This is a genomic window from Chryseobacterium sp. c4a (genome assembly GCF_009900745.1).
Taxonomy (GTDB): Bacteria; Bacteroidota; Bacteroidia; order Flavobacteriales; family Weeksellaceae; genus Chryseobacterium.
The window spans coordinates 230,686-288,356 of sequence record NZ_WXVU01000002.1 but is presented as its reverse complement, the minus strand read 5'-3'; the positions used below and the strand labels follow the sequence as shown (position 1 = coordinate 288,356).

The 57,671-nt window shown below is 35.1% G+C and carries 60 protein-coding genes (2 of these 60 only partly in view); 29 read left to right on the top strand and 31 right to left on the bottom strand.

Annotated elements, in window-relative coordinates; translation table 11 throughout:
- The 4 genes from GTR01_RS05610 to gyrB all read right to left on the bottom strand — a co-directional run.
- On the bottom strand, window positions 1–333 hold the 5' portion of the coding sequence (locus GTR01_RS05610) for a transglutaminase domain-containing protein (RefSeq protein ID WP_160136881.1). 1,599 nt of this gene lie to the left of the window's left edge; the window shows 333 of its 1,932 coding nt (coding positions 1–333); its start codon is at window positions 331–333; its stop codon lies beyond the left edge, outside the window.
- A 3-nt stretch (window positions 334–336) separates the two neighbouring features.
- Entirely contained in the window at window positions 337–2,229 is a 1,893-nt protein-coding gene (locus GTR01_RS05605) for a DUF3857 domain-containing protein (protein WP_160136880.1), read from the bottom strand.
- 506 nt (window positions 2,230–2,735) lie between these two features.
- On the bottom strand, window positions 2,736–3,158 hold the full coding sequence (locus GTR01_RS05600; RefSeq protein WP_160136879.1) for a DUF5684 domain-containing protein: 423 nt from the start codon (window positions 3,156–3,158) through the stop codon (window positions 2,736–2,738).
- Between the two features lie 82 nt (window positions 3,159–3,240).
- Complete coding sequence (gyrB, locus tag GTR01_RS05595; protein WP_160136878.1) at window positions 3,241–5,175, bottom strand: DNA topoisomerase (ATP-hydrolyzing) subunit B; 1,935 nt, start codon at window positions 5,173–5,175, stop codon at window positions 3,241–3,243.
- A 233-nt stretch (window positions 5,176–5,408) separates the two neighbouring features.
- Between gyrB and GTR01_RS05590 the strand changes: the two genes are divergently transcribed.
- From GTR01_RS05590 to GTR01_RS05580, 3 genes are read left to right on the top strand one after another with little or no spacing between them, the layout of a single operon-like run.
- Window positions 5,409–6,752 carry a cytochrome ubiquinol oxidase subunit I gene (locus tag GTR01_RS05590; RefSeq protein WP_160136877.1) on the top strand — a complete coding sequence of 448 codons (1,344 nt, stop codon included), beginning with the start codon at window positions 5,409–5,411 and terminating at the stop codon, window positions 6,750–6,752.
- Entirely contained in the window at window positions 6,749–7,753 is a 1,005-nt protein-coding gene (locus GTR01_RS05585; RefSeq protein WP_160136876.1) for a cytochrome d ubiquinol oxidase subunit II, read from the top strand. Before GTR01_RS05590 ends, GTR01_RS05585 begins: the two co-directional genes overlap by 4 nt.
- Window positions 7,754–7,755: 2 nt before the next feature.
- Window positions 7,756–8,271, top strand: a complete 516-nt coding sequence (locus GTR01_RS05580) for a ClbS/DfsB family four-helix bundle protein (protein WP_160136875.1) — start codon at window positions 7,756–7,758, stop codon at window positions 8,269–8,271.
- Window positions 8,272–8,315: 44 nt separating this feature from the next.
- Here GTR01_RS05580 and GTR01_RS05575 read toward each other — a convergent pair whose 3' ends face one another.
- The 5 genes from GTR01_RS05575 to GTR01_RS05555 form a co-directional block, all read right to left on the bottom strand.
- Window positions 8,316–9,722, bottom strand: coding sequence for a T9SS type A sorting domain-containing protein (locus GTR01_RS05575; protein WP_160136874.1), 1,407 nt, complete (start codon window positions 9,720–9,722; stop codon window positions 8,316–8,318).
- A 113-nt stretch (window positions 9,723–9,835) separates the two neighbouring features.
- On the bottom strand, window positions 9,836–11,533 hold the full coding sequence (lysS, locus tag GTR01_RS05570) for a lysine--tRNA ligase (RefSeq protein ID WP_160136873.1): 1,698 nt from the start codon (window positions 11,531–11,533) through the stop codon (window positions 9,836–9,838).
- A gap of 172 nt (window positions 11,534–11,705) precedes the next feature.
- Window positions 11,706–12,635, bottom strand: coding sequence for a 23S rRNA (adenine(1618)-N(6))-methyltransferase RlmF (rlmF, locus tag GTR01_RS05565; protein ID WP_160136872.1), 930 nt, complete (start codon window positions 12,633–12,635; stop codon window positions 11,706–11,708).
- A gap of 3 nt (window positions 12,636–12,638) precedes the next feature.
- Entirely contained in the window at window positions 12,639–13,010 is a 372-nt protein-coding gene (locus GTR01_RS05560; RefSeq protein WP_160136871.1) for a c-type cytochrome, read from the bottom strand.
- The gene (locus GTR01_RS05555; RefSeq protein ID WP_160136870.1) at window positions 13,010–13,228 is read right to left on the bottom strand and encodes a hypothetical protein; all 219 of its coding nucleotides are present in this window, start codon (window positions 13,226–13,228) and stop codon (window positions 13,010–13,012) included. The genes GTR01_RS05560 and GTR01_RS05555 overlap by 1 nt, the downstream gene beginning before the upstream one ends.
- Window positions 13,229–13,427: 199 nt before the next feature.
- Between GTR01_RS05555 and GTR01_RS05550 the strand changes: the two genes are divergently transcribed.
- The 14 genes from GTR01_RS05550 (at window position 13,428) to GTR01_RS05485 (ending at window position 25,368) form a co-directional block, all read left to right on the top strand.
- Window positions 13,428–13,883, top strand: a complete 456-nt coding sequence (locus GTR01_RS05550) for a cupin domain-containing protein (protein ID WP_160136869.1) — start codon at window positions 13,428–13,430, stop codon at window positions 13,881–13,883.
- Window positions 13,884–14,068: 185 nt separating this feature from the next.
- The gene (locus tag GTR01_RS05545) at window positions 14,069–14,713 is read left to right on the top strand and encodes a hypothetical protein (RefSeq protein WP_160136868.1); all 645 of its coding nucleotides are present in this window, start codon (window positions 14,069–14,071) and stop codon (window positions 14,711–14,713) included.
- Between the two features lie 251 nt (window positions 14,714–14,964).
- The gene (locus GTR01_RS05540; protein ID WP_160136867.1) at window positions 14,965–16,389 is read left to right on the top strand and encodes an anthranilate synthase component I family protein; all 1,425 of its coding nucleotides are present in this window, start codon (window positions 14,965–14,967) and stop codon (window positions 16,387–16,389) included.
- Window positions 16,390–16,433: 44 nt separating this feature from the next.
- Complete coding sequence (locus GTR01_RS05535) at window positions 16,434–17,036, top strand: anthranilate synthase component II (RefSeq protein ID WP_160136866.1); 603 nt, start codon at window positions 16,434–16,436, stop codon at window positions 17,034–17,036.
- Window positions 17,037–17,132: 96 nt separating this feature from the next.
- On the top strand, window positions 17,133–18,119 hold the full coding sequence (trpD, locus tag GTR01_RS05530) for an anthranilate phosphoribosyltransferase (RefSeq protein WP_160136865.1): 987 nt from the start codon (window positions 17,133–17,135) through the stop codon (window positions 18,117–18,119).
- Window positions 18,120–18,164: 45 nt separating this feature from the next.
- The gene (gene trpC / locus GTR01_RS05525; RefSeq protein WP_160136864.1) at window positions 18,165–18,938 is read left to right on the top strand and encodes an indole-3-glycerol phosphate synthase TrpC; all 774 of its coding nucleotides are present in this window, start codon (window positions 18,165–18,167) and stop codon (window positions 18,936–18,938) included.
- A gap of 76 nt (window positions 18,939–19,014) precedes the next feature.
- Window positions 19,015–19,725: a phosphoribosylanthranilate isomerase gene (locus GTR01_RS05520; protein WP_160136863.1), complete on the top strand. Its 711-nt coding sequence runs from the start codon at window positions 19,015–19,017 to the stop codon at window positions 19,723–19,725.
- Between the two features lie 97 nt (window positions 19,726–19,822).
- Window positions 19,823–20,275 (top strand): IS200/IS605 family transposase, encoded by a 453-nt coding sequence (gene tnpA, locus GTR01_RS05515; protein WP_160136862.1) that lies wholly within the window; start codon window positions 19,823–19,825, stop codon window positions 20,273–20,275.
- Window positions 20,276–20,368: 93 nt separating this feature from the next.
- The gene (locus GTR01_RS05510; protein WP_160136861.1) at window positions 20,369–20,914 is read left to right on the top strand and encodes a GNAT family N-acetyltransferase; all 546 of its coding nucleotides are present in this window, start codon (window positions 20,369–20,371) and stop codon (window positions 20,912–20,914) included.
- Between the two features lie 4 nt (window positions 20,915–20,918).
- Window positions 20,919–22,097 carry a tryptophan synthase subunit beta gene (gene trpB, locus GTR01_RS05505; RefSeq protein ID WP_160136860.1) on the top strand — a complete coding sequence of 393 codons (1,179 nt, stop codon included), beginning with the start codon at window positions 20,919–20,921 and terminating at the stop codon, window positions 22,095–22,097.
- 88 nt (window positions 22,098–22,185) lie between these two features.
- On the top strand, window positions 22,186–22,920 hold the full coding sequence (gene trpA, locus GTR01_RS05500) for a tryptophan synthase subunit alpha (RefSeq protein WP_160136859.1): 735 nt from the start codon (window positions 22,186–22,188) through the stop codon (window positions 22,918–22,920).
- Window positions 22,921–22,951: 31 nt separating this feature from the next.
- Window positions 22,952–23,680, top strand: a complete 729-nt coding sequence (lipB, locus tag GTR01_RS05495; RefSeq protein WP_160136858.1) for a lipoyl(octanoyl) transferase LipB — start codon at window positions 22,952–22,954, stop codon at window positions 23,678–23,680.
- 347 nt (window positions 23,681–24,027) lie between these two features.
- Complete coding sequence (locus GTR01_RS05490; RefSeq protein WP_160136857.1) at window positions 24,028–24,987, top strand: protein-glutamine glutaminase; 960 nt, start codon at window positions 24,028–24,030, stop codon at window positions 24,985–24,987.
- A gap of 69 nt (window positions 24,988–25,056) precedes the next feature.
- Entirely contained in the window at window positions 25,057–25,368 is a 312-nt protein-coding gene (locus GTR01_RS05485) for a hypothetical protein (protein ID WP_160136856.1), read from the top strand.
- A gap of 21 nt (window positions 25,369–25,389) precedes the next feature.
- Here the strand turns inward: GTR01_RS05485 and GTR01_RS05480 are convergent, their stop codons facing one another.
- The gene (locus GTR01_RS05480) at window positions 25,390–26,142 is read right to left on the bottom strand and encodes an SDR family oxidoreductase (RefSeq protein WP_160136855.1); all 753 of its coding nucleotides are present in this window, start codon (window positions 26,140–26,142) and stop codon (window positions 25,390–25,392) included.
- A 223-nt stretch (window positions 26,143–26,365) separates the two neighbouring features.
- Between GTR01_RS05480 and GTR01_RS05475 the strand changes: the two genes are divergently transcribed.
- The 4 genes from GTR01_RS05475 (at window position 26,366) to GTR01_RS05460 (ending at window position 28,980) form a co-directional block, all read left to right on the top strand.
- A complete protein-coding gene (locus GTR01_RS05475) occupies window positions 26,366–26,998 on the top strand; it encodes an NAD(P)H-dependent oxidoreductase (protein WP_160136854.1) in 633 nt (210 codons plus the stop codon).
- A 30-nt stretch (window positions 26,999–27,028) separates the two neighbouring features.
- On the top strand, window positions 27,029–27,466 hold the full coding sequence (locus GTR01_RS05470) for a MarR family winged helix-turn-helix transcriptional regulator (protein ID WP_160136853.1): 438 nt from the start codon (window positions 27,029–27,031) through the stop codon (window positions 27,464–27,466).
- On the top strand, window positions 27,463–27,888 hold the full coding sequence (locus GTR01_RS05465) for an organic hydroperoxide resistance protein (RefSeq protein WP_160136852.1): 426 nt from the start codon (window positions 27,463–27,465) through the stop codon (window positions 27,886–27,888). Before GTR01_RS05470 ends, GTR01_RS05465 begins: the two co-directional genes overlap by 4 nt.
- 201 nt (window positions 27,889–28,089) lie before the next feature.
- Window positions 28,090–28,980, top strand: a complete 891-nt coding sequence (locus GTR01_RS05460) for a chitinase (protein ID WP_160136851.1) — start codon at window positions 28,090–28,092, stop codon at window positions 28,978–28,980.
- A 62-nt stretch (window positions 28,981–29,042) separates the two neighbouring features.
- Here GTR01_RS05460 and GTR01_RS05455 read toward each other — a convergent pair whose 3' ends face one another.
- Window positions 29,043–29,672 (bottom strand): peptide deformylase, encoded by a 630-nt coding sequence (locus tag GTR01_RS05455; RefSeq protein WP_160136850.1) that lies wholly within the window; start codon window positions 29,670–29,672, stop codon window positions 29,043–29,045.
- A 382-nt stretch (window positions 29,673–30,054) separates the two neighbouring features.
- Here GTR01_RS05455 and GTR01_RS05450 point away from each other — a divergent pair, with 382 nt between their 5' ends.
- The gene (locus tag GTR01_RS05450) at window positions 30,055–30,276 is read left to right on the top strand and encodes a bacteriocin (protein WP_160136849.1); all 222 of its coding nucleotides are present in this window, start codon (window positions 30,055–30,057) and stop codon (window positions 30,274–30,276) included.
- 258 nt (window positions 30,277–30,534) lie between these two features.
- On the opposite strand, the gene GTR01_RS05445 is transcribed toward GTR01_RS05450, so the two are convergent.
- From GTR01_RS05445 to GTR01_RS05410, 8 genes are all read right to left on the bottom strand, one after another.
- Window positions 30,535–31,407: a ChaN family lipoprotein gene (locus tag GTR01_RS05445; RefSeq protein ID WP_160136848.1), complete on the bottom strand. Its 873-nt coding sequence runs from the start codon at window positions 31,405–31,407 to the stop codon at window positions 30,535–30,537.
- 144 nt (window positions 31,408–31,551) lie between these two features.
- Window positions 31,552–32,580 (bottom strand): hemin-degrading factor, encoded by a 1,029-nt coding sequence (locus tag GTR01_RS05440; protein ID WP_160136847.1) that lies wholly within the window; start codon window positions 32,578–32,580, stop codon window positions 31,552–31,554.
- Window positions 32,581–32,584: 4 nt separating this feature from the next.
- A complete protein-coding gene (locus tag GTR01_RS05435; protein WP_160136846.1) occupies window positions 32,585–33,235 on the bottom strand; it encodes a class I SAM-dependent methyltransferase in 651 nt (216 codons plus the stop codon).
- A gap of 2 nt (window positions 33,236–33,237) precedes the next feature.
- Window positions 33,238–34,011, bottom strand: coding sequence for a heme ABC transporter ATP-binding protein (locus GTR01_RS05430; RefSeq protein ID WP_160136845.1), 774 nt, complete (start codon window positions 34,009–34,011; stop codon window positions 33,238–33,240).
- Window positions 34,011–35,051, bottom strand: a complete 1,041-nt coding sequence (locus GTR01_RS05425) for a FecCD family ABC transporter permease (protein ID WP_160136844.1) — start codon at window positions 35,049–35,051, stop codon at window positions 34,011–34,013. Before GTR01_RS05425 ends, GTR01_RS05430 begins: the two co-directional genes overlap by 1 nt.
- Window positions 35,035–35,913, bottom strand: a complete 879-nt coding sequence (locus tag GTR01_RS05420) for a hemin ABC transporter substrate-binding protein (RefSeq protein WP_160136843.1) — start codon at window positions 35,911–35,913, stop codon at window positions 35,035–35,037. The genes GTR01_RS05425 and GTR01_RS05420 overlap by 17 nt, the downstream gene beginning before the upstream one ends.
- A gap of 22 nt (window positions 35,914–35,935) precedes the next feature.
- Window positions 35,936–37,042: an HmuY family protein gene (locus GTR01_RS05415; protein WP_160136842.1), complete on the bottom strand. Its 1,107-nt coding sequence runs from the start codon at window positions 37,040–37,042 to the stop codon at window positions 35,936–35,938.
- A gap of 10 nt (window positions 37,043–37,052) precedes the next feature.
- Window positions 37,053–39,170, bottom strand: a complete 2,118-nt coding sequence (locus GTR01_RS05410; protein ID WP_160136841.1) for a TonB-dependent receptor plug domain-containing protein — start codon at window positions 39,168–39,170, stop codon at window positions 37,053–37,055.
- 389 nt (window positions 39,171–39,559) lie between these two features.
- Between GTR01_RS05410 and GTR01_RS05405 the strand changes: the two genes are divergently transcribed.
- Window positions 39,560–40,873, top strand: a complete 1,314-nt coding sequence (locus tag GTR01_RS05405; protein WP_160136840.1) for a T9SS type A sorting domain-containing protein — start codon at window positions 39,560–39,562, stop codon at window positions 40,871–40,873.
- Between the two features lie 171 nt (window positions 40,874–41,044).
- Here GTR01_RS05405 and GTR01_RS05400 read toward each other — a convergent pair whose 3' ends face one another.
- The 4 genes from GTR01_RS05400 to GTR01_RS05390 all read right to left on the bottom strand — a co-directional run bounded on the left by GTR01_RS05400 (window position 41,045) and on the right by GTR01_RS05390 (window position 42,934).
- The gene (locus GTR01_RS05400; protein ID WP_089733115.1) at window positions 41,045–41,335 is read right to left on the bottom strand and encodes a putative quinol monooxygenase; all 291 of its coding nucleotides are present in this window, start codon (window positions 41,333–41,335) and stop codon (window positions 41,045–41,047) included.
- An 89-nt stretch (window positions 41,336–41,424) separates the two neighbouring features.
- Window positions 41,425–42,312, bottom strand: coding sequence for a sulfite exporter TauE/SafE family protein (locus GTR01_RS05395; protein WP_160136839.1), 888 nt, complete (start codon window positions 42,310–42,312; stop codon window positions 41,425–41,427).
- Window positions 42,313–42,314: 2 nt separating this feature from the next.
- Window positions 42,315–42,437, bottom strand: a complete 123-nt coding sequence (locus GTR01_RS24755) for a hypothetical protein (RefSeq protein ID WP_262885743.1) — start codon at window positions 42,435–42,437, stop codon at window positions 42,315–42,317.
- 89 nt (window positions 42,438–42,526) lie between these two features.
- Complete coding sequence (locus GTR01_RS05390) at window positions 42,527–42,934, bottom strand: RrF2 family transcriptional regulator (RefSeq protein ID WP_045502189.1); 408 nt, start codon at window positions 42,932–42,934, stop codon at window positions 42,527–42,529.
- Between the two features lie 142 nt (window positions 42,935–43,076).
- Here GTR01_RS05390 and GTR01_RS05385 point away from each other — a divergent pair, with 142 nt between their 5' ends.
- The 3 genes from GTR01_RS05385 (at window position 43,077) to GTR01_RS05375 (ending at window position 45,114) form a co-directional block, all read left to right on the top strand.
- Entirely contained in the window at window positions 43,077–43,505 is a 429-nt protein-coding gene (locus GTR01_RS05385) for a DUF4268 domain-containing protein (RefSeq protein WP_160136838.1), read from the top strand.
- 109 nt (window positions 43,506–43,614) lie between these two features.
- The gene (locus GTR01_RS05380; protein ID WP_160136837.1) at window positions 43,615–44,253 is read left to right on the top strand and encodes a hypothetical protein; all 639 of its coding nucleotides are present in this window, start codon (window positions 43,615–43,617) and stop codon (window positions 44,251–44,253) included.
- A gap of 45 nt (window positions 44,254–44,298) precedes the next feature.
- Window positions 44,299–45,114: a DUF2314 domain-containing protein gene (locus tag GTR01_RS05375; RefSeq protein ID WP_160136836.1), complete on the top strand. Its 816-nt coding sequence runs from the start codon at window positions 44,299–44,301 to the stop codon at window positions 45,112–45,114.
- Window positions 45,115–45,198: 84 nt separating this feature from the next.
- Here GTR01_RS05375 and GTR01_RS05370 read toward each other — a convergent pair whose 3' ends face one another.
- The gene (locus GTR01_RS05370) at window positions 45,199–46,596 is read right to left on the bottom strand and encodes a phosphatidylinositol-specific phospholipase C (RefSeq protein ID WP_160136835.1); all 1,398 of its coding nucleotides are present in this window, start codon (window positions 46,594–46,596) and stop codon (window positions 45,199–45,201) included.
- A 243-nt stretch (window positions 46,597–46,839) separates the two neighbouring features.
- Here GTR01_RS05370 and GTR01_RS05365 point away from each other — a divergent pair, with 243 nt between their 5' ends.
- Both GTR01_RS05365 and GTR01_RS05360 read left to right on the top strand, forming a co-directional pair.
- Window positions 46,840–48,024: a serine hydrolase domain-containing protein gene (locus GTR01_RS05365; protein WP_160136834.1), complete on the top strand. Its 1,185-nt coding sequence runs from the start codon at window positions 46,840–46,842 to the stop codon at window positions 48,022–48,024.
- A gap of 59 nt (window positions 48,025–48,083) precedes the next feature.
- Window positions 48,084–48,452, top strand: coding sequence for a helix-turn-helix domain-containing protein (locus tag GTR01_RS05360; RefSeq protein WP_160136833.1), 369 nt, complete (start codon window positions 48,084–48,086; stop codon window positions 48,450–48,452).
- A 49-nt stretch (window positions 48,453–48,501) separates the two neighbouring features.
- Here the strand turns inward: GTR01_RS05360 and gldG are convergent, their stop codons facing one another.
- The 4 genes from gldG to kbl all read right to left on the bottom strand — a co-directional run bounded on the left by gldG (window position 48,502) and on the right by kbl (window position 52,947).
- Window positions 48,502–50,172: a gliding motility-associated ABC transporter substrate-binding protein GldG gene (gene gldG / locus GTR01_RS05355; protein WP_160136832.1), complete on the bottom strand. Its 1,671-nt coding sequence runs from the start codon at window positions 50,170–50,172 to the stop codon at window positions 48,502–48,504.
- A gap of 3 nt (window positions 50,173–50,175) precedes the next feature.
- The gene (locus tag GTR01_RS05350; RefSeq protein WP_160136831.1) at window positions 50,176–50,904 is read right to left on the bottom strand and encodes an ABC transporter permease subunit; all 729 of its coding nucleotides are present in this window, start codon (window positions 50,902–50,904) and stop codon (window positions 50,176–50,178) included.
- 58 nt (window positions 50,905–50,962) lie between these two features.
- Window positions 50,963–51,514, bottom strand: a complete 552-nt coding sequence (locus GTR01_RS05345) for a CopD family protein (protein ID WP_160136830.1) — start codon at window positions 51,512–51,514, stop codon at window positions 50,963–50,965.
- Between the two features lie 236 nt (window positions 51,515–51,750).
- Window positions 51,751–52,947 (bottom strand): glycine C-acetyltransferase, encoded by a 1,197-nt coding sequence (gene kbl, locus GTR01_RS05340; RefSeq protein WP_160136829.1) that lies wholly within the window; start codon window positions 52,945–52,947, stop codon window positions 51,751–51,753.
- A 158-nt stretch (window positions 52,948–53,105) separates the two neighbouring features.
- Between kbl and GTR01_RS05335 the strand changes: the two genes are divergently transcribed.
- Window positions 53,106–53,984, top strand: coding sequence for a cupin-like domain-containing protein (locus GTR01_RS05335; RefSeq protein ID WP_160136828.1), 879 nt, complete (start codon window positions 53,106–53,108; stop codon window positions 53,982–53,984).
- Between the two features lie 26 nt (window positions 53,985–54,010).
- Here the strand turns inward: GTR01_RS05335 and GTR01_RS05330 are convergent, their stop codons facing one another.
- The 3 genes from GTR01_RS05330 to priA form a co-directional block, all read right to left on the bottom strand.
- A complete protein-coding gene (locus GTR01_RS05330; protein ID WP_160136827.1) occupies window positions 54,011–55,945 on the bottom strand; it encodes a M1 family metallopeptidase in 1,935 nt (644 codons plus the stop codon).
- 87 nt (window positions 55,946–56,032) lie between these two features.
- Window positions 56,033–57,499, bottom strand: a complete 1,467-nt coding sequence (gene dacB / locus GTR01_RS05325; protein ID WP_160136826.1) for a D-alanyl-D-alanine carboxypeptidase/D-alanyl-D-alanine-endopeptidase — start codon at window positions 57,497–57,499, stop codon at window positions 56,033–56,035.
- Between the two features lie 160 nt (window positions 57,500–57,659).
- Window positions 57,660–57,671 carry the 3' end of a primosomal protein N' gene (gene priA / locus GTR01_RS05320; protein ID WP_160136825.1) on the bottom strand. Its footprint extends 2,436 nt past the window's final position, so 12 of the gene's 2,448 nt are visible here — the last part of the coding sequence; its start codon lies beyond the right edge, outside the window; the stop codon is at window positions 57,660–57,662.

Here is a 57,671-nt window from a genome sequence, read left to right as displayed (position 1 = left end):
ATTATAAGTAAAAGCTTTGAATTTACCGAGTATCTCCTTATCTGATCCTGACTGATAAAGAGGAACTTCCAGGTTTAACCAGTCTTCGGCTTTATCTTTATCATACACTTTTACTCTGTAATAATATTTTTTATGAAGATTACCTGTAGAGTTATCTATCATAAAGTATACTGATTTATATAAGATCTCTGCAGGCGCATTTTCATCTAATAATGATTTTGTTTTAGAAAGATCTGCATCAGAGAATTTGGGAGGATTCAAAAACTCATGTTTCTGAGCCTGAACGATCATTAAGTTTGCTGAACAAATCATCAGCAATATTGTTTTTTTCATCGTTTATATTTTTGTGATTAAAATTTTGGAGTTATCCATGTTTATTATTTTCTTTCTGAAGCCTACATAATCATTGTATTTCTCTTTTGAGTAGGTTCCTTTATTGATCTGAATCTTTCTAATGACCTTTATTTCCTCACCATTTTTAACAAAGTTCAATGTATAGTGTCCAAATTCAGAATTGATATTTGTATCGTTTGGGGTTTCATCTGTTTTATAGCCTTTAGGAATCGTAAAATTAATTTCATACTCATCTTCATACGATTGTCTGATTTCAAAAGGCAGCTCACGATTCTCTTCTGTTTTATAAACATTATCTGAAAAAATAGGAACAGCTCTGAATATGAGGCTTCTACCGGCATTTTTACAATAATTATTGGTTTTAAAGTCTATATCGTAAGTAATAACAGCTTTATCTTTGTCATTGACAAAGTTTTTCATTTCCACTTTTTCAAAGTTTAACACATCAAATCTTTTTTTCAATGCATCATTCTTTTCTTTAGGGTTAAGGTTTACAAATCCTAAGTTATAATCATATTGATTTCCTGTATAAAAGAAATTTCCCTCTCCTGTTATACTGTTATCTTCTCCGATTTTGATTTTCAGTTTTTGTTTTTCTTTATTCTGATCTGCTGAATAAACCGGTGTATTAATCAATTCGATTCCATTTTTCTTTATAGAAAGCACATTTCTATCTGTAGTGCTATTGCCTAAATGATTAAATGCAGTCTGCTGCGAGGTATTTTCAAGCCAAATGTTTCCATTTTCTGTAGGTACCATTAAAATAGCATGATTTCCTCCCATTTTTGGAAAGTCCGGATCAAAGGAAACCTGTGAACGACCTGAATTGATCACACAATAGTAAGAAGGGATTCCTGCTTCATTCAACAGAGTTTTCATATAATTAGTAAGCCCTTTACAATCTCCATATCCTTTTTTATGTACTTCATCCGGCATCATGGGAAGCCAGCCTCCAATCCCCAATCCTACGTAAATGTATCTGGTTTTGGTCTGCATATACTGGTAAATCTTCTTTACTTTTTCCTCTACAGAACCTTGAAGTTGTAATGCTGCTACTTCAGCTTTAATACCAGGTGTAGATACTGCCACAGGATCAATAAGATTGTTATAATACCACGTTCCAAAATCTGTCCAGTTATTTAAAGTTCCTTGCTTACCTGCCAGATTAAACTTGGTAAGTGCAAAGCTTACCTTAGGTAATATTTTAACAGGCTCAGGAATCAATAGAGCATCATCAATTGCGGGAACGTTTTTATAAGAATATTTTTTTTCATTCGCGTTACTGTTCTCAGTTGCTGAAGCGTAATTGTATTTTGAGGGATAAATTTTAGTTCGAAGATCAATACCCGAGGTATTAATGATCTTCATCTCTGCTTCTTCCAAAGAGGTATTAGTAGAATAAAATGGTACAAAATCAGGTATAAAAACAGTATTCTTACCCTGAGATTGATATGAAAAATCAATGGTATAAGGATATTGAACAGGAGTATATGAGAATACCATTACTCTATTATCAGAGTAAAACACGCCTTGTGTATTATTAGCAAAATCACTAAAATCCGATTTGGAATAACTTTTAATTTTCTTTCCGGATTCATCGTAAATTGTAACTTTTATATCTGAAATACTGGTTGCTTTATCGTAAGGAATATAAGCAACTGCTTTTTCATCACCGTCTTTATTTAAAACTGTGGTTACGGTAGTATATTGATACCTTATATCATCTATTTTATTGATCTGAACCGTTGTAAGATCTTTTCTGATGATAACGTTAGCATTTTTCTTTAAATTTTCTGGAATTGAAGATGCCGGATAGTTTTGGGCAAAATATAATGAGGCTGTAGACAACGCCCCAAGAAAGAATATTTTCATCATGGTTATTAAAATTAAACAAAAATAGCAAAATCTTAATAACTGTTAAAAATAACTTAAAAAAAAATCACAACATTCAACACATTCGGTTTTATTCAATAAAAAAACAAATAATAATCACCACTCTAAAGGATTTTATATTCCCTTTTCGATGAATTAATTAAAAAAGAAGCTCCACGCGATGTGGAGCTCCAGCTAATACTTAAAAAAGCACTATCCTAAATCTACCTTAAAAAGGCTGTAAATAATCAAAGGTATTTTCTATACAAACAAAAATGACGGGTTGAATGTATATTCCTTTTCTATCACTTAAAATTAAAATATTTCAAATATGAAATGGTAAACTTCATATTGTCTGTACTTCCAAAATTAGGATAAATTATAATCAGTATAATTCAAAGTGTGTAGAATTAATTACACAAAAGAGTACAATAAATTCTACAGCCAATTATATAGCAAATAAAAAAGACTTCATTTCTGAAGCCTCTATTTTTCTTTTTTTATTTCTATTAATCATTAGGAATTCTTTTACTATCATAAGTATCGCTTCCAAGTCCTAATACGGGAATAAAGATAAACCCTAGGAAGAACAAAAGAATAGTATACAATGGAGTTTCTTTTGCAAAACCTTTAGCTAATCTGTCATTAACTACCCAAGCAGCAAACAAATTAACAAATGGTATTAAGAATAAAATGATCCACCAGATAGGTTTTTTCACAATATCCAGCATGACAACCGCATTATAAATAGGGACAAAAGCTGCCCAGGCATCTTCTCTACCTGCCTTTTTGAAGATTTTGAACATACAATATCCATAGAATAGATAAACAAGTAAGCTCATAAACATTGATCCAATCCCTAATCCTGCAGCAGCTGCACCGGAAACTGCATCTACCCCGTTATAGGGATCTGTTTGTAAAAGAGTTAGCATATTATTATTTTTTTTTGGTTTCACCAAATATAAAAAAAGCTTCTAAATAATTAGAAGCTTTTTTTTGATATTTTAAAAACAATTATGCATCAATTTTTGCATATTTTGCATTTTTCTCGATAAATTCTCTTCTTGGCGGAACTTCATCCCCCATCAACATTGAGAAAACACTATCTGCTTCTACAGCATTATCAATAGTAACCTGTTTTAAGATTCTGTGTTCTGGGTTAAGAGTTGTTTCCCAAAGCTGCTCAGGGTTCATTTCTCCAAGACCTTTATAACGTTGTACCTCAACTCCTTTTCCATCCGGAGACATTTCCAAAGTAAACTCTTCACGTTCTTTCTCGTTATAAGCATATACTTTTTTGTTACCTTTTTTTAATAGGTATAAAGGCGGCTGAGCAATATAGATATATCCGTTCTCAATAAGTTCCTTCATATATCTGAAGAAGAAAGTAAGAATCAGGGTAGAAATGTGAGATCCATCGATATCGGCATCGGTCATGATAACGATCTTATGGTATCTTAGCTTAGCCATATTTAATGCTTTGCTATCTTCTTCAGTTCCTACAGAAACCCCAAGGGCAGTATAGATATTTCTGATCTCTTCGTTATCATATACTTTGTGAAGCATAGACTTCTCTACGTTCAAAATTTTACCTCTTAATGGTAGAATAGCCTGGAAGTGTCTGTCACGTCCTTGCTTTGCTGTTCCACCTGCGGAATCCCCCTCTACAAGGAAGATCTCAGATTCTGCCGGATCTTTTGATGAACAATCCGATAGTTTTCCTGGAAGTCCAGAACCTCCCATTGGAGATTTTCTCTGAACCATTTCACGAGCTTTTTTTGCTGCCTGTCTTGCTTTTGCAGCAAGAACTACTTTTTGAACAATAGTTTTAGCTTCATTAGGGTTCTCTTCCAAAAAGTTAGTAAGCATCTCCCCTACAATTTTATCTACAGCACCAGAAACTTCAGAATTTCCTAATTTTGTTTTGGTCTGTCCTTCAAACTGAGGTTCCATTACTTTTACAGAAACTACGGCTGTTAATCCTTCACGGAAGTCATCTCCTGTAATTTCTACTTTTTCTTTTGCCGGAAGCCCCAATTCGTCTGCATATTTCTTTAAAGTTCTTGTTAAAGCTCTTCTGAAACCAGCCAGGTGAGTACCTCCTTCATGAGTGTTGATGTTATTTACATACGAGTGAAGGTTCTCGTTGAAAGAAGTATTGTAACGCATTGCTACTTCTACCGGAATATTGTCTCTTTCTCCTTCCATGAAAATCACGTGTTCCATAATAGATTCACGGTTTCCATCAATATAAGCAACAAATTCTTTTAATCCTCCCTCAGAATGGAAAATTTCTGATCTGAAAGAACCGTCTTCTAATTTTTCTCTTTCATCCGTTAGAGTAATAGTAATCCCTTTATTAAGATAAGAAAGCTCTCTTAAACGGCTTGCTAAGGTATCATAGTTATAAACCAGTTCTGTAAAAATAGTATCATCCGGTTGGAAAAACTGCTTAGTTCCTCTTTTGTCACTATTTCCAATTTCTTCAACTCCAGTTTGAGCTTTTCCTTTTGAATATATCTGTTGGTAAACGTTCCCGTCTCTGTAAACAGTAGTGATCATTTCATTAGAAAGAGCATTCACACAAGAAACCCCTACTCCGTGAAGACCTCCTGAAACCTTGTAAGAATCTTTATCAAACTTACCTCCGGCTCCAATTTTCGTCATTACAACTTCAAGAGCAGATTTTTGTTCTTTTTCGTGGAAGTCAACCGGAATACCTCTACCGTTATCGCTAACTTCGATTCCGTTTCCTTCTTTAATAGCAACGAAGATTGTGTCGCAGAATCCTGCCAAAGCTTCATCGATAGAGTTATCTACTACTTCATAAACCAAATGATGGAGACCTCTTACTCCCACATCACCAATGTACATTGAAGGACGCATACGTACGTGCTCCATTCCTTCCAATGCCTGAATACTACTAGCTGTATATTGTTTTTGACTCATATTAAATGTTAAAAATTTTGCTATATGCAAAGACTCACAAATATCGTGATTTTTTTCGAGGTATGAAAGTTAAAAAGTGCCAAAAAAATGTAGAGTTTTCTCAGAGAAACATAAAGAATAGCCAGTCTATAAAAGATTCAAAATTAAAATGTATTATTGAAATATCAACTGTTTTAAATCATACACAACATCAATAATTTATGCGTAAATTTATTTACTGAAAAGTTGATATTATGGATGATTTTATAGCTGCCCGCGCCCAGATGGCGCTTTCTCTGGGCTTCCATATCATATTCTCCTGTGTGGGAATGGTAATGCCTTTCTTAATGGCTTTTGCCCATTGGAAGTACCTAAAAACTAATAACGAAGTATATAAAGGACTTACAAAGGCCTGGAGTAAAGGGGTTGCCATCTTATTTGCTACCGGAGCTGTTTCTGGAACTATGCTATCCTTTGAACTGGGGCTTTTATGGCCTGGATTTATGAAACATGCAGGCCCTATCTTTGGAATGCCCTTTTCATTAGAGGGTACTGCTTTCTTTATTGAAGCGATTGCCATTGGGTTCTTTTTATATGGCTGGGATAAATTTAATAAGTGGTTTCATTGGTTTTGTGGTTTTCTTGTAGGACTTAGCGGATTGGCATCAGGTATCCTGGTGGTAGCAGCTAACGCCTGGATGAATTCTCCTACCGGTTTTGATTATATTAATGGACAATACCTTAATATAGACCCAATAAAAGCCATGTTTAATGAGGCATGGTTCCCACAGGCGCTTCACATGACTGTTGCAGCTTTTTGTGCCACAGGATTTGCTGTAGCCGGAGTTCACGCCTTTTTAATTATGCGAAAAAAGAATGTAGAGTTTCATACCAAAGCATTCAGAATTGCGGTGGGCTTTGCACTTATCGGAGCATTTGGAGCTCCTTTGAGTGGTGATGTAGCAGCAAAATCTGTTGCAGAAAGACAGCCTATTAAATTAGCTGCTATGGAAGCTCATTTTGAAACTGAGAAAGGTGCTGCATTTGTTATTGGAGGAATTCCTGATGAAGACAAAGAGGAAATCAAATATGCTATTAAGATTCCAAAGGTATTAAGCTTTCTTGTAAGTAATGATTTCAATGCTGAAGTAAAGGGACTTAAAGATTTCCCAAAGGATGAGTGGCCTCCGATAGCTGTTACCCATTATGCCTTTCAGATCATGATCTTCTTTGGAGTTATAATGATCTGTATTGGGGCTGTATATCTTTATGCTTTCTTCTTTAAAAAGGAATGGCTATCTAAAAACTGGCTATTAAAAACATTCTTAATTGCCACCCCTTTCGGATATATTGCCCTGGAAGCGGGATGGACAGTTACTGAAGTAGGAAGACAACCATGGATCATTTATGGAGTCATGAGAACAATAGATGCGGTAACTCCAATGCCTGGAATACAGTATTCGTTCTACTTCTTCACTTCAATCTTTATATCCTTATCATTGATTTTGGTATTTCTTTTAAGAAGACAGGTACAAATGGTACCGAAACTTTACGACCCAACAGACCCACAGTTTAACGATAAAAACAAAAAATCATGATCTATATTGTTATAGGCTTTCTATGGCTGTCCATCTGTCTTTACATTATTTTAGGTGGTGCTGATTTCGGTGCGGGTATTGTGGAACTTTTTACCAATAAAAAAGCCCGTCATAAAACACACGAGATTATGTATGAGTCTATTGCTCCTGTTTGGGAGGCCAACCATATGTGGCTGATTATCGCGATTGTTATCCTTTTTGTAGGCTTTCCCGAAATCTATACTACCATGTCTACTTACCTCCACATTCCTTTAGTTTTGATGCTTGTAGGAATCATTGCAAGAGGAACGGCCTTTACATTCAGACATTATGATGCAGTAAAGGATAACTGGCAGGTTTTATATACTCAGATATTCTATTATGCCAGTCTATTGACTCCATTCTTTTTGGGGTTAATTGCTGCTGCAACGGTTTCCCACTCTATTAATCCTGATGCTACCACCTTCCTTGATCTTTATATTTATAGCTGGCTAAACTGGTTTGGTGTTTCTGTAGGGTTATTTACGGTAGCACTTTGCGCTTATCTGGCTTCTATTTTTTCATTAAGAGAAACCCGTGGTAAAGAAGAGTTACTACTAATGATCAGAAAATCAAAACAAACGATGATCTTTGTTGTCATTACAGGAATTCTTGTATTTGCTACGGCTTACCTTTCGGATATTCCTCTTTTGAATTGGGTATTTTCAAAACCTTTAGGAATCATGGCGATTGCTTTTGCAACGGTTGCTTTATTACTTATTTTAAGAGCACTGAATAATCAAAAATTACTTCCTGTAAGAGCCCTTGCAGGCTTTCAAATGGTAATGATTCTTGTGGCAGCTACTTACCAGCATAACCCCAATATCATACTATTAGGTAATGGGCAACACCTATCGCTATTAGAACATATGGCACCAGCAAAGACTATTTCAGCATTGGGTTGGGCTTTGATGCTAGGTTCAATATTTATTCTTCCGTTTTTGTTTTACCTGATGGCTTCATTCAGTAAATTAAGAAAATAAATATGCAAAATTATAAGGACAAAGCAGAACTTATTGAAGAGATAAAGAAAAGATATCTCCTTTATGATCAGGAATTGAACGATATCACAGAGGAAGAAAAAGATTTGCTAAAATCAGGTGTTGACAAAACACCATCCCAAAATATATCCTATCAGATTGGCTGGACACATCTTCTTCTGCAATGGGAAGCTGATGAAAAGAAAGGAATAGAAGTAAAAACACCTACTCCCGAATACAAATGGAATAATTTAAAAGGGCTATATCAATCTTTTTATAATCAATATGGTGCTTATAGTTTATCAGATCAACGAGTACTATTACAAAAACAAGTGAATGAAATTATAACTTGGATTGAAAGCCTTGATCATGAAACTTTATTTGTTTCTGAACAGAGAAAATGGGCAACAACTCCTGCCCGGTGGCCTGTTTGGAAATGGATACATATTAATACAGTAGCTCCTTTTAAAAACTTCAGAGCTCAACTTAGAAAATGGAAAAAACAAACCGGTACAGAATAACTCTGTACCGGTTTTATTTCTGATCTATTATATTAGAGATCCTATTAATGCTTAATTGCTTTTTTAGAAATAATCTGATTGGAGACTGTTGTAATTTTAATCAGGTAGACTCCGTTGATCAATGATGCAGTATTCAGCTTCAAGCCTTTAGATTCCTGAACTAAGTGCCCACTCTCATTATATATCTCAACATTCTTAATCTTTTCTTTTGTATGTAAGGTTAGTTCGTTTTTAAATGGATTTTCGAAGGTAACTTCTGCAGCTTTCTCAATTTTTCTAGATTCAGTAGAAAGTACTTGCGCTTGCTCACTAATAATATAGCGTATTATTTTTTTAGGGCTGAAAAAATATAAATAATTTCCTATCACTTGAAAGTTAGGATATTCCCCATAACTATAATTAGTATAAACGTTATCTCCGGTATTAAAAACAGATTGATTATTAATACTTTTCAGTATCCCCGATGAGGAATAGGAAGCAATAACAATATCCCCATCTTCATCAGATTTTAATAAGAAAAATAACCGATTAGCGCTATCCGCATAAAAATTAGAATAGGGAGTGTAGTTGATAGAGTTTATTTCCCTATTTAGAGTGAAAACACCATTATTTCCAAAACTTGCATCAAGAAATCCATTAGATTTTGTTTTAGAAATTAAGCATTGAGATGAGCCTCCATCCAGCATATTCAGCATAGAACCATCGGCTTCATTATACATAGAATTTCTCACATTTATAGGTACAATTGAAGTTTCACCCAAACCATTATTCCCATAACCGGATTCCAAATTACCAGTCATAATATTCAGCTTCCTTATTCCATAATTGTTGATGTTAGAATCTACCGAACCGAATTCATATGCAAAATTATTATGAATGACTCCATAAGCATAGGTTGTAGAATAACTTAATGTAGATACCCTCCCATTGATTCCATAGCTTGAATCCAAAGCTCCATTCGCTAAAATCCTTGTAAAATTATCGTCTTTCCGGAATATTATTGTACCATTAGGTAAGATGTGTATATATTTTTTTCCTGAAATATCATTTGTTGCCCAATTCATTTGGAATGCAGTATCATATTGTCCTGCAGCAGAATACTTATCATCACTATAATTAATTAAATAGTCAGCATTTGCATCCAATAAACTTGATGGAGAGCCTAGACTTCCACCATCTACAAAAGAACCATTACTTCCAAAATTAACATCGGGAATCCCATTAGAATTCAACCGTACGTATTTTATATACTTATTGTTTCCAGCAATATTAAGGTAAGTATAAGCAACTAATAATTGGTCTCCAATAAATTTATGGGCTGAATATCCTCCATTATCATTATACGTAACTTCGCCATTATTGCCATAAGAAAGGTCTTTTTGTAGGGTAACTTGTGCATTGATTAGACTACACGCATATAGCACAATGCCTGTGGTAATTATTTTTTTCATGAGAATTTATGTTTTTATTAAGAACTAATTTACTAGTTTTTTTCAAACTACAAATAAAAAAGAGTGAACTTAACGTCCACTCTTTTAAACTTATAATAGTAATATCGTATATCTTATGCCAGCTTCATCAAAAGATTTTCATCAATCTTCTCCACTTTCACAATATTATTCTTTGTTAGCGTTTTAGAAGCTTTATCCCATTTCTTACCGGATAACTTACTTCTCTCTTTTACTTCAGCCAAAGACATTGCTTCTTCCTGAGCATTAAGGATTTCAAGGATTACTTTTTCATCTTCACCTAGCTCAATTTGAGGAACCGCTTTCTCCGGTCTCATCTGAGGGAAGAATAATACTTCCTGGATAGAAGCATTGTTCGTTAAGAACATAATTAATCTGTCCATACCGATTCCTAGTCCTGATGTAGGTGGCATACCATATTCAAGAGCTCTTAAGAAATCCTGATCGATGAACATTGCTTCATCATCCCCTCTCTCAGATAAAGCCATCTGTGCTTCAAAACGCTCTCTCTGATCGATTGGATCATTAAGCTCTGAATAAGCGTTAGCGATTTCTTTACCACAAACCATTAATTCAAAACGTTCAGTTAAACCTTCTTTGCTTCTGTGTTTTTTAGTCAATGGAGACATTTCAACTGGGTAATCTGTAATGAAAGTTGGCTGAATGAAGTTTCCTTCACACTTCTCACCGAAGATCTCATCAATTAACTTTCCTTTACCCATTGTTTCATTCACCTCAATTCCGATAGACTTCGCAAAATCGAATAATTCTTTCTCCGTTTTTCCAGTGATATCGAAACCTGTGAATTTAAGAATCGCTTCTGTCATAGAAACTCTTGGATAAGGTGCTTTGAAATCTACTTCATGCTCTCCAAAGGTAGCTGTTGTAGTACCATTTACCTGCATCGCACAGAATTCCAATAGTTTTTCTGTGAAATCCATCATCCAGTTGTAGTCTTTATAAGCTACATAGATCTCCATAGCCGTAAATTCCGGGTTGTGGGTTCTGTCCATCCCTTCGTTTCTGAAGTTTTTGGAGAACTCATATACTCCGTCAAAACCACCTACGATCAATCTTTTCAGATATAACTCGTTAGCAATTCTTAAATATAATGGAATATCTAAAGCATTGTGGTGCGTAATGAAAGGCTTAGCCGCTGCTCCACCAGGAATAGACTGTAGGATTGGAGTTTCTACTTCAAAATATCCTGCGTCGTTGAAGAAAGTTCTCATCGCGTTGAACAATTTTGTTCTCTTCACGAAAATTTCTTTCACTTGTGGATTTACCGTTAAATCTACATAACGTTGTCTATATCTTAATTCCGGATCTGTGAATCCGTCGTGTACAACACCGTTTTCATCGGTTTTAGCCTGTGGAAGTGGACGTAAAGCCTTAGTAAGAAGTGTAAAGTTCTTTACTAAAACTGTCTTCTCTCCTACCTGAGTAGTAAACAATTCTCCTTCAATACCGATAATATCACCGATGTCTAAAAGATGTTTATACACCTCATTATATAATTCTTTATCTTCTCCCGGACAGATCTCGTCTCTGTTGAAGTAAACCTGAATTTTTCCTTTAGAATCCTGCAATTCTGCAAAAGAAGCCTTTCCTTGAATTCTACGGGACATTAATCTACCAGCGATCTTCACCTGTTTACTTTCAGAAAAATCCTGTTTTATAGATTCTGTAGTATCTGTAATTGTATACTCATCCGCAGGGAACGCATTAATCCCCATTTCAGTAAGCTTATTAAGCTTTTCTCTTCTAATGATTTCTTGTTCTGATAATTGCATTTCTTATTTTTCTAAAAGCGTACAAATTTAGTCATTTTTGACTTGACCATCAATTGATTTTTTCAGAAATTTTAAAATGTCAGCCGGAATGAAGTTAAGTTCCGGGATACAGGGTATCGAGATTAGAGATATAAAGGAACGTATTATTAAGATTAAATTTATAGTTTTAATCCTAAACCAACCAGCCTTGCCTGCTTTTTTGAGGAACAAATGTCCAGGCCAGAACCCTGCTGATTTTCTGCCCTTGAGCCATATCAATAGTTTTTACCTCTAAAGCTTTTACCTTCTTTAACAAGGAAGTCAGCTTATATAGATTATCTTTTTTAGAAACCAGGCAGGTGAACCAAAGAACCTGAGATGAATATTGAACGCTTTCATTAATCATATTAGTAATGAATGCCAATTCACCGCCTTCACACCATAATTCTGATTGCTGTCCTCCAAAATTCAATAAAGTTTTTTGTGCCTTACCCTTATTTAAATTCTTTGTCTTTCGAATGTTCCCTTTAATCATCGATTCTTTGGAATCATGAAAAGGAGGATTACACATAGAAAATGTGAACTGATCTTTTGCTCCTATTACATTCTTGAATACGTATTGGGAATCAGGCTGATGTTGTAATACAATCTCTGATGATAAATCAGGATTTTGATCCAGAATTTGCTGAGCATTTTTTAAGGAATCCTCATTGATATCTACTCCCAGCATCTTCCAACCGTAGGATTGATGGGCAATTAAGGGATAAACAAGATTAGCTCCTACTCCAATATCAAGTCCCTTTACAGATATCCCTGTTGGGATTCCACTTTGTTTTTCTGCTAACAGATCAGCGATGTAATGAACATAATCCGCCCGTCCCGGAATGGGTGGACACAAATTAGTATCAGGAATCTCCCAACCTTTAACATTATAAAAATGGAGAAGTAAAGCCTTGTTGAGTAATTTTACAGCTTTAGGAATGCTGAAATTAATAGTTGTTGTCCCATGAACATTCACGAAGACATACTCTTTCAGTTCTGGCACACAAGAAATGAGCGTATCAAAATCATAAGGATTACGATGCAGATTTCTTGTATGCAGACTGGATTTTTCTGTGGACATATTTTATTTCTTCTGGCTCAGAATATATTCCACCATTTTTTTGGCATCTTCTTTAGATACCTGTGGATGAGCAGCCATAGGGACACCTCCCCAAACTCCACTTCCGCCCTCTATAATCTTGGAAGCCAACAACTCAATATCCTTGTCTGAATATTTGGCCGCGATTTCCTGATAAGAAGGTCCTATCATTCTCTCATTGACAGAGTGACACCCCGAACAATCCAATGTTTCCATGATCTTGTCACCGGAAAGATTGGATGTCGCAGGAGCAGACACGGATGCAGCATCAGAAGATGCAACCTCTGTCGTATTTTCTTTTTTAGAACAGGAAAAGATCAAAAGACCTAAAGTTCCTGCCAAAAATAAATTTTTCATTATTTCTTCGCTGTAGAATCTGTTTTAGCAGCTTCAGGGGCAGGGGCAGCCGGAGTTGCAGCAGCTGGTGCAGCAGTCTTAGCTGTAGAATCTACAACTGTAGTTGCTTCTGGCTCTTCAAGCATAGTATTGCTATCCTGTAATGAGTGATCTGCTTTTTTTGAGCAGCTTGCTAATAATAAACCTCCGATAAATGCGATTGCGAATACTTTTTTCATTTTTTTCTAATTTGAAAGCAAAAATATAAAAAATAAACGTTTCAGCTTATGACAAATGTTTCTTTGAGGAAGATTTTTACAATTTGGATGATTACTATTTTTAATTGAAAAACAATTCAATTAACAGTGAAAATTTAAATTAGGTTACTATTTTTGTATAACAAACCACACCAGAATACAAACTATTAATCCAAAATTTATGACTCAAAGAAATTTATTCAGAGTAGCCCTTTTGCTGGCTCTACTTTCCTGCTCTATATCCTGTGATGACTCTGATGATGAGCAGCCTAAATCAGAATATTCAGACAAAATAGAATCCGTCACTTTATTAAAGACTACAAAATCTTGGGACGGAACTCTATATGCAAGTTATCCAACTGGACAGCCGGAAATTTCTATTCTTAAAATCTCTGTTCCCCCTAATAAAGCATTGGATTGGCATAAGCATCCTATTATTAATGCGGCTTACGTAGAAAAAGGAGAAATCCAGATCGAAAGAAAGGAAGATGGTAAAACACAATGGGTAAGAAAAGGTGAGGTTCTACCCGAAATGGTTAATATCGCCCATAGAGGCAAGACCGGAGATAAAGGAGCTACTCTGATTGTTTTCTATAGCGGCGCTACTGATATTCCTCTTTCTGAACCTGTACATTAAACTATATAACACAGAGTTTTACAAAGTGATTAAACCAAAATTTCGTAAAACTCTGATCTTTACTTCTCATACAACCCTCTATATATCTAATGATTCGGAGTATGTAAATAAACCTTATTTCTTTTGTGTTTTTTTGATAAGTTTACCCTAATTTTATATCAAAGAAATCATTATAAATTTAGGATATGGTTTTAATCTCGAAAATCCTGTTTTTCACCAGCCATCATGGTTTTTATACTGTGATTCTTCTTTTCCTGATTTTAGGATTCTTATCTTATATTACCAAAAAAATCTGGTTTTTTATTCTTGCTATTCCACTCTCTATTTTAAATGGGTTCTGCGGACAGTTTTTGAATGCCTGGTTTCTCAACAAATATGGTGTAGAAAGCACTGCGATTATCACTTCTGATGAGGAAACCAATTCAACACTGAACGACATGTACATTCATGATTATGAAGCAGTAGTTAAAAAACAGGATGGGAAGTATGTTTCAACCTTCTTTTCAACAACATCAGCCACCATTTATCCTATTGAAAATACCATCAGAATTCCAAGAATGGAAATAAGTTTCCCTGTAAAATATATTCCGGGATATGAAAAAAATATGGTTATTCTTTATAATGAATCCGAGGAAGGAAAAGCCACACTTAAATATTCCAAGTTAGCACCGGTAAACTCTGCGAGAATCAAATATGAGGCAGACAGAACCAATAAAGAATTTGTTTCAGAATACATTGAGGCTCTGGAAAATTATACCGCAACGTATGATGAAGAAAGTTATAAAACAAAACTCGAAGAGCTCAAAAAAGAACTTAAACAACTGAAATAGAATTAATTCAATATTAAGTTTTTTATTTTTTTGAATTTTTTGTTTTTTGTATTAAAAAAATTTCTACATTTGTCCCATGTTTACAATGAGCAACAATATTTGGTGGTGGCTTTCAAACTCTTCGTCGGGTCTGAAGGTATTGTCATGTTGCTAACCGAGCATCAGATATAAACAAAACAATATACAAGGCTTTGACGGATTCCGTTAAAGCCTTTTTTTTATTCCTAAAATCTAAAAAAACAAAACAGCAGATGTTTACACAGAAAATCAAAATAAAAACCGTTTCGAAAAAAACTCTTGGAGACCTTCATACTCCAATGAATATTTATCTTAAAATCAGAGACAAGTTCAGAGATACGATTCTACTGGAAAGTTCTGATTCAAAAAGTATTGACAATAATTTTTCCTTTATAGCTATCAATGCTGTTGCCGGAATTGAAGTGAAAAACTTAAATGAATTTGATATTAAATTCCCTGATTCTGCTCCGGCAAAGCAATTCATTATGGAACGCAACATCACGGATATATTTGAAGATTTCCGTAACGTATTTGACTGTGAAAAAACTAATGATCCTATTGAACAGACGGCACAAAGCCTTTTTGGATATACCAGTTTTGAAGCGGTGCAGTTCTTTGAAAACATCAATTTAAAAGCACAAAGCCCGGAAGTAGAAATTCCGATCCTCAGATACAGATTATACCAATATGTAATTGCCATCAACCACTTCAACGATGAGATGCATATTATTGAAAACCAAATGAACGGTGTAAAATCTGAACTTCACCTTTTAGAAAACCTCATCAAAAATCAAAATACTCCGGTATATCCATTTGAAAAAAATGGTCAGGAAACCTCCAACATTACAAATGAAGAGTATATCGACCTGGTAAAAACGGCTCAGAGACACTGTATGAGAGGCGATGTATTCCAATTGGTATTGAGCAGAAGGTTTGAACAAAAATTCAAAGGTGATGAATTTAATGTATACCGTGCTTTGAGAAACATAAACCCTTCTCCTTACCTGTTTTATTTTGATTATGGAAATTATAAATTATTCGGATCAAGCCCTGAAAGCCAATTAATCATTAAAGATAACAAGGCCATTATTCACCCGATTGCCGGGACTGCTAAAAGAACAGGAAATTTTGATGCCGATCTGCAGGCCATTGAACTATTAAAAAATGATCCTAAAGAAAACGCAGAACACACCATGCTGGTAGACCTCGCTCGTAATGACCTTGGAAAATTAGGAAAAAACGTAACAGTTACTAAACTAAAAGAAATTCAGCTTTTCTCTCACGTAATTCACATGGTAAGTGAGGTAACTGCCGATCTTCCGGAACAAATCAATCCTCTTGACATGATTTCCGCTACTTTCCCTCAAGGAACTTTAAGCGGAGCTCCAAAACATAAAGCTCTTCAACTTATCAATCAATATGAAAAGGATTCCCGCGGATATTATGGTGGATGTATAGGCATGGTAGGTTTAAATGGGACTTGTAATCAAGCTATTATGATCAGGACTTTTTTAAGTAAAAACAATACTCTTTATTATCAGGCAGGAGCTGGTCTTGTAGCAAAATCTGTCCCGGAAAGTGAACTGCAGGAGGTAAATAATAAACTGAATGCCCTGAAAAAAGCAGTGGAAAAAGCAGAAAAAATAGTAAAAAACTAAAAAGGTCAGTTACTAGCCACAAATTAATCATCAACAAAAAAGCAATGAACAACAATATAAACACTCAACAATCAGCAGTAAAGATTCTCGTTTTCGATAACTATGACAGCTTTACTTATAACCTTGTCCAGATTATCGAGAGAATCCTGAATCAGAGAGTAGACGTAGTAAGAAATGACCAGATCACCTTGGAAGAAGTTGGAAAATATGATAAAATCATCCTTTCTCCAGGCCCTGGAATTCCGGAAGAAGCAGGAATCCTTTTGGATCTGATCAAAGAATATGCTCCTACGAAAAGTATTTTAGGCGTATGCTTAGGACAGCAGGCTATTGCAGAAGCATTTGGTGGAAGCCTTATCAATCTATCCGAAATTTTCCATGGAGTGGCTACTACTACTGACTTGGTAAAAGAGGACACTAAATTGTTTAAGGATTTAGCCTCAGGTATTGAAGTAGGAAGATACCATAGCTGGGCGGTTAATCCTGAGAACTTTCCCAATGAATTGGAAGTGACAGCAGTGGATAAAGATGGAATGATCATGGCTTTACAGCACAAAACTTACGATGTACATGGAGTACAATTCCATCCTGAAAGTATTTTAACTCCTGAAGGAGAAGTAATTATCCGGAATTTTTTAAATCAGTAAAAAAGTGAGTGATTATCATTCCCATTGAAAATGTAATGAAGTAAGCCCAATATGAAAGCAACAACACAAGATCCATCAACCCTAAAAACTCCTCAAATGAAAGAAATATTGCAATATCTATTCAACCACAATACCTTATCAAAGTCTGAGGCAAAGGCTATGATGATTGAAATTGCACAAAATAAGTTCAATGCAGCAGAAGTAACGGCTTTCATCAGCGTGTTTCTGATGCGAAATATCACATTGAAAGAACTTGAAGGCTTCAGAGAAGCGCTGTTGCAGATGGCAGTTCCCATCCATATAGATGCCAGTGATGCCATTGATATTGTAGGAACAGGAGGCGACGGAAAAAACACAATCAATATATCAACATTGGCCAGCTTTGTGGTGGCCGGAGCTGGGCAGAAGGTAACAAAACATGGAAATTATGGAGCTTCAACCACTACAGGCTCATCCAATGTACTGGAGGAACTTGGATATCAGTTCAAGAACAGTTCAGAACAGCTGAATGAAGATCTTGAAAGAGCTAATATTTGCTTTTTACATGCTCCTTACTTCCACCCTGCTCTTCAATCTGTTGGATTATTGAGAAAATCACTAGGACTAAGAACATTCTTTAATCTTTTGGGGCCTTTGGTAAACCCTGCAAAACCGAAATTCTCCATGATTGGAGTGTACAACCTGGAAATTGCAAGAATCTATCAATATCTTTTACAACAAGAGGAACAAGAGTTTATTTTAGTCCATGGATTGGATGGTTATGATGAGATCAGCCTTACCCATGACAGCAAAATCATTACTAAGAAAGGAGAGGAAATCTACTCTGCCGAAGACTTAGGCTTCAATCCTGTGACTTTAGAAGATATTAAAGCGGGAGACACAACCAAAGAAACAGCAAAAATCTTTATGAATATTCTGGAAGGAAAAGGAAGTGAGCAGCAAAACGCTGTGGTTTTGGCTAACGCATCTGTAGCACTTTACCATACTCATAAATTCGGAACGTATGATGATTGTTTACTATTGGCTCAGGAAAGTTTGGAAAGTGGAAAAGCATTAAAAACATTTGAGCTTTTAATTAACTAAAAATTTAAAATGATTTCACAACATTCTAATTTCTAATCTCTACCCATGACCATACTAGATAAAATTATTGAAAGAAAAAAAGAGGAAGTTTCCCTTTCAAAAGCAGCTATTTCCATCGATCAGCTAAAAAATTCTGAGTTTTTTGGAAGAAAGAGTGCTTCACTGAAAGAATCCATTAGAAATAAAAGCGGAATTATTGCTGAGTTTAAAAGACAATCCCCATCTAAAGGAATCATTAATAAGAGTGTTTTGCCTTTGGATGTTACCTCAGCTTATGAAAACTTTGGAGCCAGCGGAATTTCCATTCTTACTGATAAAGATTTTTTTGGAGGAAGTTTTGAGGATATTCTAAGTGTCAGAAAACATATCAACATCCCTATTCTACGCAAAGATTTTATGATTGATGAATACCAGTTTTATGAAGCAAAAAGTATGGGAGCTGATGTTATTTTATTGATTGCAGCTTGCCTTTCACCAAACCAGGTTCAGGAATTTACAGCACTTGCTCATGAATTGGATCTGGAGGTTTTATTGGAAATCCATACAGAAGAAGAACTAAAACATTTTAATTCTGATATCGATTTAGTAGGAATTAATAACAGAAACCTGAAGGATTTTAAAGTTGATTTACAACATTCTGTTCAATTAAAAGATCAACTTCCCAAAGACACTTTATCTGTGGCCGAAAGCGGAATTTACAATCTTGAAGATTTTAAATATTTAAAAGAAAAAGGATTTGATGGCTTCTTAATGGGAGAATATTTCATGAAAAATACCGATCCGGCCAAAGCATTTGAAGAGTTTTCTTTATTAATTTGAAAATGAGTCCATTTGAAAATTTGAAAGTGAGCTTTTCTCTGGAAAATCAAAAGTCAACAACTATCTATTAACTATTATGAACCAACAGCCAGCAACCAATTATTCCTCTCCCACACTTAAAGTCTGCGGTCTGACAAAGCTCAGCCAAATACAGGAATTAATTGATATCAATGTAGATTTTCTGGGGTTTATTTTTTATGAAAAATCACCAAGATATGTTCTGAATCATTTGAGACTGGAAGATATTGCACAAATTAATCATCAGGGAAAAGTTGGGGTTTTTGTTAATGAAAAAATTGAAACCATTGTTGAAATAGCTGAAAAAGCTAAGCTAAACCTGATTCAGTTACATGGTGATGAAAATGATCATTTTATTCTTGAATTAAAGAAACGACTAAGCCCGGATATCAAAATCATCAAGGTGATAAGAATCGGAAATGAGATCTCTGAAAATAAAAGAAAAATAACCCAGATATTCAGTAACAATCCTGAAGCACAGAATCAACACTCTATTTCCTATTACCTATTTGATACAGACAGCAAGGCATTTGGAGGAACAGGACAACAGTTTGACTGGCATCTATTAAATGAATTTGAAATTCCATTCCCCTATTTTCTGAGTGGCGGTATCTCAGAAGAGAACATCAAAAATATCGAAGAATTGAAACAGAAACCATTTGCCCTAGATATTAATTCAAAATTTGAAATAGCTCCGGGCGATAAGGATATCAACAGGATTAAAAAATTTAAAACAATCATTCCAATGAATCCCAACGGGACGATTTAACCCAGTATTGGAAACATTCCAATTAATATAAACAACAAATATATCAACGACAAACACATTCATGACAACATAAATACCAACCAAAAAAAACACACAAATGCCACAATCGTTAGTCAAAAATTATATTCGTATCGTATTCAGCACCAAATACCGGAATGATTTTATAGATGAAAACATAGAAAAAGAATTGTTTGCCTACATCGCCACATTATGTAAAGATTTTGAAAGCTATGCATTACAGATTGGTGGAACCGATAATCATATTCACATTCTTTGTAGATTGTCCAGGAAGATCGCATTAATGAAATTGGTTCAGGAAATAAAGGCACATTCCTCAAAATGGATCAAAACGAAAGGCAAGAAATATGAGAATTTCTTTTGGCAGGATGGTTATGGTGCGCTTTCAGTGGGTGAAAAAGAGGTTCACATTGTGACAAAATATATTAAAAACCAACGCCAGCACCATCAAAAACAGGATTTTAAAAATGAACTTGTGGAAATATTGGAAAAACATAAAATGGATTATGATGAAAAATTTTTATGGGATTAAATACAATAATTATAGCTAGGGATGTTATCCTTTGCTATGGTTAAATCGTCCCTTCGGGACTCTTTTGTTACCTTTGATTATTATTAAAAAATCATGAAATACCAAATTAAACAAACCAACGAATTAACAGAAAAAGATATTGAACATATCCTCAAACTTTGGGATATTTCTGCATGGAATACGATGAAACCTGCCTATTTCCGTACCTTTTTTAAAGATTCGGAATTTCATTTCCTGTTGGATTCCCATTCAGAAATAGTGGCCATTTTCCGGCTTAATTTTGATTTTGTATTGAAGATGTCCGGAGAACAATATGCTTTTGCAGAAGCTGTAGGACTGGTGGCGGCTCATAAGAAAAAAGGATATGGAGCTCAATTGGTTCAGTATTTTAAAGAAAATGTGGCTAAAAGAAATATAAAAACGATTGGTTTCTGCCATGCAGACCTTCGCCCGTTTTATGAAAAATGTGATATTGAAATTCTGTATGATAAGGCAAAAGCCATTAAAGAAAATGAAAACTCTGAATGGGTCAATTCAGAAGACGATGATATTTTAATTTTTCATGTATCTCAAAAAGAAAAAGAACTGCTCAATGCATTGAGCTCACAAAATAACGCTTATTTAATTACTAAAGAATAAAGAAATGAATTATAAAAACCCTGATGAACACGGATATTATGGAGAATTTGGAGGAGCTTTTATCCCCGAAATGCTTTATCCTAATGTAGAAGAACTGCAAAAGAATTATCTTGAAATCATTGAGTCGGAAGACTTTCAGACAGAATATCAGGATCTGCTTAAAAACTATGTTGGAAGAGCAACTCCTCTATACTTTGCTAAAAATTTAAGTAAAAAATACAATACGCAGATCTATTTAAAACGAGAAGATCTAAATCATACCGGAGCTCATAAAATCAATAATGCTTTAGGGCAGGTTCTTTTGGCAAAACGTCTTGGAAAAACAAGAATCATTGCAGAAACCGGAGCCGGACAACATGGTGTAGCCACAGCCACTGCTTGTGCATTGCTTGGCCTCGAATGTATTGTGTATATGGGAGAAATCGACATTCAAAGACAGGCTCCGAATGTAGCCAGAATGAAGATGTTAGGAGCAGAAGTAATTGCTGCCACTTCAGGATCAAAAACACTGAAAGATGCGGTAAATGAAGCTTTAAGAGATTGGATCAACAATCCTGTAACAACACATTATGTCATCGGAAGTGTTGTTGGCCCTCATCCTTTCCCGGATCTTGTAGCAAGATTTCAAAGCATCATTTCAAAAGAAATTAAAGAACAGCTTAAAGAGAAAATTGGAAGAGAAAATCCGGACTATGTCATTGCCTGTGTAGGTGGTGGAAGCAATGCAGCGGGAACATTCTATCATTTTGTAGAAGAAAAAGAAGTGAAAATCATTGCTGCTGAAGCCGGAGGACTTGGTGTTAATTCAGGAAAATCTGCTGCCACTACATTCTTAGGAACGCTTGGAGTACTTCATGGAAGCAAAAGCCTTGTGATGCAAACAGCAGACGGACAGGTTATTGAACCTCATTCTATTTCAGCCGGACTTGATTATCCGGGAATCGGGCCTTTTCATGCCCATTTGTTTCAAGAAAAAAGAGCAGAGTTTTTCAGTATTAATGACGATGAAGCCTTGAAATGTGCTTTTGAACTGACCAAACTGGAAGGCATTATTCCTGCTTTGGAAAGTTCTCATGCTTTGGCAGTCTTAGACAAAAAGAAGTTCAAGGAAAATGACGTAGTTGTTATTTGTTTAAGCGGTCGTGGAGATAAGGATATGGAAACATACCTTAAAAATTTGTAAAATGTAAAAAGTATTCATGTAATATGACCTTAAAAGATAAAATCAGATCATAAATAGATTGTACATGAATGCATCAAGACAATAAAAAATGAAAAAACTAAATATATACTTCACCGCAGGAATTCCTCAACTGGAAGATACTGCAGACATTATAAAACTTATCCAGGATTCCGGGGCAGATATGATTGAAATCGGAATGCCTTATTCTGACCCTGTAGCTGATGGCCCGGTGATCCAAAAAGCCCATGAACTTGCTTTACAAAACGGAATGACCATCGAGAAGCTTTTTTCACAATTAAAAACCATCAAAAATGAAATAAAAATACCGGTAATTCTCATGGGATATATCAATCCCGTATTGAGTTTCGGTTTTGAAAAGTTTTGCAAAGAATGTTCAGAAAGTGGAGTTTCAGGGCTTATTCTTCCTGACCTCCCTCCTATTGAATTTGAGAAAAACTATCAAGACATTCTGAAAAAATATAACCTGAATTTTACATTTCTGGTTACCCCTGAAACTTCGGATGAAAGAATACAGTATTTGGATTCATTAAGTTCAGGATTCTTGTATGCAGTAAGCTCATCTTCCACTACCGGAAATGAAAATACCGTTCTAAAGAATGAAAATTATCTAAACCGATTGGCTGATCTTCCTCTTACCAATCCAGTAATGATTGGTTTTGGGATAAAATCAAAGGCAGATTTTGAAAACGTTACTGAGAAAGCAGACGGCGGAATCATAGGAACAGCCTTTGTGAATGTTTTGCTTCAGGATAAAGATTGGAAGAAAAACGCCATAGATTTTATCCATTCCATAAAAGCTTAAAATTCACTAAATTTGCATATCAAAAATTGAAATGAATACAAATCAAAATAAAGCAGTAGAATTTGAAGATTTAGGAATCAAAGAATATCAGCCCGCATGGGATTATCAGGAACAACTGATGAAGAGTATTATTGAGACTAAAATAAAGAACCGCGATCTGCCTGCAGAACAGCATATCACGACTCCGAATCACCTTCTTTTAGTAGAACATCCCCATGTTTATACCTTGGGAAAAAGTGGACATGAAGAAAATATGCTGGCCGGAATTGATAAACTAAAGGAAATAGAAGCCACTTACGTGAAAACAAATCGTGGTGGAGACATTACCTACCATGGCTATGGTCAAATCGTTGGTTACCCTGTTCTGGATCTTGAAAATTTTTTCACAGATATCCATTTATATATGAGAAACCTTGAAGAGGTTATCATTAGAACCATTGGTGAGTATGGGCTTAAAGGAGAGCGTTCTCAGGGTGAAACAGGGGTATGGCTGGATGTTGGTAAACCTTATGCCAGAAAAATCTGCGCTATGGGAGTAAAAGCATCCCGATGGGTAACTTTGCACGGTTTTGCTTTAAATGTGAACACAGATATGCGTTACTTTGAATACATTATTCCATGTGGAATTAAGGATAAACAAGTAACATCTTTAAAGAGAGAACTTGAAAGAGAACTGACACCTGAAGAAATGGAAGATATAAAAGCAAAGATCAGAAAACACTTTGCTGATGTATTTCAGGCTGAATTGATTTATAAATAATCACAACACACTAAAAATATATAATCCCTATGCATTTGTAATTATGATGCATAGGGATTTTTTATTAGCTTTTATTGAGGCAGATCCAGTATATCTTATTCAAGCAACTGTTCCCTCTTCTCTTAATACATTCAAAAATTAATAATTTCTGAAAACAAAGAGCTTTTAGCCTCTTATTTCAGAGCAGACATAAACCCTCATTTTAGCAGACATTTAATAGATATTTTATTTTTTTTGAAAAAATACTTGCATATGTTTTAATTTTTCATAATTTTATTATCACTAAATAGTGAATAAACAAAATACTATTTAGTTTAAAAATCATTAACCACCAAAATATGAAAACTATGAAAAAATTTTTGCTATCCTTGATGGTATTTGCATCCGTACTATCAATGAACTCGTGTTCAGATTCTAATGCGAATCAGGAAAATTTGAATACGCAATCTAAGGAAATTGCCATGAAAGATTATGGCAGAACTGTTCCAGTAGGGATCGATAAAGAAGATGGGAAATTTAGAGTTTCCTTTATTCTTTCTGCACAGCCTTATGAAATTAAAGATACTAAAGAGAATGAGGCTTATATTTCAATGATCAGCCAGGCGGTAAAAAATGAATCTCCTGTTCATATCTTTCTTAAATCTAATTCTAATGAAATTGCAAAGGTAGAAAGCCCTACATTGGAAGATATTCGTTTCTTTAAATCAGCTTTAACAAAAGAAGTAAAAGCAGAAAAAGGGATTACAAATAAACTGGCTAGTGTGATTCCTGATTTGGCAACATTAAACAGCTTATTTACTCAAATTAAAAATCAGTCTTGTGGAACTTCTACAGCCTCATCTCCTTGTATTACTTTCAGATATCCTGTAGACGGTTGTTACGCAAGAGCTCACAAAATGAGACAAATCTTAAACAATGCCGGATATGAATGTGAAAAACAATTTGTATATGGTAATTTAAGAGCTTCTACCGGCACTTGTTGTGTATCATGGGTATATCACGTAGCTATTCTTGTAAGCTTTAAAAATGCTTCAGGAGTCGTTGAAAAAAGAATTATAGATCCATCTTTGGTTTCAACAGGCCCAATCACTGATACTGCATGGAGAGCTGCATGTACCAATTCTACTTGCGGATCAACTTCGGTTTCTTCCTATGCTAATACAGCAGGAAATGTTTACTACAGAAATCCGGCAGGATCTTTATTATATGATAACAATCTGGTAAATACTAATTGTACATTGACAGCGTTCTCAGCACTTTCCGGCTGTTCAGCGCCTGTACCGAGTACAGCACATTGCGGATTCTAACTAACTTTTTATAGAGCTCCTGCATTTATTTATATATTGCAGGAGCTTTTTACTCTATAATTTATTATTATGAAAGCCTGGACTTATTTATTATTAATCTTTATCATGATCACATCCTGTTCTTCTAACTCTGAATCTCAGAAATTAACCTGGTATAATAATTCTACCATCAACAATATCCTTGAAGATCCCGATAAACCGGAAGAAGTTGTACGTGTAGCCATTGGAATAAGTGCTCAGGTATTTTATATTTCAAAAAAGTCTGCTGATTATAAAACATTGATTGAAAAGGCTAATCTCAGTTTTAAAAAAGGGAAAACCTACAATATAGGTGTTGAAAATAAAACCAACATAGTTAAACAGATCAATGAGGTGAAATAATCCTCTACCAAAGTCAATCTATTATCTTATTACAGAAATTCCGGCATCCACTTTGATCTCTGCACCATGAATATAGGATGCTTCTTCTGAAGCCAGGAAAAAAACCGTATTCGCAATTTCCTCCGGATCTCCCTGTCTTCTGAATGGGATGGTTGGAATAATATTCTCAACGGCAGCTTCAATTTGGTCAGAAGCTAATCCTGTATTATTGAAAATATTAGTTTTAATATGCCCCGGACTCACTCCATTCACCCGAATTCCACGTTCTGTTAACTCTAATGCAAACGTTTTTATAAAGGACTGTACTGCAGACTTTGCTGCAGAATATACAGAAAAGCTGTTCATCGCAATTTCTGTAGCAACAGAAGTATTAAAAATCACTGAACTCCCTGATTTCATTAATGGCAGCAATTGCTGAACGGTAAAAAAAGGGCCTTTTACCAATACATTAAACAGTTCATCAAAATGATTCTCATCAACGTTTTCAACCGGAGCAAATTTCCCATACCCTGCATTCGCAAAAATAACATCAATTTGTGCGGTGTATTGCTTTACTTCTTCTTGTAAACGCAATAAATCTCTCATATTTCCTGCATCAGAAACAATTCCAAAAGCATTCTCCCCTAACTGTTTCAAAGCTTTATGAATAGTATTTTCACTTCTACCCGTAATAATTACACGCCCTCCTTCTTCAATAAACTTCTGAGCGGTTGCTAGCCCCATCCCATTTGTTCCTCCTGTAATAATTGCTGTTTTGTTTTTAAATCTCTGCATTGTTTTTAATTTTAAAATTCTATGGCAAAGATTGGAATCTCTATGATGGAAAAAAATCCGAATCATGTTGAAAATATAAGAATCGATTCATTTTATAAAATAAATAATCATCATCAATAAAATCTTTCAAAATTAAATTGCACACAATTTAATTGTCTATATATTTGCATAGATAATTGATCACAAAAGAAATAAATAATTACTTAATAATTTAAAATAAAAAATGTCATTAATAGAAAACCTGAACTGGAGACATGCTGTAAAAGCTTATGACCCAACAAAAAAAGTATCAAACGAAGATTTAAACACGATTCTGGAAGCAGCGAGGCTGGCTCCTACTTCATCAGGATTACAACCTTTCCGTATTATCGTAGTTGAAAATCAGGAATTAAAAGAAAAAATGGTTGCAGGAGCTTTAAACCCTGAAGTGATGAGAGATTCTTCACATGTTTTGGTTTTTGCCGCATGGGACAGCTATTCTAATGAGAAAATAGATAAAGTATATGACCACCATACCGATGTAAGAGATCTTCCAAGAGGACGTTTTGGAAGCTACACAGATAAAATCAAGGAAATGTATGGGGCACAGACTCCTGAACAACACTTTGCACACACTGCCCGCCAAACTTATATTGCTTTAGGAATTGCTCTTGCTCAGGCTGCAGAACTTAAAATCGACAGTACTCCGGCAGAAGGATTCAGTAATGAAGCGGTGGATGAAGTTCTGGGATTAAAAGAATTAGGCTTAAAAAGTGTAAGTCTTTTATATCTTGGATACCGTGACGAAGCCAATGACTGGCTCTCTTCTATGAAAAAAGTCCGTGTTCCAATGGATGAATTTATCATTAAAAAGTAATACCTTCACGAATCTTTCGTACTTAATCTTATGGAACTTTCAAATACACCCAAACTAGAAAATCAGATCTGTTTCCCGTTATATGTAATCGCCAAGGAAATCACCGGATTATACCGTCCTTTTCTTGATGAGCTGGATATCACTTACCCACAATACCTTGTAATGATGGTATTATGGAATGGTGACGGGCTTACTGTGAGCCATATTGGTGACAAACTTTTTCTGGATAGTGGAACACTTACTCCTCTTTTGAAAAGACTGGAAGCCAAAGGGTTTATTACAAGAAAACGCAAAAAAGAGGACGAGAGAGTTGTTGAAGTATTTTTAGACGAAGCCGGAAAACAGCTTCAAAAAAAGGCCTGCGAAATTCCGGGCAAAATCCAGGAAAAAATTGGGATACAACCTGAAGAACTGCTGGAACTTAAAGAAACAGTTTTAAAAATATTAAACAAAATAGAAAATAAATGAAAACGCTATATACAACAAAAGTTACTGCTACTGGCGGAAGAAATGGCCACGTAAAAAGTGAAAACGGAGTATTGGATCTTGAAGTAAAAATGCCCAAAGCGTTAGGAGGAGCTAATGATAACTTCACCAACCCGGAAATGCTTTTTGCAGCGGGATATTCTGCATGTTTCGACAGTGCATTAAACAGAGTGATCAGCTTAGGTAAAGTAAAAACCGGCGAAACAACGGTAACAGCTCAGGTAAGCATAGGACAGATTGAAAACGGAGGTTTTGGATTGGCTGTAGAACTGGATGTTAATATCCCTGGAGTTTCTATTGAGGAAGCACAGGCTTTAACGGAAAAAGCACACCAAATTTGTCCTTATTCTAATGCAACAAGAAATAATATTGAGGTGAAACTTTCTGTCACCAATGATGATTAATCCAATTTTTTTATAATTATATTTGAAATGAGCTGTTTTTGAAATAAAAACAGCTCATTTTTTACTACAGATTTTCGCTGATGAATACAGGTTATTGAATATATTTTAATACTAAATTTGTGAAGGTTATACTTTAATACTTATAAAAATGGTGAAGATTTTGTTTTAAGATACCTGAAAAGTACCAAATATCATTAAATAATGAAGACACTACCATTCATAATACTTTCCTTTAGTCTTTTTTTGACTTCTTACAACCGGTCTTGTGCACAATCGCCACAGAAGGAAAATCCTTTGGAACAGATTAATGATACTAAAACAGCAACACGTATTAACCTGCTTATAAATGCTAAAACCTGGAACTTTTTATTCCCCAACAGGAATAATATCCAAGGAAAAAATACCAATCATCAGGATTTTTATTCCTATCAGGCATTTATAAAAGCGGCTGCCCACTTCCCTAATTTTCTGAATGAAGGAACTCTGGAAGATCAGAAGAGGGAGCTTTCTGCCTTTCTGGCCAATATCGCTCAGGAAACAAGCGGTGGCTGGGATGATGCTCCGGGAGGTTACTATAAATGGGGACTTTATTTTATCGAAGAAAATAATAAGGGAAATGGTAATAATTATTCTGATGCTTCTAAGATAAACTATCCACCGGTTGCAGGGCAAGCTTATTACGGTCGTGGCCCTAAACAGCTGAGCTGGAATTACAACTACGGACAGTTTAGTGAAGCGTGGTTTGGTGATAAAAATATGCTTTTAAAAAACCCCGGACTTTTGGCTGAAAACAATGTTTTATCTTTTGCCTCTGCCATCTGGTTCTGGATGACCCCTCAATTCCCTAAACCTTCTTGTCATGATGTGATGATTGGAAAATGGCAGCCTACAGAAAAAGATACAGAAAGCGGAAGAATCCCTGGTTTTGGAACGACTGTAAATATTATCAATGGAGGGATTGAATGCGGACAGTCTACGATACAGCCCAAAACAAAATACCGCTATGAATACTACCTCTATTTTTGTAAATACTTTGGAGTAGATCCCGGACAAAACATTAGTTGCAATACTCAAAAACCATTTGGTAATTAATAAAAAAGGTTACAGCATTGTGCTGTAACCTTTTTTATAGGACTTATTATATGATCTGGAATCTATCTTTTATTCAGATCACTTTTCTGGTAAGCGTCTACTTTTTTATAGGAATCGTTTTTCTCTTTTTCTTTTTTATCAGAGATCAAAATTCCGAAAAGATGATCAATTTCGTGTTGGAAAATAACGGCTGTAAATCCTTCTACTACTTCTGAATATTTTTGCCCTTTCAAATCTACATATTCCAATTGAATCACTTTACTTCTGTAAAACTGATCCCTGAAATCAGGAATTGACAAGTCTCCTTCAGGCCCAAGGTTCTGTAAATCGGATCTCCAAACAATTACCGGATTGATGAAATATTCTAAAGGTGTTCCTTCTTTATCAAAACGCTGTACCCAGATCACTTTTCTGTTGATTCCCACCTGCGGGGCAGCTATTCCTACTCCACCATCGGTTGTAAGAAGTGATTCTTTCATTCTTTTCACCAAAACAGCTGTATTAGGATCTGTTGGATTGATTTCTGAAGAAAGGCTCAACAATGTTTTATGCTGATGCGCATCGGTAGTCTGATAGATTGGTAAAGCAGAGTTTACATCTCCTTCATTGATAATAGACAGTTCTGTGGGAGTGAGTTTCTGTGCATTAAGCAATACTGCAAAAAGTATAAATAGAATGGATATTTTTTTCATACAAACTGGAATATAGTACAAAGGTAAAGATTGTAGAGTAAAGATGGATTATAATGTTCGGATTTTAGGAAAGGAAGGCAAAAGAAGGAGGCTGGAAGCTTGTAGTTACTGTGAATCATTAATTCTCTATTCGTATTTCAATTCTTAAGTTTTGGCAAAAGCCCGTTCTTATTGAATTTGATATGGTTATGCTTTTTATTTTTGTAGATCTCATTTTAAACCCTTACAATCTGCGTCATCTGCAAGATGATAAAAAAATAGTTCATTTAAAACCTAACCTTCTAAAGAACAATCTATGATACAATAACAATAAAAAATAATTATTTCATTATTAATTGAAAAACATTTAAATTTGATTAACAAACCATTAAAATATTCAATTATGAACCCAATTAAAACAAAATCAGATCTTAGCTTTAAAAAGCTATCATCTAAAGAACTAAAACTTGTTACAGGAGGTAATCTTGCTGATGATTTTAATAACATCCGTGAAAGATTTGATGCTGAAATGAGAAAAATGGAAGAAGAAATGTCTAGATTTCCTGTTAATCTTCAAAATGGAATCCATAACATATTGGATACGATCATTCCTCACAAGCATTAATCAGAGGATATAATAAGCATAAAAACACGGAGGTTATCCGTGTTTTCCATTTTTCGAAGTTATCTGTATCTGAGATTTTCGAGAAACATAAACTTTCCCGTCTATTCTTCATCAAGTCAGTAAACTATCCACTGCCTTGTCATTCCGCAGGAGTCTCAACAAAGCAAAGATAAATTTAAAATTTAGATTCTTACAGAATGACAAAGATGCTGTTTCAAAAATCTACGTAATCCGCAGGATCTGCGTGAGATAAAAGCATTAAAAAGTCTTTGTCATATCACTTGGAATAATCAGATTGAATTCTGTTGGAATATAATCTTTTGAAGGAACTTTCAATTCCGGATCTTCTGATTCAAAAACAGAGATTACAGCCATTTTAAGATTTGGATTTTTCTGTTTGATATACCAATAGGTTCCGCCAAATTCTTTACTGTGATAATTACCGTTATAATGAATAAAGGTCTTTCCTGCCTGTATATTTTTCAGAATAGATTCCGCCATGGTAGCATCCTTTGTTGCTTGTGCTGAGATAAAATTCATCACTTTTGTTCCTTCTGCATGATCGCCCATCATTGCCTTCATTTCCGGATATCCCGGAGTATCTAATGTTACTTTGATAGGTAACTGGGCTATGTAGGATTTTTCTTTATCGCTTAGGTTATTCAAAGACTCCAATCCTTCTTTTGCTGTTTGTGAAGCATATCTTCTTGGAATATTCGTTGCTATGAAATTGAGTTTTTTATTTTTAGCAAAATCTACTAAAGGCTTATAGTCTGTTGCATAGTTATTCCATAAACGGGCAGAATCTTTAAATGCTTTGGCATCCAATTTCCCATTCAGGTATTGATTAAGCTGAGCTTGATTATCTCTTTCAAACATTTCAGCTCCCAGGATAAGCTTTCCGTTTTTCTTTTCATACAAAGCTTCAGTAATTTTGAGTTGAAGCCAGTGATTAATAGAGCTGTTATGATTTTCTCCAAAGAAAACAACATCATATTCTGCCAATTCTTTCACCAGTTTATCAGTCTTTAGCTCTTTTCCTTTTTGATCATAAAACTGATACGCTTTAAAGTTCTGTGCACTTAATGAACAAAAACCTGCAAGCAGTATCGCTATGAAAATATTCTTCATTTTATTGTCTTTACTATTTTAATTTAACCACAAATTACATAAATATCCGGCACAAATCGGCATTTTCACCTTTTTGCTCCTAACATAAAAAAGACCGCTTTGCCTATTACCAACAAAACGGCCTCCTTAAAAATTATCTAATTATTATTTCTCAAGAGTTGCTACAAGGTCTTTCCATTCCTGAAGCTCTGGAATTCCGGGTTTTCTTTTTCCAAAGAACTGAACGATGAAGTCACCTTCTTTGTTGAATACTTCGATAGCCGTAACTTCTCCGTCTTCAGTAGGTTTTTTCACAATCCATGCTTCTGCAATTTTAGTTACATCCAGGTGTAGATTGAAATCCGGATCCATTACATTGAACCATTGCTGGTGCCAAAGTGTTTTCTTCACATTTCCGGTATGAATCTGAATGATTCCTCTGTTTCCAACGAAAACCATAATGGGTGTATTCTTCTCAGATGCATCTTCAAGGATATTTACCACTTTTGAGTTATCAATTTTCTGAGTAAATCCTTCTGGTGCCAATCTTAAAGCCTGAGTTCTGCTTACTCCAAACTTTCTGGTCATCATAAAGAAATCGTGGGTATCTTTTAATTCTGTCCAAGCTTTTTTAAATCCTTCAACATCTATTTCTGCATCCGGTTTTTCGGCTTGTTTAGGAGCTACAGCCTCAAAAGTGAAAACCTGGTTTTGATCTTCTGCTTTGAATTTTTCAACGATAGCATCAAATGCTGCTTCATCACTTTTCTTTGTCAAATAGATCTTATGCAATGCCAATCCGTCTTTTCCAAAGAACTGAAGGCTTTTTTTATCTCCTTCCACTACTGCAAAAGCAAATTTCCAATGGTTAAGGAAAATCCTAAGGTCAATATCTTCTCCAACAAAAAGCTGTGCATGCGGGCTGCTGAAGTCTCCGTTCAGATAGGTTCCTTTTCTTTCGTGAACACATTCATCATTACGGGTAAGAGCCATTACTTTTCCCAATTGCTCTGCTTCTGTAAGAATTCCTGGAAAATCAGGATTCAGTACCGTTACTTCCTCTCCTACGCCAGTTGCTAATAATTCGGCCTCACTTACTCCAAACTGAGCAGCAGCATTTCTTATTCTTATGTGTGGATTTTCTGCTTTCAGAGCTTCCCATTTTTCTTTTAAATCATTAACTAATGTGCTCATTATCTTATTTTTTTATAGTTAAAATTGTATAAATTCTTTGTATCGTTTCGTTTCCTGTTTTGCTTTTTATCTGTTCTTCTTTTTCAGAAGTTTTCATTCTTTTAAAATGACTTTTGGAGACTAGTTCTTCCATTTCATCATTATTGTAAAGCGTGAAATTATAAGCGGTAAATGGCAGCTTTTCCATGAAATCTCTTTGTCCGAAGGTCAGTACAAAAGTTCCTTTATCCTTTAAAACCCTGCAGATTTCATTTAAAAATTCAACCGGATTTTCCCAGAAGTAAACGGTATTGACTGTAAATATTTTGTCGAAAGTCTCATTTTCAAAAGGAAGCTTTACTCCTTCGTATAAAACAAATTCTGTCTGATCCTCAAACTTTTGATTCAGTCTTTTGGCTTCCATATTCATGGTTTCAGAAATATCAATCCCTGTATATTTCAATCCTTTAGCCAGGCTGAGAATGCTTTTCACATGATCTGCATTTCCATGTCCTATTTCAAGGATGTTTTCATCATCTTCAATCAAAAGGGTTCTGATACTTTCTAACGTCATGCCGATGTTAGTGGCATTCATCATTTCTCCGATCTCTACACCTTTTTCTCCCTGAGGATTGGCAAGATTCTGTGCAAGGATTTTTAATTCTTCTTTTTCCATGGTTATCCAAAAATGATCATTGGGTTATTAGTAATAGGGTGTTCGCAAATGGTACACGGAAAGTTATAAGCATGACTGATATTTTCTGCGGTAAAAACTTCCTCTGGGGTTCCATAAGCGGAGACCTGTCCTGATTTCATTAATAAAATTTTATCTGCAAACTGCGCAGCAAGATTCAGATCATGAAGCACAACAATCGCACTGTTTGCTTTCCTGGTAAAATTTTTGATAATTTCCAGCGCCTTATACTGATGCTTGATATCCAGATTATTCAGAGGTTCATCTAGAAAAACCAGTTTGTGAGCCACTTCATTTTCCAGTTGTGCCATTACTCTTGAAAGATGTACCCGTTGTTTCTCTCCGCCGGATAGAGAGTTGTATTCTCTGTCTTTAAGATGAAAAATATCTGTTTCATACATCTTGTTGTTCATTGCTTCAAGATCTGATTTTCCGGGTTGGGCATCGAAATAAGGATATCTTCCCATCATCACTACATCTTTTACTTCAAGAGGAATATCGTTACTGTTATGTTGTGAGAACTTGGCTTTATGTATTGAAAGATCTTTTACATTCCAGTCTTCAATAGGTTTATCTTTAAATAGTACCTTTCGTTTTTCAGATTTCACTTCATGAGCTAAAACACTTAAAAGGCTTGATTTCCCGGCTCCGTTAGGGCCAACAATCGCTAAAAATTCTCCATATTCCAAAGAGACATCTACCCCATCCAGAATACGGAATTCTTTATGCTTATAGTTAATTTGATGTGCTTTGATCATTACAGTGATTTTTTAAATTTAACCAAAATAGCGATAAAAATAGGCCCGCCCATTAAAGCTGTCAAAATCCCGATCGGTAATTCTGAAGGTTCTACAATACTTCTGCTGAATGTATCTGCAGTCAGAAGCAGAATACTTCCACATACAGCAGACAGAGGTAGAATAAAGGTATAATTGGATTTGAACAACAGTCTCAAAATATATGGTACAATAAGACCTACAAAACCAATAGTTCCTGAAAACGCCACACAGCTTCCCACCATTAATGCTACAGTGAGAATGATCTGCTTCTTCAGTCTTTCTACATTAATTCCTAAATGCTGTGCATCTTTTTCTCCCAGCATCATGGCATTCAAAGCTTTTCCTTTAGGCAGTAAAATAATATAGGCTCCGATCATTACAATACTGAGAATAATATTCTTCGTCCATGTTGCAGCTGCTAAACTTCCCAGATTCCAGAATGTAAGGTCTCTAAGCTGTTCATCTTTTGAAATGTATATTAAAAATCCTGTGATGGAGAAACCTATTGCTGTAATCGCTACTCCTGTCAACAGCATCATAACCACATTGGTTTTTCCGCCGCTTGTGGAAATTTTGTATACCAGCATCATGGATAAAAAAGATCCTATGAAAGCAGAAATACCTACCAATGAAAATTGTACAGCTTCAGGAAGATATTCTTTAAAGTGTCCACCTAAAACAATAGCAATAGCGGCTAGTAGTGTAGCTCCTGATGTAAGACCTATTAAATCTCCTGTTGCCAGAGGATTTTTAAAAAGACCCTGCAGGCTTGTTCCGGAAACGGATAACATTCCTCCAATTAAAATAGCCATAATAATTCTGGCTGCTCTTACATCCAAAACTACATATTTATCACTTAATGATAAATCAGAATCTCCTTGTATTACTTTTCCTAAAACATTAAATGCAGATTTACCACCAAAATCGTAAACCCCTGTATTAATAGACCATACTGCTATAATAGCAAGCAGTACGGTACTTATTGTCATGTAAAAGTATAATTTACTTTGTGTTTTCAATTAAAAGTTTGTTTAATCCAACTGCTGCTTCTCCTAGTCTCGGCCCAAATCCTGAAACTAACCCTCCATCCATTGCGATGATCTTCTTATTTTTTCCTGCGTTTGTCTGTGAAACTCCAGGCATCTTCAATGCTCCTTCATTTCCTCCTGCTCCTTGTAGTCCTGTTTCAAAGAAGAATAGTACATCAGGATTAGCTTTTACAACAGCTTCCGGAGTTAACGGTTTGAAATCTTCAAACTCATTGACTGCATTTTCTCCACCTGCCAGATTAATTAAAGAGGCCATTGGTGTATTTTTACCTGCTACCATCAGCATATTTCCTCTTGCATAAATGAATAATACCTTAGGTTTTTTAGCTAATGGCTGAACTTGCTTCAGATCTGCATCAATTTTATCATTCAGTTTCTGATAATCTGTATTTCCGATTGCTTTTGCAACGTCTTCGATTAACTTTTTGGTTCCTTCCACCGTATATTCCTGCTTAAAGACATCTGCTTTAATTCCTGATGATTTAATTTTCCCCATCAGTTCAGGGTTGATATCTTTATCAGAAGCAAGAATTAAGGTAGGACTTACAGCCATAATCGGCTCAATTGTGATAGATCTTACATGACCCAGATTTTTAGCCGTAGCTTTTAAACTTTCCGGATATGTACTGGTAACATCTGTTCCTACAATTTCTTTTTCGTGACCTAAGGCACTTACGATTTCAGTAATTCCACCGTTTAAGGTTACAATTTTATTATTGCTTTTTGGAGCTTCTGAAGAAGCTTCTGTTGTATTTTCTTTTTTTGCACCTTCTTCTTTTTTGCAAGAGTATACTGCTACAAGAACAGAAGCTGCAAGGATAAATTTTTTCATGATATACTATATATTTGATTTATTATAAGGCTTTATACATAAATGTTGGATGTCCTCTTTCCCCTTTATCATTGGTGATTTTCACAAATCTAAGTTTATAATAAGCACCTGATGCATCTTTAATGACATAGAAAACATCTCCTTTTATTTTAGATCCATCCGGCCCTAATTCTCTCCAGTTTCCACCAATCACTCTATGATCATTGTACACCAATTTAGAATCATCTACACTTTCTTTTTTAAACTTATTAAAAGTGTCCACCATTGCTGAAGAGGCTACTTTTACTTCATAAGCTCCTACATTCCCCATGGTATTGGTAGCCACAAAATCTGCATTAATATAACTTCCTACACTTGGGATAATATTGGTAAATACGGTAAAACAGATGTCCCATTTATTTTTTTCAGGTTGAATAGCGACTTCCTGATTATTTTTCAAACTAAAGAATGTATAGTTGTAAGCCTTATTTTTCTTCACTTCTACCTCTTTAATCTCTTTTCCTGTTGCATTCAGCTGGCCATATTTCACTTTATAGCCATCCCCTTGTCTTACGATCTGCACTTTCATCCAGCCTCTCTCGTCTCCCCCTGTGATTGTTGATCCCGGAGCAATTGTTCCGGTGTAAAGTTCTCTTCCAAGATTCACAAGATAAACGGCATTGGCAGATGCATCAGCATTTATTTCTTCTATGGCTGTAGATCCGGACGGGAAGTTTCCTTTTACATCATCAATATATTTTACATTATTGGGATTAAAGTCTGCAACCTGTACTTCGTCTTTTAAGTTTTTTACGTCAGACTCTTTTACTTTTTCAATATCAGTACTATTTGGAATTTTAGCAGACGCCATCATAATGGATGTATTCAAAACCACTTTAAATTCATTTCCTGAATAAAATGCAAGATCCCAGCTTACTCTGTTGTTAAATGTTTGCTTAGGCTGGCCGTTTTGTGCATTGATATCACTTAAATCTATCCATACCTGGTTTGGCTGTGCCGACCCATTGACAAACGGATCTACAGAAACTCCTTCTGAAGGGATCACCGGTACCGGATCTTCATTAGCATTGATACAAGACTGAGCTATAAATGATGTTCCTATTAAAAGATAGAATAGTATTTTTTTCATTGTTAGAATTTTAAAAATTGTAGCCTAATCGGGCAAAAAAGCTTCTGCCGTAGAATAAATCGATCTTCGGATCTGCAGTGCTATGAGCATTTCCTGTAAAGGTGGTATCCCTTATTGAAGTAACATCAAAAATGTTCTTTACACCAAGGCTCACTTCAAAATGTTGCTTGAAGAAAGGTTGGGTAATGATGAAGTTCATCATGTGAAAATCTCCTCTTTCGCCAATCTCATAAGCTGGGTTTTTCAAATCACCGGATAAGGTGAACTGTTGTGTCTTCCCGGTGTATTTATATAATAATGATAAGGTGGTATTTACATTCGGAACAGTATAATTTACCACAGCACTTGCTTCCAGGGTATAAAAGAAATCGTTCGGAGAAGTGATGAATCCGTCTGTAAGCTGTTTTGAAATTCCGTAATAAGCAACATTCGCAGCGAAAGAAAGCTTTTGTTTCTGTGCTTTGAAATTAGCTTCAAAAACGTAAGATTTGTATTTATCCAGATTCAGGTATTGATATTTTAAAGGTTGTCTGCTTACCGTTACAGATTCAATTCTGTCTTTTACATGAAGATAAGTGGCACTTGCTCCAAGGCCTAAATTCCAGCCTGAGTCGGTGGTAAATGTTTTCTCTCCGTTTAATGAAGCTGTCATTCCTGTTTCGGGAATCAGATTTTCATTTCCTCTGATATCATGATTACTGTCTACCATAAAGGTATATAACTCATCAAAGTTTGGGAAACGGTTGGCACTTCCGATAACCAATCTGATATTATCATTATCCGCAACTTTTGCTCTTGCCGTAAGGGAATAATTATGCTGGGCATCAAACTTATCACTTAACGCTAAACGATATCCCGGACGTAATGACAACCAATTGGTGGCATTCCATTCCACAGACATGAAGTTGGCATAATTGAATATTTTTCTTTTTACATTATCCGTTCCCTGAAAACTTCCGGCAATATTTCCGGCAAAACCTGAAGTATGATCCAACTCATACCCTAATTGGAAGTCGATCTTTTTATTATCTAAAAAGTTGCTGAAAACACCTCTTGAATAAAAAACATCGGCTTTATTATAAGATTTATATTCGTTTTTATCCCCAATAACTTTTCTATTCGGAATATCGTATTTAAAATCTCTGTATTGTCTATCCTGAGTCTGATAAGAGAAATCTCCGGTATAATTGATCGCTCCTAGTTTAGTCTGTACATTAAGCTGGTGGAGGAATCGGGTCGTATAATAATCTCTGTCAGTAGAAGCGTAAGTTCTGTTCTTTGTATCGTAGAAATGCTCATTTACAATTAGGTTGTAATAGTTTAGCTTTTCATTCACAAAACCGAATTTATAGAATATAGAAGTTTTATTCTTATTATATCGTACCACTCCATCAATATTCGTCACATCCTTAGGCTGCCACAAATACCCTCTCTTTCCGTCCTGTTCAAAATATTTATACCCTTCCTTATCTCCTTTAAACCCCTGGAAGTCATTATGATTGATATTAGCACCTACATACCAGTTTTCATTAATACTATAGCCAATATTTAACGTTTGAATATGTCTTCCCTCACCTTTTTTCTTAAAATCATACTCTTTTCCAACCGTTTCTTCATGTAAAAAAGCGTTTAGTGATAGTTTTTTCTGACTGTTTTTCTTGGTGATAATATTAATAACTCCTGCTACAGCATTACTTCCGTAATCTACCCCCATGGAACCTTTTACTATTTCAATTCTTTCAACATTATTGATATTAAGTTTCGTAAGGTCAATATTATTTCCTAGGCCGATATCTCCCACTACCGGAATATTATCAATCAAAACTTTGGTATATTCTCCACCTAACCCCATTAAGTTTGCTGTGGAATTACCCGAATTACGATCTGAAATAATCAATACATTCAGGCTTTGATTCAGAACGTCTGCTACATTGGTGGCTGCCATGTTCTTAATCTGAGCAGCACTAATGACTTCAACTTTATAAATAGATTTATTAATAGATTGCTGAGTATATTGTCCTGTAACAACAACTTCTTCTATACTTTTATGTTTAAGAGAATCCTGTTTCTGGGCATTAATCCAGCAGATCGCAGATAAAGATAGTATGGAAAGTACCTTCTTCTTCATAAGGGTGAAAAATTTTCGACAAATATAATGCTTTATTTAGAACAAGTAAAAATAATTATACTATTTGATGGAATAATTCTAAATAAAAATAATTGAGTAATATGGAAAACATTTTTGAAAACCTTAGTGTTTAAAGCCATTACAAAGGATATAAAATTCATTTTTTTCGAAAAAGCAATTCCATTAAAGCCAGCTCAACAAAGAAGCCAAATTAGGATGTTATTATTTCTGTAAACCCAATAACAAAGCTCTTTTCAATGCATTTTTCTTTTCATTAATCCCTCCCGCCTTAAAAAAAACAAGATAAAAATCATGTTTTTATTTAGAATGATTAAAAATAATTATATACTTTTGTGGAATAATTCTAAATAATAATTTAAAAATAAATTATGAAAACAAAACTATTATTGGCTTCAATGTTTGCTCTTACTGTTCAACAAACAGCTATGGCACAGACAGATGCATTAGGATACACGCAAGCAAATATGACGTTGGGAAATGGATATCAGAATCGTGCATTCTTTAATTTCTCTGATGGAAATATTGTTTCACAACCTGCGAATACATGGGATATTGCTTTCTATAGAAATTCTAATTTTTCAGTAGGAACAAGAATTAATGATGCTAAAAACATTGAAGTATATACTGCTGCGACCAGCTTATCAGAATGGGATAATATCAATATCAGCAACGAAGCTTCATGGGGTGAGCCACTTTACAACCCTGACCAAATTACAGATTGGAGCCAGGGAGCTCTTGAACAAGGCCCTATTACTTCTCCTAATCCTAATCTTCCTGCTACAGGCTGGGGAATTTACAATGGAATTACTCACCATATTGTAGGTAAAGCAATTTTCGTTTTAAAGTATGCTGCTACCGGAGATTACATTAAGTTTGCGATCGAAGATGCATTTATGGGATATACTTTTAAATATTCTAAGTGGAATGGTACTGCATGGGGAGCAACAGAAACCAGAACATTAGCTAACGGAACAGATGATGCTTTCTTCAATTATTTCTCATTTGATACCGGAGCAAAAGTCCCTAATATGGAGCCTTCAAAAAATTCATGGGACTTAGTGTTCACAAGATATTTTACAGATTATCCTTATGTTGATCAGCAAGGGAATCCACAAACAATGAAATACAGAATGGCTGGTGTTATCCAGAGTCCTAATATTTCTGTGGCTAAAGTGAGACCGGAAGTACAGGCAATCGCTACAGGAACTTTACCTTCAGCATATTCTAACAACATAACAACAATTGGACACTCATGGAAGCCTACTTCAGGAATTTATAATGATGTAGTGTACTATGTGAAGCAAGGATCGGATTACTACAGAATGTATTTCATTTCCAATGAAGGTTCACAAACCGGAAATATGTACTTCAAATATAAAAAGATCACAGGATCTTTAGGAATTACTGAAGTGAGTAAAAAAGCTTCTTTTGGAATTTATCCTAACCCGACAACAGCGGATAAAAAAGTAACCGTTTTGTTTGATGTAAAAGAAAAAGCAAGCAATAAAGGAACTGTAGAAGTATATGACCTTACCGGGAAAAAGGTATACACTGCTGAATTGACTAATCAAACAGGATTCTACAGACAGGATATGAATCTATCCCACCTTAGTTCAGGAAACTATATGGTAAAAATTACCTTTGGTGGAACTTCGGAAACGAAAAAACTTATCGTGAAATAATATTTTACTCAAAATACTTTCTATTTTTTCTAATAAAAAGGCGGTCTTCAGATTTCTGAAGCCGCCTTTTATTTTATGATACACTTAAAGTTAGGAATTGAGCGATAGCTGTCGGTAATTTCATGATTAAAACAAACTTCCGACCTCTCTCTTCCTACCCGTTTTTAAAATTTAATAGATTTTAAATCCTTTGTAAACTTCCACTCCACTTTCCATGATCTTGGAGGCATCTTTACGGAAATCTAATAAATGATCTTGTCCGTTATGTCTGTTGTGATGATCTACACTTTCCCAAAGTTCAATAAGGAAGAATGTACCTTTGTTATCTTTATCTTCAACAAGGTCATACTGCAGGCAGCCTTCTTCTTTTCGTGTTTCCTTTACCAGGTTTTGAAAAAGCTCTACGGCTTCCATCAAATAATTTTCATTAAACTTAAAAAGTGCAATGATATGTAAGTTCATATTCTAATATTTATTGATGTAAAAGTAAAATATTTTCAAAATCAAATTTATTTTTAAGCCTTTTATTTTTACCTCTCAGAGCATATTTTTCAACTGAATATTGATTTATAAATAGTTATAGAACTCATCACAATCACCAATACCCCAATCACAATAAACATTTTCTTCACAGGAAGCTTTGCAGTAAGCATTGCAGAGAAAGGAGCTGTAATAATCCCACCGATCAAAAGTCCCAAAATGATATTCCAATGCTGAATTCCAAGGGTTAGAAAAAAGGTAATGGCCGCTGTTATCGTTAGAATAAACTTGGCAACAGTAGAACTTCCTACTGCAAATCTTGGTGTAAATGCATTTTTAATAAGAGTCCCGGTTACTAATGGCCCCCAGCCTCCTCCTGCAAAAGAATCTATAAATCCTCCTATCACACCAAGTCTTGTAAGATTTGTTTTTCTTTTAAGTGCTTTACTTTGTTTATCTTTAAATGCATTGGAAAGAATTTGGAAACCAAGATACAAGGTATAAAAAGCAATGATCGTTTTTGTAATCTTAGCGTAATATTCTCCAAAGTAAGTAAGACTCACAGCTCCGATAATTGCTCCTATCACTGCCGGTATAGCTAATTTCTTTACAAGGTTTTTGCTTACATTTTTAAGCTTAATATGGCTTACACTTCCAGCTGCTGTAGTAAAACTTTCGGCAGAATGTATACTTGCACTTACAATATGTGGTGGTATATTCAGAAACATTAAAGTCGTTGTACAGATTACTCCATAGCCCATTCCCATTGATCCGGCTACGATTTCCGCAAAAACTCCCACAAGAAGCATCCAATAAAAAATATAGTGATCTTTCGCTAAGATCTGCTGCAGCTCTTCAAAATACCCCAATTCATACAGAGAAAAAACAGCAATTGATACTAAAGCAATCGTTACAAATAGCACATTGAGCCTTATCTGAATCTTTCTTGTAATGACCATAGCTATGAAATTATGAGTTTATATTCCTTAGCATTCCCTGTATTGCTAATCAGAATAATACTATTTCTTAATATCACTCCTACTTTCAAAGGTCTTATCATATCTACATCTTCTTTTGGAATCATACTTTATTCTTTTTGAAGTCTTGCAAATATCCAACAAAAATATTATCCTACAAAATAAGTAGACTAATTATTCAAAAAAAAGGATCAGGTCAGTCGACCAGATCCATTAAAGTTTTTTTCTCAAGAATATTGAGTGAAGCATCCCGAACTTCAATCAATACGTCATGCAAGCCGCAGTGATCTTCGTTACAGTCTTCACATTTCTCGTAGAAGTTTAGACTTACACATGGAAGCATGGCAATAGGGCCATTTACAAGACGGATGATTTTAGCCAGCTTCACATTTTCAGGGTTTTCCTTCAAGAAATATCCCCCTCCTTTTCCTTTCTTACTGTCAAGGATTTCTGCTTTTTTCAGTTCAAGCAGAATATTTTCTAAAAACTTTAAAGGTATCTTTTTGTGTTCCGCAATTTCGGAAATAAGAACCGGGCCTTCATTTCTTTTTTCTACAAGATATGAAAGTGCCTTAAACGCATATTGAGATTTTTTGGATAGCATTACAGCAAAAATAAGAAAATTGTTTAAATATGTTTAAGCTAAAAGACAAAATTGCCTGAGAGCCCATCAACAGTTTTATTTTTTATCTTTTTTGCTGTACGATACTTTTGCCTTTTTCCTATTAAATCATTATGTTTGCCCTATGTTCAGTAAACAAGAAGCACAACAACTAAAAAAGGAATTTTGGACAGCTTTTGGGAAATCCTTTCCAAGAAAATGGATTCTGTATGATACAAAGATCAAGGATATGGCATTTAAATTTTCTGCTGATAACAAAAAAGTAGAAGTTTCTCTTGATATCGAAATGAAAGATGAAATTTTTCGCGATGCCTATTACAATAAAATATGGTCTTTGGAAGATATTTTAAAGGATTTCATCGGAGATTTCCAGAAAGAAGAGCATTTTACACTGGAAAATGGAAAGGTCATCAGTAGAATTTGGGTGGAAAAAAATGGTGTTTCAATTTTCAATAAAAACACCTGGCAGGAAATTTTTGAATTCTTTGTCGACAAAATGGACGGATTTGAAAGATTTTATTACGAATATGAGGATTTTATAAAGGACATATAAAATAATTACGAAATAAATACCGTTTTACACTTTAGGCTAAGATAAAAAAGAAAACTTATCTTTGCTCCATACCACTTAAACTAATAGATGAAACTAAACATGATTAACAATGAGAAAAGTGTACAAAAACATTTTTGGAGAAGTTATTTCCAAGAATAAAGCTACCAAGCTAGATGAATATCATCTGTATTATTATGAAAGTGATTCCGATATACTAAAAGAGATTGAATTTATCAACGACGAAAGTATATATAATATCAATTATTTCTTACATGAAGGCGACAATGAGGAGGAAATTCTGGAATATCTGAAAGAAAAATCAGACTTCTTTGACATCGAAAAAAAGGAAACTACTGACGGTTACATAATTTCCACTAATAAACTGTATTCATTATCAGTAGACGATCAGCCTCTGATTTCCAAAACTGTTTTTACAATTGATGATCCTGAAAACTTTATATGTTCTCAGGTGATTGATAATGAAACACAAGAACCACAACTTGAGAAAACCGTAAAATGCTGGTATACTACAGATAAATCCGGAGAAAAGTATGCTGCTTTAGAATGCAGTTACGAAGAAGACGGAAAGCTAGAACTGGCTATTGATAAAACTTCAGATCCTGATAACGAACAGAATTGGGCACATTATGATTATGAAACCTTTCATGAGCTTCAGGAGCAATATCAAATGGATATAAGCTATTACAAAACGGCTGCTTTACTTCCAAAGGAGGCTTATCAGAATTAGAAAAATTTCCAAAATACATCAGTCAAACCAATTACAATTTATAAAATGGAAAACAATCCTATTTTTTGGGCAGATGGAGATGACCCACAAATGATCGCAGCGTACAAGAAAGCACAGGAAACTTTTAAATATTTTTGGCGCGAACAATCCTGGGAATACAGAAGAATCATTCCGGGACTTAATGTATCATGCGTAAAAGCTCTTTTTTCAGATACCACCGAAACGGGAGAAACTATTGTTGAGCACATGTGGATCAATGATATTGGTTTTGATGGTGAACGCGTAACAGGATACCTGATCAATGAACCGAACACCTTAAGAAATGTTCAGGTTGGAGATTATATAGATATTCCGCTTACTGAAATTAGTGACTGGCTTTTTGCCATCACCCCCAGTGTAAAGAAGCCTACAGGTCTTTCTAAATTATTCTCATCATCTGCAGATCCTCTTCCGAAAGCGTATGGTGGATTTACCATTCAAAAGATGCGTTCGGATATGTCTGCTTCGGAAAGAAAAGATCATGACAATGCATGGCAACTGGATTTTGGAGATTTCAACGATATTCTTGTCGTTAATCACCAGAAGGAAGCACCTGAAAACCTTATCGAACATCCGATGAGCAAAAACATGAAAGAAGATTTTGCCAAATTCCTACAGGAATATCCTGATGAGATCAGGCAGATTGATGAAAACGGACAGACCCTTCTTCACAGAGAAACCATTGCCGGAAACTTAACTACAGTACAGGCTGCATTGGATGCTGGAGCTGATAAAACAATTCAATCCAAAACAGGAAAAACAGCCTTGGATTATGCCAAACAACTGAATTGGGAACATCTTATTCCGGTATTGGAAAATTAATAATGACCCTAGAAGAATTTTAAATAAAAAAGAGAAGCTGTAAAGTTTCTCTTTTTTTTCGGCTTCTCTTTTATAGCTAAAATATCAATGATTTGATTGGATAATATTATCTACGAGTCCGTTTTCAATCGGATTTCCACCACCGTTATTATAAAAATCAAGCGGGATAATTCCCAATCGTTTTTTCCCTGAATATTGGGTATATTGTTTCAGCCACGGATTCATGGCCGGATCTACTCCTAAACCGCCCCAGGCATACTGATAAGGAGTATGGTGTCCCACTCCAAAAGCAATACTATTGAAGCTTACATACAGAACAGCATCATTATTAGCATTTTTCTGCATGGCCCGTTCCAAATTTTCCTGTACATATTTTACCTTTTTATGGGTATCGTAGCTTTCATAATTGTCTTCAATATAGAATTTTTGTCCATTGGCATTCGTTGTTTCAAAAGTGGTATTGTCTTTCCATGCTCCGAATCTTACCCCTACTTTGTTTTTATCTATTCCTGAGCTTCCTACATTCAGATCGAATCTGTATAAAAAGAGCACTTTTCCTTTGGATTCATTTAAATTGGGAATAGCATTTCCCTGAAAATAAAGGGTATTATATTTTTTAAGATATTGGATAAAGTTATCAGAAATATCCTGTCCGCTTTTCTCATTGTTTACAGACATTAGAATAGTTTCAGACGGATGATCTTTTAAAAATGACTGACAGGCATCCAATACATTCCCAAAGGTAACTCCACAAGAAATAATACCGTGGTAGAGATCTAACGGATCTGAAGAATTGGATGAATTGACAAGTCTGATATCCAGAAAACGAATCCCATTTTCCAACTGTTGTCTAATATCATAATTTTGGCATCTTGCACCAAATGATGCAGAAGAAATCTTATAGGTTCCTGAATCGTGTGTCCCCGGAATACTTAAAGCTTTGAGCGAAACAGTTTGATCCAGTTTACTCATCCATTCTGAGCCATTTAATTTAAGATAAAACTGATTAACACCAGACACTGAAACATTACAATTGAAACGAGTATTCCCATCTGTTTTTAAAATATAAGTTCCAGATACTTTCTTAATATTTCGGCTACCGATCCACCAATTGTTTTCTGATTTTGAGTTGTGTCCCTGCCCAATCTGAATATCGTGCAATTCACAATGCCTGTTTTGATAGTCAAAGGATAAAGTACAGGTAAACGCAAAGTTCAATTTCCCAGGCAAGGCATCATTAGAGCTGCAACCTATAGCATCACCGCCAGATATTTTACTTTTAAACCATTGAGCAACCGTATCTGTCCCGTGTCTTCCAGCCTGAACATCTATTTCCCAGGTATTACCAGACTTTTGAATAATATCCGCTGTATTTTCCCAAGGCTGTCCCGAGGAGATGCTATGATCTGTAATAACCATCTTTAAGTTACTCACTCCTTCCATCATTTGGAAAAGAAATCTGTTGTGTTGTTTTGTAGGCATGATATGGTGATTTAATAATATTTCCTATGATAACGGATAGATTTCTCTATCTTTTCCAACAAAATTAGATAGAATTAAAGCGTATTCATAGCGTATAAATACGTGTTTTTGATTTCGGGTATTTTTACTTAATGATCAATAGTTGTAACAAAACACCCTATTTAAATGTCTTATTATTAAAAGCTTATGATAAAATTTTCATTATTTTTCATGGTCTCTATTCTAGTGATTTCATGCCATACTATGAAAAACAGCTCAACATTGGCTTATCAGAAGACTAAAGATTCTTTAGATCTGGAGATCAACAAAATATATCAACAGGGGAATTTTAATGGTTTTTCTGTTTCCATCGTTAATGATGAATCAACTCTTTATCAGAATGGGTTTGGATATTCAGATGTGAAGGAAAAGCAACCCTATACCATCAATACCATTCAAAATATAGCCTCTATTTCCAAAACATTGGTTGGAATTTCCCTTTTGAAAGCTCAGGAATTGGGAAAGTTGAATCTGGATGATCCGATACAAAAGTATTTACCATTTAAAATTGTTAATCCTAATTTCCCTCAAAAACCTATTACCATACGCCAATTGGCAACTCACACTTCTTCCATTTTGGACAATGAATTTTATTTATCTAAAAACTATTTCCTGAAACCCAACCAAAACCTGACTGATGCAAAGCTTACTTTTGATGATGAACAGGTATTCAACCCTTCAGATTCTATCATTACAATGTCTGTCTTTTTAAAAAATGTATTATCTGAACATGGAAAATGGAATACAAACAGTTTTTCCTCCCATCAACCGGGAACGATGTATGAATATTCTAATGTAGGAACGGCTCTAGCAGCTTTTATTATAGAGCAGGCAACGGGTCAGGAGTTTAGTATGTTTACCAAAGAGTACATTCTGAAACCCTTACAAATGAATGATTCAGGATGGAAATATGAAGACATTCAATTTTCAAAATTCTCCAGGCTCTATGAAAATCCTGAAACTGTACTTCCCTATTATCTTTCTGCAACTTATCCTGATGGTGGATTTATCACTAGTAGTAATGATTTAAGTAAATACTTGACTGAACTCATCAAAGGATATAACGGAAAAGGAACCATTCTAAGCCAGAAAAGCTATAAAGAATATTTCACACCACAACTTACAGCATTCCATTTTACAGAAAGAAATACTCAAAATCCTTATAATGAATCTTATAATGTGGGAATATTCATGGGATTTGGCTATACAGGATATATTGGCCATACTGGCGGAGATCCGGGGGTAATGTCTATGATGTTTTTCGATCCTAAAAATAATCTTGGAAGAATAATGATCTTCAATACTAATTTCTCGGATAAGAAAGGAAATGATGCTTTTTATGGAATATGGAATGTGTTGGAGAAATATCAAAGTGCATTTAATAAATAGATTTTAAATTCTACTCCATTTTTTTATATTTGTATAAAGACACAGATAAAAAGGTCGTTATGGAAAAGCTAAAAAGTCTAAGAGAGCAAAGAGGTTACACACAGGAATATATGTCTAAAATCATCTCGACAGATGTTTCAAATTACTCTCGAAAAGAGAATGACGAAGTAAGAATATACGATGATGAATGGGAAAAGCTTGCAAAAGCACTTGATGTTCCTGTAGAAGAGATCAAAGAGGAAAGAAAAACCGCAATCGTTCATAACAACCATGACAATACTACTTTCAATGATAATGCCGGTAGTTATTTTAACCATTTCCACAATATTCCCAATTCTATTGTAGAAAATTTACAGAGTTATATTAAGGTATTGGAGGAACAAGTGGAAGTTTTGAAGGAAGAGAATAAAAAACTGAAATCAAAATAGACAATCATTTTCAAATAAAAAAGAGAAGCTTTTCAGCTTCTCTTTTATTTTATCCAAATTTCTTCTTTCTCAGCCAGAAGAATAATCCTCCGATAAGGCCAATAATAAACAATGGAAGCAATAAATTCAGCCATTGCCACTTAGTTTTCTCTTCATCTACTCTATGTCTGTCAAGAAGTCTTTCTTCGATGTTTCTGTTTCTCAATTCCATCAGATTGCTGTCATCCAATAGATAATCAAGAGCGTTTCTTAGGAACTGCTCATTTCCGAACTGCTCATTCGTAAGCATATCAACTCCTAATGGAAGTGGTTTCCCTTTGATCACTTTATTTCGTCCGATATCTCCGTCTGCAATCACGATCATTTTATTCTCAGGACTTTCTGCTTTAAAGCCTGGGTAGGACTTTCTTTCAATTCTTGATGCATAAGCAGAATTGAATTTCCCTTCCAATGCTACGGCGAAAATCTTCGGAGTGCTTGGCTTTTCCATTTGCCCTAAGCTGTCTACAGTAGCGATTTCTTTAAGATCAACATAATTCGGAACCTGTTTCAACAATGTTCTTTCACTGGATTCGAAAAGAACTTTTGTTTTGATATTTTTTCTTCCTCCCAATGTATCAATAGAAGTAGGGAATTCAAATTTTACAGGGTTGATATTTTTAGTAACCGGATTATTATTTTCAGCAATTCCAAGAGGAAAATAAGGCCATGGCAAACTTGTATACTGTGGATTTCCGCTTACTTCTCCTGTTACCAGCCTTAATAAAGCAAACTTCTTCACATCTTTTACCAATGCATTGTTGATTCTTAATCCGTAGTTGAAGAAGAAATCAGTCATATTGATATCAACAGGGAAAGGCATTACTTTTTTAGATCTTGTCAGCGTATCCATTTCGGCGTTTACTGCATCAATCATCCAAAGTGTTTTCCCGCCATTCATGATATATTGGTCAAGAATTACCTTTTCATTATCTGTAAAAGCTTTTCTAGGTTTTGCAATAACCAGAGCACTCATTTGCTTCAATAAAGGTACATCTGCGGCAGTAAGCTCAACTTGATTTTTAGGAATAATAGGCCCTGCATCATAATTTTCCATCGCAAGATGTACAAATCCTTGAAATTCATCAGGGCTTAGCTCATCCTGATTAACCAAAATTCCAATTTTTTTCTTTTTATCAGTGGCAATGTTCTTAATATTGGACACCAAATTATATTCAAGACCTTCAATGGATCTCGTTAACTGCTGATCTGCATCAATACCTGCCTGCTGTACAACCAGCGGAATAGAAACTCCGTCTTTGTCATATTTTATAACGGCATATGGGAAAAGCGTGATTTGTGAAATTTTGCCATCCTTTATATCTGGAAGAATTGAGGGCTGCATTCCCATTGCCATCAAAGTGTCCTGAGACATCTTTGTTTTGATAGGATCAATGAATTTGAAATCAATCTTTGGATTAATTTTTCTGAATTCCTCCAGCATAAATTTAGTTTCTCCCTGAAGCTGTTTAAAACTCGCCGGGAAATCACCTTCAAGGTAAACTTCTACCGTTAAAGGTTTTTTAACCGATTCTAATACTTTAATAGTGCTTTCAGAAAGCGTATATCTTTTTTCTTTGGTTAAATCCAGTCTGATCCCTGAATAAGCAAGAATGATCACCAAAGGAATAATGACAATCAGGAAAATTCCTAATGGAGATTTAGCATTAATCTTCTTCATAATCTACTTCTTTTTGTTAATAAAATGATTAGACAATACTAATGACGCACCAATCACCAGAATAAAATAAGCAACATCTTTGAAATCTATAAGACCTCTTGTAAACCCAAGGAAATGTTGGTAAAACCCTATATTCTGAAGGATAAAATCTGCACCACCTAAAAGTTTATAGCTAGCCAGCTGTTCGATTCCAAAATACATAATAAAGCACATGAAAACCCCCAGTAGATAAGCCATAATTTGATTTTGAGATAAAGAAGATGCTAAAATCCCAATGCCTGAAAAAGCGGCAATTAAAATAATCAGCCCAATATAACTTCCAAAGGTCATACCCATGTCAATATTACCTTCTGTAACTCCCAATACATACACTGTATAAAAGTAAATTAACGAAGGAATAAGGCATAAGATCCCAACAATCCATACAGATAAGAATTTTCCAGCTACCAGTTCTGAAATTTTCAACGGTTGTGAAAACAACCAGTTTAGGGTTCCCGTTTGTTGCTCTTCAGCAAAAGTTCTCATGGAAAGTGCCGGAATAATGAACATTAAAAGCCAGGGAACCAGCACAAAATAGCTTTGCAGCGAGGCTGCCCCGATCTCAAAAATATTTGAATCGTTGTCGAAAAAGAACAGGAAAAGAGTGGCTATTAAACTGAAAGCGGCAATAATTACCCATGCACTCCAGTTTCCAAAGTAACTCCAAAGTTCTTTCTTTAAAATTGCAATCATAGTTTTTTAGTAAAATGTAAAAAATAAAGCGGTATGATGACCTTCTTTACTTCCACCATTATTTCTTTTTTTTATTCTTATTAACAAGTTTTACGGTCATCATGATCAGAAATACAAGAACGAAAAATCCTGCAATTAATTGCCACCAATATTCAAGAACCATCGATTTCAGGATTACGGTAAACACCACCAGGAATAAAATGAAGGTAGCAATTTCATTTGCCTGCCTCAGTTTGATGTTAGCTGTTTCCAAAGTATTTCCGTTTAATTCTTTTAGTTTCAGTACTTTTTTCCAGCACCAATAGTGATAAATGGCAAGTCCGATCAGAAAAGTCAGTTTTAAATGAAACCAACCCATTTTCATCAGCCCCGGATTTAAAAAGATCATAATCAATCCACATACTACCATGATCACTCCGGCAGGCACGGTGATAATATTCCACAGCCTTCTGGCCATAAATGTATACTGCTCCCTCAAAATTTTCTTTTTTTCTTCAGGAAATTCATCAGTGTCTTTATAGTAAACGAAAATTCTTACGAGATAAAAAATTCCCGCAAAATAACTTACCATAAAAATGATGTGCAGCGCTTTGATGATTGTATAAAGCATTCAGAAAAAATTAACAGCAAAGATAAGCTTATTATATAATTTTTAAAAATAATTTTCTTTTGATCAGGAAATTATACTATAAATAACAAATGGACAAAAATATCCGTTAAACCATGAAGTTTTTAACTATTTTCAAGCAGTCACCCCATGTATTTATATAAAAATACTTCGGCTCGGGGTGGCTTTGCCACCCCGAGCCGAAGATTATATTGTATTGATTGTATTCAACTCAGAAATTAAGAGATCACTCCCAATTCTTTTCCTACTTTTTCAAAAGCAGCAATAGCTTTATCCAAATGCTCTTTTGTGTGAGCAGCAGATAATTGAACTCTGATTCTTGCTTTTCCTTTTGGTACTACAGGATAGAAGAATCCGATTACATAGATTCCTTCATCCATAAGCTTTTCAGCCATTTTCTGAGAAAGTGGTGCATCATAAAGCATTACCGGAACAATAGCAGCATCTCCATCAGGAATATCAAAGCCTTTAGCTTTCATTTCCGTTCTGAAGTATTCTGCATTTTCCATTACCTGATCACGAAGTGAAGTATTATCAGAAATCATATCCAATACCTTCAAAGCAGCTCCTACAATTCCTGGCGCTAACGAGTTCGAGAATAAATAAGGACGAGAACGCTGTCTTAGCATATCAATGATCTCTTTTTTACCGGAAGTAAATCCTCCTAAAGCACCTCCTAAAGCTTTTCCTAATGTAGAAGTAATAATATCTACTCTTCCCATTACTTCATTCGCTTCATGAGTTCCTCTTCCTGTTTTCCCGATAAATCCTGTTGCATGAGAATCATCAACCATTACCAATGCATCATACTTATCTGCAAGATCACAAACTCCTTTCAGATCCGCTACAATCCCATCCATAGAGAACACTCCATCCGTTACAATAATTTTAAAACGGTGATTCTTTTCTGAAGCAGCGATTAATTGTGCTTCAAGATCCTCCATATTGTTGTTCTTATAACGATATCTTGCTGCCTTGCAAAGACGTACTCCATCAATGATGGAAGCGTGGTTCAACTCATCTGAAATAATAGCATCCTCTTCAGTAAATAAAGGTTCAAAAACACCTCCGTTAGCATCAAAAGCTGCGGCGTAAAGAATTGTATCCTCAAGTCCTAAGAAATCCGCGATCTTCTTCTCTAAATCTTTGTGAATATCCTGAGTTCCACAGATGAAACGTACCGATGACATTCCGTATCCATGAGACTGAATCATATCCTGAGAAGCTTTCATCACCTCCGGATTGTTGGATAATCCAAGATAATTATTGGCACAGAAGTTCAAAAGCTTTTTTCCATTCGCTTCAATTTCTGCACTCTGCTGAGAAGTGATGATTCTTTCTCTTTTGTAAAGTCCGTCGTTCTCAATATTTTGAAGTTCGTTCTGTAAATGTTGTAGGTATTTTTCAGAAATCATTTTTAGTAATTTTTTAGATGCGCTAATTTACTAAAAAGGCAGTAAAATAACACGTTTTATAAGCTTAATTCTAAAATTTGATCTTCAGCTTCTTTTTTAACATTATTAGTCTACTAATTTAGTAGGATAATATTTATATTTGTTTAAAATTTCTGAATATGCAATTGACTCCAGTAAAGAAAACAAAGAAACTCGTTTCAAGAAACTTTATCAATAACCACATGAAACCTCAGATCCCTATTATTATCGAAGACTTTGTAGATCCCGAAAGCCCGGCATTCCAAAAGTGGAACTATGAATATTTCAAAGAAATAGCAGGCCAACAAAAAGTAGATATATACGGCAGTGAAATGGATTCTATGGACAGAGTGGCGAGCCAGCCTATTGCACAGACAACTTTCTCTGAATATCTTGATCTTATACACTCTACTCCTACTGAGCATCGGCTGTTTTTATTTAATCTATTAAGTATAAAACCTGAACTCAAAAATGATATTATTTACAATGATGTTACTAATGGCAAAATATTAAAATGGCTTCCCTTTATGTTTTTCGGAGGTCAGGGTTCTGCTACAAGAAACCATATTGATATCGATATGTCGCATGTTTTTATTACCCAATTTGAAGGAATTAAACGAATCTGGCTGTTTCCCTGGGAACAATCTGATCTGATGTATAAATTACCTTACAATTTCCACAGCTTACCGAATATTAAAAACCCTGATTATAGGCAATACCCTGCCCTGCTTTACTTAAACGGTTATGAAGCAGTTATTCATCCTGGTGAAACCCTTTACATCCCATCCGGATGGTGGCATTATATACAATATGAAACCGGAGGATATTCTATATCCGTAAGAGCCCTGCCATCAAGTGCACTTGAAAAATGGCGTGGTTTTAAAAACCTTGTTATTACACGAAATTTTGACAATATCATGCGGAATCTCTTTAAAGAAAAATGGTTTAAATACAAAGTAAAGACAGCCAATAGAAGAGGCGCAAAAGCCTTCAGTAAACAAAAAAGCTTTCAAATTTGAAAGCTTTTTATATTATAAAATGGTATTTAATGTTTGATGAATTTTATATGCTTTTCATTCACTGTAAAGATATAGGCTCCTGGAACAAGCGCTCCTATTGAAATGGCTTTACCAGGCATGAATACTGATTTTCTTATCAATTTTCCATCAATCCCATGAATAGAATATTCAGATTCCCTATCAATCCCTTTCACATAGAGCTCATTTTGGGCAGGATTAGGATATAAAGCAAAGTCATCTTTTTCTATTTCAGAGACACTCAAGCTATTATCCTGTGCCACAGTAGAATTTTTTTCTAAAATTTGATATTCATAATTAAACTGAATATTGGCTACAGGAAATGATAAATTTTCAGTAAAATATTGGTTATTGAACGTATTATTCAACACTAAATAAGCCGTCTGGCTACCTGTTCCGGTAACTTTTACAGGTAAGGGCATTTCAAAAAAGCTTACTGTAGGGCTGCTTTGTGTCTGAGATACCTTAAATGTAATTTGATTTCCCGTCTGTTTCCACTTTATGGCGTAGATTGGATATCCTTCTCCATATACCCAGTCTTTAAAAAATTCTGTAAAATCTTTTCCGGTAGATTGAAGTAAAGAAGCATTGAAATCTTCTGTTTTAACATAGTTGTAAGCCAATGCCGGCCTTGCATGATAGTCCTTAAGTGCCTGATAAAAGACATTATCTCCTAAAATCCATTTTATCATTCTTACAATATAGCCTCCTTTTGCATAGCTTAGCCTGCTGTCAAAAATCCTGTTTTCATTGATAAGCTGTGCATCCGGAACATAAGTAGCTCCGCCTACACTCCCAGTAATATAGTTCTTCTGACCATTTAGATAGTTCATAAACTCACTGTTGTTCATGATCAGCTTTTCATTGGCTAAATGCTCTCCAAAAGTAGCAAAACCTTCATTCAGCCATATATCATTCCATTTCCCACAGGTGACTTTATCTCCAAACCATTGATGAGTAAGTTCATGAGCAATAAGACCTTTAGTCCATCCACTCATAGAAGACATGGTCTGATGCTCCATTCCACCGCCATTCAGGTATTCCATGTGTCCATATTTTTCATCACGGAAAGGATAAGGCCCAAAATAGGTTTCAAAAGTTTCCATTATTTGTTTTGTCCATTCAATAGTAGATACTTTTACCGGATCTCCGGCAGTTCCCGGATAGATATAATTGACAAATGGAAATGGAGGATTTCCGATAGTAGAGTTTTGTTTAGCAAAATTGGTAATCGACAAAGCAATAAGGTAAGCCGCAGTAGGATACATGGTTCTCCAAAAAGTAAGCTTCTTCCCGGTAGTGGATGACACGATTTCAGACATCAGTTTTCCATTAGCCGCTACGCTGTATTGAGAGGGTGTAGTAATTTTAAAATCAAATCTTTCAATCTTATCATTCAGACTTTGCTTGGTAGGAAACCAATCTTGTGCTCCATAAGGTTCACTTAAGGTAGAAAAAACAGGTATGCCGGCTCCCTGACTTCCTACCATAACAGTCCCATTCGCCGAATCCGGAGCGCCTGAATAATGAATTGTCAACGAATCCAAGGTGCTTGCAGAAATAGAAGCTGGAAAATCTATTTTAATTTCTTTAGTAGGCAACTGCTGAAACGGAATGCTGCTGCCATGATATTGAACCTGAGAAACCGTAATCATATTAGAAAGATCAAAATAAATACTTCCCATGCTCTGATTCGTTTTAAAATGAGAAGTCACAGATCCGGAAACAGAGTAAACGGCAGGATCAATACTTAGATCCATCCTTTGATACTGCAGATCATAATTTAGGGTATTCGGGTTTATGTTCCCAACTGACATTTTCTTGGTAAAAGATTTCATTTCTTTTTTCACCAATCCTTTCATTTCAATATTATGGTCTTGCTTTTGACTGTAGCCCTGCTGAATTATCAATAAAAACAGCATCAGAAGGTATATTTTTTTCATAGGTAGGAATATTGCAGTATTCAAATATAAAAAAAACCTCTTAATCATTGATTAAAAGGTTTTTATAATATATAAAATAAACTAAGTCTAAAGATCCAGAGCTGGTTCAAGAATTTTTTCCATTCTTTTTTTCACCATATCTACTGATCCTGAGTAATTATTAACCATCAAAGAAAAAACTAGTGTTTTACCGGAATTGGTCTTCAGATAGCCTGCTAATGTTTTCACTTTATTTAAAGTTCCTGTTTTAGCAAAAACCTGTCCGTTTCCGGTTCCAAGAAACATTCTTTTTAATGTTCCAGACTGTCCGCCAATAGGTAAAGAAGTTAAATAAGATCTGTAATATTTTTCATCCATTAAAGAAGTTAAAAACTTTACCTGAGAAATTGGAGTTACATTATTACTTCTTGAAAGTCCGCTTCCGTCAATATAATTTAGACCCAACATATCAAAACCGGCATCTTTCAAGTGTTCTGTCACCACCATTCTTCCTGATTCTGATGTTTGGTCTCCCAATCTCTGAAATCCAACAGTTCTTAATAACGCCTCTGCTAATGAATTATCACTATGCTGATTGGTATAATAGACAATATCACCTAAAGTTGGAGATTTGTATACAGAGATCATTTTTCTGTTTTCCGGCGCTGCATCGGTCATCTTAGCGAAAACTTTCCCAGTAACAGGAATTCCACTTTTTACTAATGTCGTTCTGAAGGAATTGGCCAAATAAGCTGGAGCATCTGGAAGTTTAGTTGTTAAAATTCCATCCCCATCATACTTTTCAGCGTATACCATCTGATGAGCGTAAGGAGAAACATAGAAAAACTTCTTTTCTGTAGAGAATCCTGATTTTTTCACAATCAGTTTTTCATTAGCCGGGTTTATGGCACGGGTTGTTCCTGCAGGCAAATAGTAATTATTGTTTTCTAGCCATACAACATTTTCCGGAAGCATTGCAATATTGCCTTTGAAAAGCGCTGTCTGAATGATAATATCACCATTTACCTTTCTGATTCCCTCACGTGAAAGTCCACCTATGAAATCTGAAATAATGTCTCTGTAAGATCCTGCTCCTGCTTTATTGGTTCCAAGAGAAGGGTCTCCACTACCAACCACATATAGGTTGCCATTTAGAGTTCCGTTTTCATCCACCGTTCCTGAATACTCCAATTGGGTATTCCAACGATAGTTCTCTCCTAGAAGGTTTAACGCTGTTTCTGTAGTCAGCAATTTTGTAGTAGAAGCCGGCACTAGCGGAGTGCTTTCATTATACGAAGAGATTACTTTCTTCGTTTTCGGATCATACACCACGAATCCCCAGGTTGCATTTTTCAGCACAGGATCCGCCATCATTGTGTTTACATTAATGTCTACAAGTTCTTTAGCCGACAAAACGCTTCTCTCCATCGAGCTCGCTGGCGACGGAAGGTTTAAGCTGTTTTTCTGATTGTCGTAATTTTGAGAGTAAAGAACAGTAGAAACGGTAGATTGAGCCAGGAAAAGACCGGAAGCCAACACCGCTGCACTTGAAATATATTTTCTGAAATTTACCATCTATCCTTTTTTTGTTCTATAGTTTGAGCCTATAAAAAATGATAAGTTAAATCATTCAATAAGAAAGCCAAACACTTAATCAACGACCAAAAGTATAAATTATTGCTATAAAACGGATCACAGAGGTCTTATAAAAGAGTGTAAAGTTTGTTAAAAATTGTTAAAAATCAAC

Excerpts from the sequence above, each read along its gene's own strand:
- GTR01_RS05605 (WP_160136880.1), bottom strand. The coding sequence starts at position 2,229 with ATGATGAAAATATTCTTTCTTGGGGCGTTGTCTACAGCCTCATTATAT.
- GTR01_RS05600 (WP_160136879.1), bottom strand. The coding sequence starts at position 3,158 with ATGCTAACTCTTTTACAAACAGATCCCTATAACGGGGTAGATGCAGTT.
- gyrB (WP_160136878.1), bottom strand. The coding sequence starts at position 5,175 with ATGAGTCAAAAACAATATACAGCTAGTAGTATTCAGGCATTGGAAGGA.
- GTR01_RS05590 (WP_160136877.1), top strand. The coding sequence starts at position 5,409 with ATGGATGATTTTATAGCTGCCCGCGCCCAGATGGCGCTTTCTCTGGGC.
- GTR01_RS05585 (WP_160136876.1), top strand. The coding sequence starts at position 6,749 with ATGATCTATATTGTTATAGGCTTTCTATGGCTGTCCATCTGTCTTTAC.
- GTR01_RS05580 (WP_160136875.1), top strand. The coding sequence starts at position 7,756 with ATGCAAAATTATAAGGACAAAGCAGAACTTATTGAAGAGATAAAGAAA.
- GTR01_RS05575 (WP_160136874.1), bottom strand. The coding sequence starts at position 9,722 with ATGAAAAAAATAATTACCACAGGCATTGTGCTATATGCGTGTAGTCTA.
- lysS (WP_160136873.1), bottom strand. The coding sequence starts at position 11,533 with ATGCAATTATCAGAACAAGAAATCATTAGAAGAGAAAAGCTTAATAAG.
- rlmF (WP_160136872.1), bottom strand. The coding sequence starts at position 12,635 with ATGTCCACAGAAAAATCCAGTCTGCATACAAGAAATCTGCATCGTAAT.
- GTR01_RS05560 (WP_160136871.1), bottom strand. The coding sequence starts at position 13,010 with ATGAAAAATTTATTTTTGGCAGGAACTTTAGGTCTTTTGATCTTTTCC.
- GTR01_RS05555 (WP_160136870.1), bottom strand. The coding sequence starts at position 13,228 with ATGAAAAAAGTATTCGCAATCGCATTTATCGGAGGTTTATTATTAGCA.
- GTR01_RS05550 (WP_160136869.1), top strand. The coding sequence starts at position 13,428 with ATGACTCAAAGAAATTTATTCAGAGTAGCCCTTTTGCTGGCTCTACTT.
- GTR01_RS05545 (WP_160136868.1), top strand. The coding sequence starts at position 14,069 with ATGGTTTTAATCTCGAAAATCCTGTTTTTCACCAGCCATCATGGTTTT.
- GTR01_RS05540 (WP_160136867.1), top strand. The coding sequence starts at position 14,965 with ATGTTTACACAGAAAATCAAAATAAAAACCGTTTCGAAAAAAACTCTT.
- GTR01_RS05535 (WP_160136866.1), top strand. The coding sequence starts at position 16,434 with ATGAACAACAATATAAACACTCAACAATCAGCAGTAAAGATTCTCGTT.
- trpD (WP_160136865.1), top strand. The coding sequence starts at position 17,133 with ATGAAAGAAATATTGCAATATCTATTCAACCACAATACCTTATCAAAG.
- trpC (WP_160136864.1), top strand. The coding sequence starts at position 18,165 with ATGACCATACTAGATAAAATTATTGAAAGAAAAAAAGAGGAAGTTTCC.
- GTR01_RS05520 (WP_160136863.1), top strand. The coding sequence starts at position 19,015 with ATGAACCAACAGCCAGCAACCAATTATTCCTCTCCCACACTTAAAGTC.
- tnpA (WP_160136862.1), top strand. The coding sequence starts at position 19,823 with ATGCCACAATCGTTAGTCAAAAATTATATTCGTATCGTATTCAGCACC.
- GTR01_RS05510 (WP_160136861.1), top strand. The coding sequence starts at position 20,369 with ATGAAATACCAAATTAAACAAACCAACGAATTAACAGAAAAAGATATT.
- trpB (WP_160136860.1), top strand. The coding sequence starts at position 20,919 with ATGAATTATAAAAACCCTGATGAACACGGATATTATGGAGAATTTGGA.
- trpA (WP_160136859.1), top strand. The coding sequence starts at position 22,186 with ATGAAAAAACTAAATATATACTTCACCGCAGGAATTCCTCAACTGGAA.
- lipB (WP_160136858.1), top strand. The coding sequence starts at position 22,952 with ATGAATACAAATCAAAATAAAGCAGTAGAATTTGAAGATTTAGGAATC.
- GTR01_RS05490 (WP_160136857.1), top strand. The coding sequence starts at position 24,028 with ATGAAAAAATTTTTGCTATCCTTGATGGTATTTGCATCCGTACTATCA.
- GTR01_RS05485 (WP_160136856.1), top strand. The coding sequence starts at position 25,057 with ATGAAAGCCTGGACTTATTTATTATTAATCTTTATCATGATCACATCC.
- GTR01_RS05480 (WP_160136855.1), bottom strand. The coding sequence starts at position 26,142 with ATGCAGAGATTTAAAAACAAAACAGCAATTATTACAGGAGGAACAAAT.
- GTR01_RS05475 (WP_160136854.1), top strand. The coding sequence starts at position 26,366 with ATGTCATTAATAGAAAACCTGAACTGGAGACATGCTGTAAAAGCTTAT.
- GTR01_RS05470 (WP_160136853.1), top strand. The coding sequence starts at position 27,029 with ATGGAACTTTCAAATACACCCAAACTAGAAAATCAGATCTGTTTCCCG.
- GTR01_RS05465 (WP_160136852.1), top strand. The coding sequence starts at position 27,463 with ATGAAAACGCTATATACAACAAAAGTTACTGCTACTGGCGGAAGAAAT.
- GTR01_RS05460 (WP_160136851.1), top strand. The coding sequence starts at position 28,090 with ATGAAGACACTACCATTCATAATACTTTCCTTTAGTCTTTTTTTGACT.
- GTR01_RS05455 (WP_160136850.1), bottom strand. The coding sequence starts at position 29,672 with ATGAAAAAAATATCCATTCTATTTATACTTTTTGCAGTATTGCTTAAT.
- GTR01_RS05450 (WP_160136849.1), top strand. The coding sequence starts at position 30,055 with ATGAACCCAATTAAAACAAAATCAGATCTTAGCTTTAAAAAGCTATCA.
- GTR01_RS05445 (WP_160136848.1), bottom strand. The coding sequence starts at position 31,407 with ATGAAGAATATTTTCATAGCGATACTGCTTGCAGGTTTTTGTTCATTA.
- GTR01_RS05440 (WP_160136847.1), bottom strand. The coding sequence starts at position 32,580 with ATGAGCACATTAGTTAATGATTTAAAAGAAAAATGGGAAGCTCTGAAA.
- GTR01_RS05435 (WP_160136846.1), bottom strand. The coding sequence starts at position 33,235 with ATGGAAAAAGAAGAATTAAAAATCCTTGCACAGAATCTTGCCAATCCT.
- GTR01_RS05430 (WP_160136845.1), bottom strand. The coding sequence starts at position 34,011 with ATGATCAAAGCACATCAAATTAACTATAAGCATAAAGAATTCCGTATT.
- GTR01_RS05420 (WP_160136843.1), bottom strand. The coding sequence starts at position 35,913 with ATGAAAAAATTTATCCTTGCAGCTTCTGTTCTTGTAGCAGTATACTCT.
- GTR01_RS05415 (WP_160136842.1), bottom strand. The coding sequence starts at position 37,042 with ATGAAAAAAATACTATTCTATCTTTTAATAGGAACATCATTTATAGCT.
- GTR01_RS05410 (WP_160136841.1), bottom strand. The coding sequence starts at position 39,170 with ATGAAGAAGAAGGTACTTTCCATACTATCTTTATCTGCGATCTGCTGG.
- GTR01_RS05405 (WP_160136840.1), top strand. The coding sequence starts at position 39,560 with ATGAAAACAAAACTATTATTGGCTTCAATGTTTGCTCTTACTGTTCAA.
- GTR01_RS05400 (WP_089733115.1), bottom strand. The coding sequence starts at position 41,335 with ATGAACTTACATATCATTGCACTTTTTAAGTTTAATGAAAATTATTTG.
- GTR01_RS05395 (WP_160136839.1), bottom strand. The coding sequence starts at position 42,312 with ATGGTCATTACAAGAAAGATTCAGATAAGGCTCAATGTGCTATTTGTA.
- GTR01_RS24755 (WP_262885743.1), bottom strand. The coding sequence starts at position 42,437 with ATGATTCCAAAAGAAGATGTAGATATGATAAGACCTTTGAAAGTAGGA.
- GTR01_RS05390 (WP_045502189.1), bottom strand. The coding sequence starts at position 42,934 with ATGCTATCCAAAAAATCTCAATATGCGTTTAAGGCACTTTCATATCTT.
- GTR01_RS05385 (WP_160136838.1), top strand. The coding sequence starts at position 43,077 with ATGTTCAGTAAACAAGAAGCACAACAACTAAAAAAGGAATTTTGGACA.
- GTR01_RS05380 (WP_160136837.1), top strand. The coding sequence starts at position 43,615 with ATGAGAAAAGTGTACAAAAACATTTTTGGAGAAGTTATTTCCAAGAAT.
- GTR01_RS05375 (WP_160136836.1), top strand. The coding sequence starts at position 44,299 with ATGGAAAACAATCCTATTTTTTGGGCAGATGGAGATGACCCACAAATG.
- GTR01_RS05370 (WP_160136835.1), bottom strand. The coding sequence starts at position 46,596 with ATGCCTACAAAACAACACAACAGATTTCTTTTCCAAATGATGGAAGGA.
- GTR01_RS05365 (WP_160136834.1), top strand. The coding sequence starts at position 46,840 with ATGAAAAACAGCTCAACATTGGCTTATCAGAAGACTAAAGATTCTTTA.
- GTR01_RS05360 (WP_160136833.1), top strand. The coding sequence starts at position 48,084 with ATGGAAAAGCTAAAAAGTCTAAGAGAGCAAAGAGGTTACACACAGGAA.
- gldG (WP_160136832.1), bottom strand. The coding sequence starts at position 50,172 with ATGAAGAAGATTAATGCTAAATCTCCATTAGGAATTTTCCTGATTGTC.
- GTR01_RS05350 (WP_160136831.1), bottom strand. The coding sequence starts at position 50,904 with ATGATTGCAATTTTAAAGAAAGAACTTTGGAGTTACTTTGGAAACTGG.
- GTR01_RS05345 (WP_160136830.1), bottom strand. The coding sequence starts at position 51,514 with ATGCTTTATACAATCATCAAAGCGCTGCACATCATTTTTATGGTAAGT.
- kbl (WP_160136829.1), bottom strand. The coding sequence starts at position 52,947 with ATGATTTCTGAAAAATACCTACAACATTTACAGAACGAACTTCAAAAT.
- GTR01_RS05335 (WP_160136828.1), top strand. The coding sequence starts at position 53,106 with ATGCAATTGACTCCAGTAAAGAAAACAAAGAAACTCGTTTCAAGAAAC.
- GTR01_RS05330 (WP_160136827.1), bottom strand. The coding sequence starts at position 55,945 with ATGAAAAAAATATACCTTCTGATGCTGTTTTTATTGATAATTCAGCAG.
- dacB (WP_160136826.1), bottom strand. The coding sequence starts at position 57,499 with ATGGTAAATTTCAGAAAATATATTTCAAGTGCAGCGGTGTTGGCTTCC.